The 56,730-nt window shown below is 51.7% G+C and carries 57 protein-coding genes and 1 pseudogene (1 of these 58 only partly in view); 23 read left to right on the top strand and 35 right to left on the bottom strand.

The features are described 5' to 3' along the window. The 4 genes in view from traD to mobI are tightly spaced (at most 14 nt apart) and all read right to left on the bottom strand, a layout consistent with a single transcriptional unit that may run on beyond the window. A protein-coding gene (traD, locus tag H598_RS0111060; protein ID WP_028113078.1) for a conjugative transfer system coupling protein TraD crosses the window boundary here: on the bottom strand, window positions 1-1,747 show its 5' portion. 125 nt of this gene lie to the left of the window's left edge; 1,747 of the gene's 1,872 nt are visible here — the first part of the coding sequence; the start codon lies at window positions 1,745-1,747; the stop codon falls past the left edge of the window. A gap of 14 nt (window positions 1,748-1,761) precedes the next feature. Continuing rightward, a complete protein-coding gene (gene mobH, locus H598_RS0111055) occupies window positions 1,762-3,843 on the bottom strand; it encodes a MobH family relaxase (RefSeq protein ID WP_028113077.1) in 2,082 nt (693 codons plus the stop codon). Beyond that, complete coding sequence (locus tag H598_RS0111050; protein ID WP_028113076.1) at window positions 3,803-4,615, bottom strand: hypothetical protein; 813 nt, start codon at window positions 4,613-4,615, stop codon at window positions 3,803-3,805. The genes mobH and H598_RS0111050 overlap by 41 nt, the downstream gene beginning before the upstream one ends. Beyond that, window positions 4,602-5,060 (bottom strand): conjugative transfer protein MobI(A/C), encoded by a 459-nt coding sequence (gene mobI, locus H598_RS0111045; RefSeq protein WP_028113075.1) that lies wholly within the window; start codon window positions 5,058-5,060, stop codon window positions 4,602-4,604. Before mobI ends, H598_RS0111050 begins: the two co-directional genes overlap by 14 nt. 517 nt (window positions 5,061-5,577) lie before the next feature. On the opposite strand from mobI, the gene H598_RS0111040 reads away from it, so the two are divergent. The 8 genes from H598_RS0111040 (at window position 5,578) to H598_RS0111005 (ending at window position 15,547) form a co-directional block, all read left to right on the top strand. Continuing rightward, entirely contained in the window at window positions 5,578-6,177 is a 600-nt protein-coding gene (locus tag H598_RS0111040; RefSeq protein WP_028113074.1) for a hypothetical protein, read from the top strand. A 106-nt stretch (window positions 6,178-6,283) separates the two neighbouring features. After that, window positions 6,284-6,781 carry a hypothetical protein gene (locus H598_RS26765; RefSeq protein WP_028113073.1) on the top strand — a complete coding sequence of 166 codons (498 nt, stop codon included), beginning with the start codon at window positions 6,284-6,286 and terminating at the stop codon, window positions 6,779-6,781. Between the two features lie 82 nt (window positions 6,782-6,863). Further along, the gene (gene traF / locus H598_RS25980; RefSeq protein ID WP_169629253.1) at window positions 6,864-7,814 is read left to right on the top strand and encodes a conjugal transfer protein TraF; all 951 of its coding nucleotides are present in this window, start codon (window positions 6,864-6,866) and stop codon (window positions 7,812-7,814) included. A gap of 6 nt (window positions 7,815-7,820) precedes the next feature. Then, entirely contained in the window at window positions 7,821-9,167 is a 1,347-nt protein-coding gene (locus H598_RS0111025) for a conjugal transfer protein TraH (RefSeq protein ID WP_028113071.1), read from the top strand. Between the two features lie 2 nt (window positions 9,168-9,169). Beyond that, window positions 9,170-13,366: a conjugal transfer protein TraG N-terminal domain-containing protein gene (locus tag H598_RS0111020; protein ID WP_028113070.1), complete on the top strand. Its 4,197-nt coding sequence runs from the start codon at window positions 9,170-9,172 to the stop codon at window positions 13,364-13,366. Window positions 13,367-13,470: 104 nt separating this feature from the next. After that, entirely contained in the window at window positions 13,471-14,301 is an 831-nt protein-coding gene (locus H598_RS0111015; RefSeq protein WP_028113069.1) for a hypothetical protein, read from the top strand. A gap of 11 nt (window positions 14,302-14,312) precedes the next feature. Next, complete coding sequence (locus H598_RS0111010; RefSeq protein WP_028113068.1) at window positions 14,313-14,987, top strand: hypothetical protein; 675 nt, start codon at window positions 14,313-14,315, stop codon at window positions 14,985-14,987. Next, window positions 14,984-15,547 (top strand): hypothetical protein, encoded by a 564-nt coding sequence (locus H598_RS0111005; protein WP_028113067.1) that lies wholly within the window; start codon window positions 14,984-14,986, stop codon window positions 15,545-15,547. Before H598_RS0111010 ends, H598_RS0111005 begins: the two co-directional genes overlap by 4 nt. Here H598_RS0111005 and H598_RS0111000 read toward each other — a convergent pair. After that, window positions 15,544-16,161, bottom strand: a complete 618-nt coding sequence (locus H598_RS0111000) for a hypothetical protein (protein WP_028113066.1) — start codon at window positions 16,159-16,161, stop codon at window positions 15,544-15,546. The genes H598_RS0111005 and H598_RS0111000 overlap by 4 nt on opposite strands. Before the next feature lie 125 nt (window positions 16,162-16,286). On the opposite strand from H598_RS0111000, the gene H598_RS0110995 reads away from it, so the two are divergent. From H598_RS0110995 to H598_RS0110975, 5 genes are all read left to right on the top strand, one after another. Next, on the top strand, window positions 16,287-16,757 hold the full coding sequence (locus H598_RS0110995; protein WP_028113065.1) for a hypothetical protein: 471 nt from the start codon (window positions 16,287-16,289) through the stop codon (window positions 16,755-16,757). A gap of 13 nt (window positions 16,758-16,770) precedes the next feature. Next, on the top strand, window positions 16,771-17,037 hold the full coding sequence (locus H598_RS0110990) for a hypothetical protein (protein ID WP_028113064.1): 267 nt from the start codon (window positions 16,771-16,773) through the stop codon (window positions 17,035-17,037). Between the two features lie 268 nt (window positions 17,038-17,305). Continuing rightward, window positions 17,306-17,911, top strand: coding sequence for a hypothetical protein (locus H598_RS26760; protein ID WP_169629251.1), 606 nt, complete (start codon window positions 17,306-17,308; stop codon window positions 17,909-17,911). 1 nt (window position 17,912) lies between these two features. Then, complete coding sequence (locus H598_RS0110980; RefSeq protein WP_035415818.1) at window positions 17,913-18,584, top strand: M50 family metallopeptidase; 672 nt, start codon at window positions 17,913-17,915, stop codon at window positions 18,582-18,584. Window positions 18,585-18,608: 24 nt separating this feature from the next. After that, the gene (locus tag H598_RS0110975; protein WP_028113061.1) at window positions 18,609-18,941 is read left to right on the top strand and encodes a hypothetical protein; all 333 of its coding nucleotides are present in this window, start codon (window positions 18,609-18,611) and stop codon (window positions 18,939-18,941) included. 424 nt (window positions 18,942-19,365) lie between these two features. Here the strand turns inward: H598_RS0110975 and H598_RS0110965 are convergent, their stop codons facing one another. The 4 genes from H598_RS0110965 to H598_RS0110950 form a co-directional block, all read right to left on the bottom strand. Further along, window positions 19,366-19,887 (bottom strand): hypothetical protein, encoded by a 522-nt coding sequence (locus H598_RS0110965; RefSeq protein WP_156897006.1) that lies wholly within the window; start codon window positions 19,885-19,887, stop codon window positions 19,366-19,368. 263 nt (window positions 19,888-20,150) lie between these two features. After that, window positions 20,151-20,780, bottom strand: a complete 630-nt coding sequence (locus H598_RS0110960; protein ID WP_156897005.1) for a hypothetical protein — start codon at window positions 20,778-20,780, stop codon at window positions 20,151-20,153. An 8-nt stretch (window positions 20,781-20,788) separates the two neighbouring features. Then, window positions 20,789-21,022: a hypothetical protein gene (locus tag H598_RS0110955; protein ID WP_028113057.1), complete on the bottom strand. Its 234-nt coding sequence runs from the start codon at window positions 21,020-21,022 to the stop codon at window positions 20,789-20,791. Between the two features lie 12 nt (window positions 21,023-21,034). Next, window positions 21,035-21,298: a helix-turn-helix transcriptional regulator gene (locus H598_RS0110950; RefSeq protein WP_028113056.1), complete on the bottom strand. Its 264-nt coding sequence runs from the start codon at window positions 21,296-21,298 to the stop codon at window positions 21,035-21,037. A 239-nt stretch (window positions 21,299-21,537) separates the two neighbouring features. Here H598_RS0110950 and H598_RS24055 point away from each other — a divergent pair, with 239 nt between their 5' ends. Genes H598_RS24055 through H598_RS0110940 form a run of 3 tightly spaced genes read left to right on the top strand, consistent with a single transcriptional unit; the run spans window position 21,538 to window position 23,175 of the window. After that, window positions 21,538-21,927 (top strand): LexA family protein, encoded by a 390-nt coding sequence (locus tag H598_RS24055; protein WP_051252668.1) that lies wholly within the window; start codon window positions 21,538-21,540, stop codon window positions 21,925-21,927. Beyond that, window positions 21,879-22,157, top strand: a complete 279-nt coding sequence (locus tag H598_RS27175) for a Y-family DNA polymerase (RefSeq protein WP_084144426.1) — start codon at window positions 21,879-21,881, stop codon at window positions 22,155-22,157. The genes H598_RS24055 and H598_RS27175 overlap by 49 nt, the downstream gene beginning before the upstream one ends. After that, entirely contained in the window at window positions 22,039-23,175 is a 1,137-nt protein-coding gene (locus H598_RS0110940; protein ID WP_425402358.1) for a DinB/UmuC family translesion DNA polymerase, read from the top strand. Before H598_RS27175 ends, H598_RS0110940 begins: the two co-directional genes overlap by 119 nt. Before the next feature lie 68 nt (window positions 23,176-23,243). On the opposite strand, the gene H598_RS0110935 is transcribed toward H598_RS0110940, so the two are convergent. The 4 genes from H598_RS0110935 to H598_RS0110915 form a co-directional block, all read right to left on the bottom strand. Beyond that, window positions 23,244-23,489 carry a helix-turn-helix domain-containing protein gene (locus H598_RS0110935; RefSeq protein WP_028113054.1) on the bottom strand — a complete coding sequence of 82 codons (246 nt, stop codon included), beginning with the start codon at window positions 23,487-23,489 and terminating at the stop codon, window positions 23,244-23,246. Between the two features lie 168 nt (window positions 23,490-23,657). Then, on the bottom strand, window positions 23,658-23,885 hold the full coding sequence (locus H598_RS0110930) for a hypothetical protein (protein WP_028113053.1): 228 nt from the start codon (window positions 23,883-23,885) through the stop codon (window positions 23,658-23,660). 91 nt (window positions 23,886-23,976) lie between these two features. Next, window positions 23,977-24,282, bottom strand: coding sequence for a hypothetical protein (locus H598_RS0110925; protein ID WP_028113052.1), 306 nt, complete (start codon window positions 24,280-24,282; stop codon window positions 23,977-23,979). Window positions 24,283-24,806: 524 nt separating this feature from the next. Beyond that, window positions 24,807-25,694: a DNA replication terminus site-binding protein gene (locus H598_RS0110915; protein WP_028113050.1), complete on the bottom strand. Its 888-nt coding sequence runs from the start codon at window positions 25,692-25,694 to the stop codon at window positions 24,807-24,809. 343 nt (window positions 25,695-26,037) lie between these two features. Between H598_RS0110915 and H598_RS0110910 the strand changes: the two genes are divergently transcribed. From H598_RS0110910 to H598_RS27115, 3 genes are all read left to right on the top strand, one after another. Beyond that, window positions 26,038-26,454: a hypothetical protein gene (locus H598_RS0110910; RefSeq protein ID WP_028113049.1), complete on the top strand. Its 417-nt coding sequence runs from the start codon at window positions 26,038-26,040 to the stop codon at window positions 26,452-26,454. 76 nt (window positions 26,455-26,530) lie between these two features. Further along, the gene (locus tag H598_RS0110905; protein ID WP_028113048.1) at window positions 26,531-26,857 is read left to right on the top strand and encodes a hypothetical protein; all 327 of its coding nucleotides are present in this window, start codon (window positions 26,531-26,533) and stop codon (window positions 26,855-26,857) included. A gap of 416 nt (window positions 26,858-27,273) precedes the next feature. Next, a complete protein-coding gene (locus H598_RS27115) occupies window positions 27,274-28,293 on the top strand; it encodes a tyrosine-type recombinase/integrase (RefSeq protein WP_051252667.1) in 1,020 nt (339 codons plus the stop codon). Between the two features lie 1,098 nt (window positions 28,294-29,391). On the opposite strand, the gene H598_RS26500 is transcribed toward H598_RS27115, so the two are convergent. After that, complete coding sequence (locus tag H598_RS26500) at window positions 29,392-30,816, bottom strand: hypothetical protein (RefSeq protein ID WP_156897004.1); 1,425 nt, start codon at window positions 30,814-30,816, stop codon at window positions 29,392-29,394. Between the two features lie 257 nt (window positions 30,817-31,073). Continuing rightward, window positions 31,074-31,710: pseudogene (locus H598_RS26980) on the bottom strand (transposase); the annotation flags it as partial. 283 nt (window positions 31,711-31,993) lie between these two features. Here H598_RS26980 and H598_RS0110885 point away from each other — a divergent pair. Then, window positions 31,994-32,305, top strand: a complete 312-nt coding sequence (locus tag H598_RS0110885) for a helix-turn-helix domain-containing protein (RefSeq protein ID WP_028113045.1) — start codon at window positions 31,994-31,996, stop codon at window positions 32,303-32,305. Beyond that, window positions 32,289-33,680, top strand: coding sequence for a HipA domain-containing protein (locus tag H598_RS0110880; protein ID WP_028113044.1), 1,392 nt, complete (start codon window positions 32,289-32,291; stop codon window positions 33,678-33,680). The genes H598_RS0110885 and H598_RS0110880 overlap by 17 nt, the downstream gene beginning before the upstream one ends. Before the next feature lie 81 nt (window positions 33,681-33,761). On the opposite strand, the gene H598_RS0110875 is transcribed toward H598_RS0110880, so the two are convergent. From H598_RS0110875 to H598_RS0110805, 15 genes are all read right to left on the bottom strand, one after another. Continuing rightward, on the bottom strand, window positions 33,762-34,382 hold the full coding sequence (locus H598_RS0110875; RefSeq protein WP_028113043.1) for a hypothetical protein: 621 nt from the start codon (window positions 34,380-34,382) through the stop codon (window positions 33,762-33,764). 295 nt (window positions 34,383-34,677) lie between these two features. Beyond that, window positions 34,678-36,528 carry a hypothetical protein gene (locus H598_RS26495; protein ID WP_156897002.1) on the bottom strand — a complete coding sequence of 617 codons (1,851 nt, stop codon included), beginning with the start codon at window positions 36,526-36,528 and terminating at the stop codon, window positions 34,678-34,680. Window positions 36,529-36,833: 305 nt separating this feature from the next. Further along, the gene (locus tag H598_RS0110865) at window positions 36,834-37,094 is read right to left on the bottom strand and encodes a hypothetical protein (RefSeq protein ID WP_028113041.1); all 261 of its coding nucleotides are present in this window, start codon (window positions 37,092-37,094) and stop codon (window positions 36,834-36,836) included. Between the two features lie 58 nt (window positions 37,095-37,152). Next, window positions 37,153-37,527, bottom strand: a complete 375-nt coding sequence (locus tag H598_RS0110860) for a hypothetical protein (RefSeq protein ID WP_028113040.1) — start codon at window positions 37,525-37,527, stop codon at window positions 37,153-37,155. A gap of 12 nt (window positions 37,528-37,539) precedes the next feature. Next, window positions 37,540-37,812 carry a hypothetical protein gene (locus H598_RS0110855; protein WP_028113039.1) on the bottom strand — a complete coding sequence of 91 codons (273 nt, stop codon included), beginning with the start codon at window positions 37,810-37,812 and terminating at the stop codon, window positions 37,540-37,542. 70 nt (window positions 37,813-37,882) lie between these two features. Continuing rightward, entirely contained in the window at window positions 37,883-38,134 is a 252-nt protein-coding gene (locus tag H598_RS0110850; protein ID WP_156897001.1) for a hypothetical protein, read from the bottom strand. Continuing rightward, the gene (locus H598_RS26490; RefSeq protein ID WP_156897000.1) at window positions 38,131-38,304 is read right to left on the bottom strand and encodes a hypothetical protein; all 174 of its coding nucleotides are present in this window, start codon (window positions 38,302-38,304) and stop codon (window positions 38,131-38,133) included. The genes H598_RS0110850 and H598_RS26490 overlap by 4 nt, the downstream gene beginning before the upstream one ends. 17 nt (window positions 38,305-38,321) lie before the next feature. After that, the gene (locus tag H598_RS0110840) at window positions 38,322-38,702 is read right to left on the bottom strand and encodes a hypothetical protein (protein ID WP_028113037.1); all 381 of its coding nucleotides are present in this window, start codon (window positions 38,700-38,702) and stop codon (window positions 38,322-38,324) included. 9 nt (window positions 38,703-38,711) lie between these two features. After that, on the bottom strand, window positions 38,712-39,026 hold the full coding sequence (locus tag H598_RS0110835) for a hypothetical protein (RefSeq protein ID WP_028113036.1): 315 nt from the start codon (window positions 39,024-39,026) through the stop codon (window positions 38,712-38,714). 266 nt (window positions 39,027-39,292) lie between these two features. Continuing rightward, complete coding sequence (locus H598_RS0110830; protein ID WP_028113035.1) at window positions 39,293-40,348, bottom strand: toprim domain-containing protein; 1,056 nt, start codon at window positions 40,346-40,348, stop codon at window positions 39,293-39,295. 147 nt (window positions 40,349-40,495) lie between these two features. After that, window positions 40,496-42,256, bottom strand: coding sequence for a vWA domain-containing protein (locus tag H598_RS0110825; protein ID WP_028113034.1), 1,761 nt, complete (start codon window positions 42,254-42,256; stop codon window positions 40,496-40,498). Between the two features lie 47 nt (window positions 42,257-42,303). Next, window positions 42,304-43,335, bottom strand: coding sequence for a DUF3150 domain-containing protein (locus H598_RS0110820; RefSeq protein ID WP_028113033.1), 1,032 nt, complete (start codon window positions 43,333-43,335; stop codon window positions 42,304-42,306). Window positions 43,336-43,406: 71 nt separating this feature from the next. Further along, window positions 43,407-43,910: a hypothetical protein gene (locus H598_RS0110815; protein ID WP_028113032.1), complete on the bottom strand. Its 504-nt coding sequence runs from the start codon at window positions 43,908-43,910 to the stop codon at window positions 43,407-43,409. A 50-nt stretch (window positions 43,911-43,960) separates the two neighbouring features. After that, window positions 43,961-44,980: an AAA family ATPase gene (locus H598_RS24040; protein ID WP_084144425.1), complete on the bottom strand. Its 1,020-nt coding sequence runs from the start codon at window positions 44,978-44,980 to the stop codon at window positions 43,961-43,963. A gap of 70 nt (window positions 44,981-45,050) precedes the next feature. Further along, window positions 45,051-45,608, bottom strand: coding sequence for a hypothetical protein (locus H598_RS0110805; RefSeq protein ID WP_028113031.1), 558 nt, complete (start codon window positions 45,606-45,608; stop codon window positions 45,051-45,053). Window positions 45,609-46,564: 956 nt separating this feature from the next. Between H598_RS0110805 and H598_RS0110795 the strand changes: the two genes are divergently transcribed. Next, window positions 46,565-49,855: a VPA1262 family protein gene (locus H598_RS0110795; protein ID WP_028113030.1), complete on the top strand. Its 3,291-nt coding sequence runs from the start codon at window positions 46,565-46,567 to the stop codon at window positions 49,853-49,855. Window positions 49,856-50,460: 605 nt separating this feature from the next. On the opposite strand, the gene H598_RS0110785 is transcribed toward H598_RS0110795, so the two are convergent. The 5 genes from H598_RS0110785 to H598_RS0110765 form a co-directional block, all read right to left on the bottom strand. Next, complete coding sequence (locus H598_RS0110785) at window positions 50,461-50,982, bottom strand: single-stranded DNA-binding protein (RefSeq protein WP_028113029.1); 522 nt, start codon at window positions 50,980-50,982, stop codon at window positions 50,461-50,463. Window positions 50,983-51,152: 170 nt separating this feature from the next. Beyond that, window positions 51,153-51,593 carry a hypothetical protein gene (locus tag H598_RS0110780; RefSeq protein ID WP_028113028.1) on the bottom strand — a complete coding sequence of 147 codons (441 nt, stop codon included), beginning with the start codon at window positions 51,591-51,593 and terminating at the stop codon, window positions 51,153-51,155. Between the two features lie 428 nt (window positions 51,594-52,021). Then, a complete protein-coding gene (locus tag H598_RS0110775) occupies window positions 52,022-53,815 on the bottom strand; it encodes a UvrD-helicase domain-containing protein (RefSeq protein ID WP_028113027.1) in 1,794 nt (597 codons plus the stop codon). Window positions 53,816-54,070: 255 nt separating this feature from the next. Further along, window positions 54,071-55,252 (bottom strand): hypothetical protein, encoded by a 1,182-nt coding sequence (locus H598_RS0110770; RefSeq protein WP_028113026.1) that lies wholly within the window; start codon window positions 55,250-55,252, stop codon window positions 54,071-54,073. Window positions 55,253-55,709: 457 nt separating this feature from the next. Next, a complete protein-coding gene (locus tag H598_RS0110765; protein ID WP_028113025.1) occupies window positions 55,710-56,246 on the bottom strand; it encodes a hypothetical protein in 537 nt (178 codons plus the stop codon). An 88-nt stretch (window positions 56,247-56,334) separates the two neighbouring features. Between H598_RS0110765 and H598_RS0110760 the strand changes: the two genes are divergently transcribed. Further along, complete coding sequence (locus H598_RS0110760) at window positions 56,335-56,619, top strand: hypothetical protein (protein ID WP_028113024.1); 285 nt, start codon at window positions 56,335-56,337, stop codon at window positions 56,617-56,619. Window positions 56,620-56,730 lie beyond the last annotated feature (111 nt).

The raw sequence follows: 56,730 nt of genomic DNA, 5'->3' as shown, positions 1-56,730 counted from the left end.
ACTTGGTTTCCGCGTAGTCATCGCCGAAGTCCAACAAGCTGCCCCCCTCTCCTGAGCTATGCCCTTCCCGGGTACTGTATTGGGGGATGTATGCGGTGGAGAACTGATCCGAGCAATACTGCTTGGTGTCTGGGTCTGTGGAGCGGAAGCTCAGGTAGTTGTTGGTCAGGCCCAGGATCCGTTTAGCGGTGGCCTCCCCACACTTAGACACGATGTCGGCAACGTTTTGGGTGCACAGGAACAGCAGGAATTTCGCTGCCCTTCCCATTGCCGCCAGGCTAATGATCGCCTCGTTGCCTTCCAGTGCCGCGTGCACCTCATCAACGAACAGCGACACATTCCCGGCGTTCTGCAGGTCGTGGTTGAATCTGTCAGCGGCGCAGGCACACATATCACTGCAAATGAGCTTGGAGATGTAGCCGGCAGTCTTAACGTCGGACAGGCTGTCGAGCGCCAGGTATAGGGCTCCACCGGTCTCAAGCTGGTCACGCAGCGAGATGATTTCTCGGTGGTCATCGGGCTTGTTGAGGTCATCCGGTGACAGCAGATCCCCCAGGGCGCCGGCGTTAAGGGTGCTGAACAGGGGAAGCAGGCTAGAGGTCATCTTGCCCATGTGAGTACCATCGTGGGTGCAGATTTCAATCATTCCATCAGCTGCGTCGCTGATCCCCATGGTAGTGGCCCGCTCGGAGTAAGCATCGATGTGGCTGCTCAGGCGATATTTGCCGCTGTGATGAACCTTGTCGCCAAGGACTCCTTTCCAGTCCGGGCCATACCACTCCTCAAACACTTTTCTGATGGTGCGCAGGCACAGCTTGTTTTTGTCCATGGTGAGAGCTCGGCCAATGTTCCTCAAGTTTGGCTTGATGCCGCAATACAGCTGCGCTGTCACAACTTGGTTGATGACCTTGTAGGCGAAGTCAACAAACGGGTTGCCTCCAATGTCGGTAGCCATGAGAGAGCTGATGCGATCTGGAATCTCGGTGTGGCGGTTCCAGTTTGCCAGTAGGTCGATGCGCACCGACTTGCTGGCCTCTGCCGGCGCGAAGTAGTGAAATGGCTTGCCCAGAATCTTGCACTCAGTTTCTACCTCTCTGCGCCAGTCACCATCGTTCTTAGGGTCTACGATGATGACGGTGTCGCCAAGGTGGAGGCGGCCCAGGCTCAAGATCCGTTGCATGGTGGTTTTACCCATGCCCACGGCACCGGTGATGAGGGTGTGGCCAAAGCTGGTGGCGTTGTTGATCATCAGGCGGGATGACTTATCCAGTCCGTTAATCCAGGTGTCGCCACCCATGCGTCTTCCCAGCCTCTCCCAGTACCAGAAAAGTGGCTTGAGAATCGGGGTCTGCAAATCGGAAATCTTGGCGCAGCGCTGCACCATGAGAGTCGCTGCGCGTGCAACCTCAGTGCTCCACTCAAAGGCTTCACCTAGAAAGATGTCGTCCTCATCGGTGACGTTCTCTGGGTCACGAGGGGCGTTGTATTTGCGAAGCTGTTTGCGCGTCACCTTATGCAGTGGCGCCCTCACCAGTTCGCTTTGCCGGTAAACCTGCGGTACACCCTGAAGCAGGCTTTTCCCGGCCAGCGCACACAAAATACTCACCGCCACTGTGCTTGGTGTCATGCCCCCTACATCCAAATTGTTATGGAGCAGGGCGAGGCACACGCTGGACACAATGGCGCTGTCTATGGAAAACGCCGGCTCAAATAGCTTGTCACTGTAGTGTGGCTGCTGCTTAAACACGGTTTGCCTCCTTGCTAAGCGACGAACACAAGGTAGGGCTGCTGTTCCCGGGTTACCTTGCGGATTCGGTCATTGGATTTCGCCAGTTCCATGGCTGAGGTGATCTCCTGTCGTGACAGCAAGTCCGGGTTCACCCAGACGTGCTCACGCTCATCAATGAAAATCAGGCCGAGCTCAAAGACATCTAAATTCCGACGCTTGTCGGCGGCCACTGTCTCTCGGTCGAGTTTTAGGGCGGTCAGTACTCGTGCAACAGCGACCTCCATATGGTGGTGCGCCTGGTCTTTCTCGGTGGTGCCTATCGCAGCCATTGCCTCGTACCAAGCTGCTTTGATTTTGATGCCTTGGCCGCGGCGTTTACCTTGCTGGTACTCAGAGGCCATTAGGGTGATGACGGCGGTATCCACATCGAGGGCGCCAACGGTTGATAGGTCATTGATGAGCTGTTGGTACTGAGCGCTTCCGAGTATTGACTTGCTGGTAACCACGTCAATGTAATGGCTTTGGTCATCGCCCAGCAGAATCAGCCTGTCCTCATTGAGTTTTAACCATGATTCAAAGCCACCTAGTGCGTAGGCCTGCGGCTCTGCCTGGTTCGGTGCCCCAAGCTTGAGCCTATCCGGCGTCATGGGCTGTGATTGAGTGGGGTGGCTCTCTTTACGTGGTGGAGGACTGCTTGCTTGGGACGGTGAAGGGCCACTCTCCTGGGTCGGCAGGGGAATGCTCTGCTGAACCGGTGCAAATTGGTTAGCCGGCGTCGGTTGACTGCTGGCCTTTTTCTGCTGCTGGTACAGCTGAACATCGGACTCCGAAATGCTGAGCACCTCGCCATCGGTGTAAAGCAGGGCGTCTTTAGAAATGCCAGGCTTGATCAATCCGTTGCGATCGTCGGGCATGGGCAATCGACCTAACGCAAACTGTGGCCACTCGACACGGTTAATCGCCAGGAAGCCGCGTCGCAACGCGCTGTCATCAGATAGCAGCTCCAATGCCTCCTCCTTGGTCCGAATGTTAGGGAAAAAGTGAGCATTGACGTTGTCGTAGAGGTAGACGAGATTTCGCTCGACCAGTCTAGAGCGCAGGATCTCAATGTCCTTGGGGGCATCGATTTTGAATTGGTCGAATCGGTCAACAATACTCTCAAACGCTGATGGCCAGCGAAGGTACAGTTCTGACCCGATGATCACCATGTCTGAGGCCGGGTCATTACACCAGTCTAGTGCGCAGGACTGAACAGCCTTACTGATGAGTTCGAACAGCTGGGCCTTGCGTGGGCCCAGCTCCTTATCCCAGATGATCCTGATGTCGTCACCGGTACTCATGTGGTCGGCGATACGGATGGAGTTCTGCAGATAGCCGTCGCTGCGGCGATAATTGGAGAGCGCCAGGCACAGGTTAACGAACAGGGGATCTGGTGACTCGCTCAGGAATCGCAAACCGGCATCGGGGATAACACTCTTGAGCATTGCCTGGTTCAGCTTTTCGTGGCTATGGTGCACGCGGCTAGCTCGCCACTTGCACAGGTAGCGATTAACGTCTGTTCGCTGCTGCCATTCGTAGATGCTTTCAACGAGAGGCGTCCACTGGTTTCCACGATTGGCGTAGTCGATGACGTCCAGATCTGATACGACTTTCCCGAGGTCATGAACGAGGCCACCTAAGAAGGCGGCATAACGCCAACGGGGAAGCCGGTGTCGCTCCTGGTCAGGTGCGAACTCATGGCGTAAATGCTGTTGCCGTGCAACCCTTAAAGCCTTCACTGCTACATCAAGAGAATGCTTTATCAATCCGCCACGGTAACCGTGATGAAACCCCTCGCTGGCTGGCAGCAGGTGAACGTATGCGACTAGGTTTTTGATGCACTCCAGGTAGAGCGCATCAAAGTCAAAACCGCTGCCGCCGGATCCCACGGATGCGATCCGCTTGAGGTAATCCATCTCGTGGGTCAACTCGGCAAGCACACCATCGGCATCCACTACCGGTATGCCTTCGAGTAGGTCATCGGTTTGGGCGATCACTGGCTCAACCATTCTGGGTGATTCAGCCGGTGCAGGCTCAACTGCTGGAAGCAGTTTCTTCAGCAGCGACTTGAGCATCACCCTCTCCAGTTAGACCAGCATCATGCTTCTCCTTTGCCTCGGCACTGGCTTCAGCATGCGGTGGTGTGTCCGCGGTGTCTGACTCTGCCTGACTCTTGGGTCCGGTAGGCTGAAAGTTACTGTCAATTGGGTCATAGCCAGGGTAGGCGTCGTCACTCAGAACCTTGCGCTCTTTGAGGGCGGTTATGAAGTCTTTTGCTGAGTAGGTGCCACCCTTGCGGCCAAGGTAACTCATGGTCATGCCGCGAATGCGCTCGACTGACAGACTGAAGATGAAGTTGGCCTGTCGATTGGCGGTGGCTAACTGAATGTCGTCCATCCGGCCCAACAGGAAAAGCGCATCAGTGGTGGCACAGCATTCATCGAGTTGTTCTAGCATCGGCAGGATCTGCCAATAGAACGGATGGGTGATGCTGAATTTGATGTGGTAGCTGTCTGGTACTGAGGTGACCACTTGCTGGGGAAGGTCACCCATCTGGTCGATCACTTGGGTGTGCAACTTCTTGGTTTCATCCGCCAGTTCAGTTATCAATCCACTGCACCAATTGGTGAGCTTTTGGTACAGCACCTTATCGCTACTGGACATCTTTAATAGTGCTGCCAGGCGTTCAACATAGTTCTGAAGGGCGATGGAACTGTGCTGAAAGAATTTGTGGGTTACCGCCGAGCGATACTTTAGCTCATACGGGATCACTGGATTGTGGTTTGCGAACTTCGGCGCTTCCAGTTGACGCGGCTTGAAGCGTTGCTTGGGGTTAGGCTTGCTCATAAACGGACTCCTTACTTTCCATGCTTGGCATTTCCTCTGCTCTTGGTGGGGCGAGGAATTTGATTAGCTCTTTCCTGAGCTGCTGCAGGCGCTTCATCTGCGGCCAGTGCCCCTTGATTAATTCGGCCTCCCATTGGTCGGCATACAGCGCCAATTGCGAAACGGTATAGCCCACCTTGTTTCGAGGTTTGATGTACTTGCTGTAGTTGCGATTGAACCGCTTATAGGCAGTACGATTTGATCGCCACTCATACGTCCAGGCCTTGCCTGCTTTTCGGATGCGGACAAACAAGGCGCCAGTCTGTGCTTCGGCATGGCTCATTGAGTCTTCCTTGAGCAGCAATTGGGCTTTGCTTTTACGATTCCACTCGGCGTTGTACTCTCTGTTCGCCTGCTCCATCATCAGCTCGACTTCGGCCAGTAGTTGGGAAACTATTTGGTCCATGTTTACCTCCAGTACGTCTTAGTTAACGCGATCGAAGGCGACGGAACTGACAACTTTTAGGGGTGTTTTTGGCCGATGTTTGCATTTCTAATTTTTTTTCCCCTTGGCGGGGAGCCAGGATCGATAGGCGGATGTGCAGTTTTTCGCACATCTAATTGTGTGAAATTCAGTTAATTTCACAGAGGAAATTTCGCTATACGCCATATTTGCATACTCTGAAAAAATGACTTCGACAAAAAGGCGATTTTCGGATTTTAATCGTTAAGTTCACAGATAGTGTGAAATCAGCGTCACAAATTAAATAGACGTGGAATTTTTTACGGGCATAAGCTGTTGATATTAATGTCTTTTGTTTTTTGCTGTTTTGCGATGTTTTGCTAACTCATTGGTTTTATTTGTTTTTGTTATCTGCCCCTTCAAAACATCCCAAAACGCAGTTTATACGCCGATATTTCCAGTATACATATACCCTCAGACACCAACTTTCAGTTCAGCTTGGCAGCCAGGGAGGGCGGTTATGTTTTTGAATGAGAAAGGCTATATCGACAATCTGATTTTTGGAGCTCAAACCACGGCCCTAGACGATTTCAAGCGGGAGCAACTCGACCTAGTATTGGCGATAAAAACTGCCGCCCAAAACCTGAAAAGCGCGGGTCGAACTATTGAGCTGAATGAGTTTGTGGGCTCCCAGAGAAACATGCGAACTATGAAGTGGTTCTTGGAGCAATCCGACGATGAGATCTCAGATCTTATCCAGCAAAGCCATCTCCTAAAAATTGACCGGACTATTCCAATGGACTTGCTCAAAGATGGCTTCCTTAGTGTGCACAGTCGTCAGTGTCTTGTCATCGAAGCGCTGCGCGAGTGCCTTAAGCAATTTGGGGTAGTGATCCTGGCTGAAAGTGGCGTCGCCGATTTGATTTTCTCCTCGTGGCTGATGCGCGCCAACTCGGTTGATATTCAGCGATACGCACTGGACAAGATGGTCGTGAATTTAAACTACGAAGCGCTTAATGCTGCCATGCGTCGCCGGCAGCAAAAGCAGACGGGAAAGGGGTTTTGCCCCAGCCTGTTCCATAATGAATTGAGTTACATGCGCTCCGTTCGAGCGTGCTAAGGGACCCATTATGATACTGCCACCTACTCGCGTAAGGACCAGCATACTGGATATCCCCAGCGAAACCCCCATTATAGAGCTGACCCCATCGGAGCAGCAGCGATTAATGATGTCGCTGATCATCTTGGGAGCAAACCGCAATCTAATCCGGGAGCTGTTTGCCGGCGTACCAGGGAACCTCTATAACCGGTGTGTTGCAAGATTGCCTGAGGCGCCGCGGTCGTCTCGCAGTCGGCCAACCAACATTCCCAGCTGGATGAGTCGCAAGATTACCCGCTGGCACCTAGCCAATAACATCATCAATTTGTATCGCAATGCCTATCCGGATAATGCGGATTTTCACCGTCAGCACAGCTGCGTCGAATTGCTGAGCATCACCAACTATCTAGCAGCTTCCCGTGACTTTGAAGGCTATGTTGACATCAATGTGAATGACCGGGTGTTGCGTCACGCGACCGATCCGAAAACTCGGGAGCAAATCTGCGAATGCAGTGAGCCGCATTGCAAGGCCCTCTATATCGAGGCCAGGTACTCCGACACCATCTGTAGCACCTGCTACATCCGGAAAAAACTGCCCAGCCGGGCAAAAAAAGCAACAAAGTGACCCAAACGCCCCCCCTTACCTGCACAGAGCCGTTCACACCGTCCGTCAGAATCGAATAAGACCGCCAGCAAAGGATTTCGAAATGCGATGGATAGCACTCGCAGCACTGCTCACGTCGGTGGCTACTTCCGCCACCGATTATTCAGAAAAGAATGAGCCGAAAGGCTTCTATTGGTACGACCCCTATTCGGTTGAGCAACCTGAGCCTGACCTCGAGCCACAACCTGAAACCACCCCCACGGCTGTCACCCCAAAGCCCGTTAAGGAGGAGATGGTTCAGCTGGATGCCAAGTGGCTTAAAGAGAACTTGCCCCGGTTGTCAGATAAGGCGATCAACCAGCCCACGGATACCAACTTGGCGAACTACTACTATGCCCAGCGCCTGATGATGGATTACGCCTCTCGATTTTCTACGGCCACCAAAGAGTTTTTCTTCTTCGAAACCCAGCTGCAGGAGTCGCGCCGACGGCCGATGGACTCGTTCGCTGTCAACGCCAAGCATGCCCAGGTCAAGGTGGCCAAAGCCGGCGCACTGAAGAAGGTGTTTGAGCGCTCAGGGCTGTGGGTGTTTACCCGCTCCGATTGCCCCTACTGCGCCAAGCAAATGCCAGTGCTGGATTCACTGATTAAACGCTATCACGGTGATGTGTTGTTGATCGCCCAGGATGGCAGACCCATGCCCGGGTATGGGATGCCGATGGTTGCGGATTTAGATCTGTCCATGTCTCACCAATTCAATGTCACGGGTACGCCAACCATGTTCCTGGTCACCGAGGATAAGCAGGTGATCAAGCTTGCCGAAGGGATGCTGTCACGGGATGCCTTGTTGGAGCGCCTGCTAGTGGCATCGCGGCGCCTTGGCCTCATCAACGAGACGGAGTACGAAGAGGCCAAGATGGTTCACAACGAGATGATGCTGGCCGATGCCGAGCAGATCGTTGAGCTGAACAAGGAGGAGCTGGAAACCAACGAAATGTACCTAAACCAGCAGCTGAAATTATTACTGCTGAAACAGCAGTCAGGAAGGGAGTAGCGTGAAATGAAATGGACTCTATCAATTGCCTCCGCCGCATTGGTTGTAAGTATAACCAGCACCGCCGCCCAGGCCTCAATGGCTCGTGATGTCTATCAGGCATACAGTAACGCAACACCAGCTCAAAGCTACTCGAGCCGTTATTCCAATGGCATAGCCCTGGGCTCATATATGCAGCGAATTCCCCTCGTTGACCGGCCTGTGGCCAACTTTTCGCCCCCCGGGCTTTCAGCTTCTTGCCAGGGTCTGGATATGTGGGGCGGCTCGTTCTCATATATCAACTCTGATCAGTTGGAGCAGATGGTGCGTGCTGCCATGCAGGGCTCGCCGTACTACGCCTTCAGTCTGGCTATTTCCAGCTTGTGCCCGACCTGCAAGCAGATCGCCGATGACATCCAAAGCATCATCGGTGATATGAACAAGTTTATGCGCAACCTGTGCCAGAACACCGGGGCATATCTGGCAGACAATACCGGCCTGTCCAGCGCCAAGATTGAGAGCGGTGCGCTGACTTCGATCCAAAGTATGACCGGTGCCGCCAGGGGCTTTTTTTCTGACCCTATGTCCTCATTGACTGACCCTGAGACAAACACCCAGCAGAAGAACGTGGATAACGGGGTCAATGTCACCTCTAACATCATTTGGGACTTGATTGTGAGCTCAAAGCTGGACACCACCTCTGGGCCGATCAGCAGTTTGTCCGGCACTAGCCTGGCACAGCTTTTGATGTCGATGGTGCCCATAAAGATCCTCAAGCCTAATGGCGACAACGGCGCCGACAGTTCAGGCCTGGATTTCATTGACTACCCAGCGCTGATCTCGCTCTCTGACATCATCAACGGCAGTGATGAGTTTCAAACCTGGGACTGCTCCGGTGACTTGGTTTCCTGCGTTAACCCCACGATGACCGCACCCACCAACTTCAAGGGTATACGCGATGAATTGATCGAGGATTTTGAGCAGATCGTGGTGGCCATGCAGAACCAGGCAACGGCCATGAGCACTGATCTGATGAATCTCGCTGCCGCCTCAAGGTTGAATGTTCAGCAGACCATCGACTTCTATGGGGGCAGGGCGGCTGAGCCGAATACGGTGGCCACCCTGTTGGCCGAGGCGCACATTCAGAAGATCGCTTCAGATATCTATTACCTGTTTGACCTAGAGCTGATGAATAAGCTCAGGTCCGCTCAGCTGGACTCGGAAAAGGAGCATCTGCGCGGAGACGCTGAAAAGCTGCTGCAGACCGCAACAAAGCGACTGGAGATAGACCACCTAGAGCTCCGGGCGGCGTATATGAGCAAGCTTGAGGAAGCCCGTACCCATTCAGCAATAGCGCAGCTGCAAGGGGATTAAGGATGAACCCGACCTATTACATCACCGGCAACATTGAATATGTGTCTATGGTATTCAATGGCATCGCAGCAATGTGGAATGAAAACGGCGCATTCATCTGGAGCTTGGTAGCGACCATTAGCATTCTCGGTTTGCTGGTTGCCCGCTTTCAACAGATCTTCGACCCCAAGCAGGATGCCATCAAATTTTGGATTCTCGGCGTGATGATGTTTGTCATGCTGTTACCACCAAATAACGCGCCCTGGGCTAATCCGATCACGGTGACCATTGAGAACGTTGCCACTGGTGAGGGGGAGGTGGTAGCCAACGTGCCCTTGCTGCCTGCCCTTGCTGGCTCTATAGGATCCTCGGCGCTGACGTTTCTCATTGAGGACGTCAGTGTGGTGTTTGCGCCGATCACCAATGCTGCGGATCTCAATCCGTACCGACACCTGGTTAAGTTAACCGAGATTCGTGGCGGTGAAGTAGCGGTCAATCTATGCAACAAGCAAGGTCACTCGATAGAAAGCTGTGAGTTTTTGGAGACCTTCCGCAAATATCTGGACAGCTGCTATTACGCCGTCGGCAATGTCAGCAATGTCGGGTCGGCGGTGCGCCCGACCACCATTATTGAGGGCGAATTGGTCTCGCTGATGGAGTCGCTGCGGGTGACCAACTACAACTTCTATACCACCACTTACCTTGGGGCGACCCGCACACTTTCCTGTCCGGAAGCCCATGATGAAATCTCGACGTTCGTGAACGGTATTGGTTTTGGCGCGGTGCTCAAGGACCTGGAGATTGATGAGCTTGAAGTGGAGCGCGCCGTTCAAGCCATTGACCCTCTTGCGGGGTATACCGGCTTGCAGGTGGCGAGAAGTTTTTTCTTGCTGGATCTTTATCAGGAGTGGGTGACCACAAAGCTGGAGCATGCCAGTAGTGGAGCCATGTTTGATGCGCTGCATCAGCGCCGGTTTCAGATGGCCAGTGATCGTGACCTGTGGATGACCTCGGCTCAGCACCTTATTGGCTTTTTAGAGGGGCTAATCATCTTTCTGACGCCCATCATGGCCGTGCTGCTGGTGATCCCCCAATACGGCACCAAAATTACCCCCAAGATGTTTGGTTTGATCTTATGGGTGAACCTTTGGCCGTTTGTGATGGTGCTCATCAACCTGTATACCGGCATCACCATCAACAATACTCTCGACTCACCTGACCTGATGAAGGCGGGGATGTTTGCCGGCACCATCAATGATGTGGCAGACGAACTGGCCATGGCAGGGAAGCTGGTCACCCTGGTGCCGATGCTTGCTGCATTCATCATGTACGGCGGGATTCACGGGTTGCAGGGGGTGGCGAGGGCTGCCGCCCCGGATACCAAGATCGATACCAATAAAGTGGCGCCGGATGTTATGGGCGGCTTGCACGGTGGGGGAGGACGTTATGGCGATAGCGCTGTCATGATGTTAGGTGGTGGCGAGTTTGCCGTTGGCCGAAATCCGCTGCCGATGGGGATGGATATGGGCGGCGGGCTGAGCACTGGCACCTCAATGAAAGCCAGCACCAGTAATCAACTGCAAAAGGCATCGCAAGAGCTGTCCAGCACACAGCACGCAGTCAATGAGCAATGGAGTCATGTAAGGGGGGCGGCACTGTCCGCCGGCAACACAACCAGTGTTGGTAACTACTTGGACCAAGGGTTCACCAAATCGGATTCTGCGTCTCTGAATGCCCTGGGGCAAACCGTGAATAAGATGACTCAAGAGCAGCGTGATGAGCTCGCGGCCAAGTTGGGCTTCGATGGCAAGTCAGGTATTAAGGCATTGGCAGGGAAGGCTGGGGGGGCGTTGTCGGCGTTGGTGAGTGGCGGTGACATCTCGACTAAGGCTCTGACGCAAGCCGGCGTGAGCGCAAGCACCGCCGAACAGTTTTCCCAGCAATACAATGAGCAATATCAAAGCAATCTGCTGGAAGCGGAGCGCTACTCCAAGGTGCATAACGACCAGCTCAGCGCCAACCGGACCAACGCTCGCACCGATGGCGCGGCGCTACTTCAAAATTACACCACCAGTAAATCCAACCTGGAAGCGGCCACAGAAGCGGCTCTGACCGAGGTGAACGCCTCAATCAACAGCAATATGACTGCGGTTGAACTCGCGCAAAACCTTTTTGGCATCAAGGGGGAGCAGGTACTGGATGCCTTGAAAGCAAACGGCTTGGTGTCCGATGCCTTTCGGATGGATGACCACGGCAATCTCAATGAGCATCTGCAAGCTGTCGCCGCTCTGGAGAAGCACAATGCCAGTCCTTTGCAGGCGCCATCGGCGGATGCCTCGCCAGAGGAAAATGCTCGTCATGAGGAGGCTCAGGCGGCCTGGGCCGCACAGCAGCAGAAGCTGCAGGACCGAGTAGATGTGACCAACTTGGGCGTCGATGGTGCCCCGGCTTCGGCAGCATATCAACAGGCAGAGCGCTTGCGTCAGTCGTTCAACTTCGGCCTCGAGAACACCACCGGTCAGCTCACGCCTGAGATGCAGGGGTCGGCTGCATGGGGTGTCGCGCTACGTGACATGTACCAGGACATTCAGAAAGGAAACATTGAGCTGTTGAGTTCAGATGGTAGAGGCGGGGAGGGCAGTGACTACTCAGCTGGCGTCAGGGCCATGGGTGAAGCTCTCAAGGATATTGGCGATAACTCCAAGAACCGTACCGGCATCGAGCAGCTTGGGCATGCCCTGGTGCGCTCCGCCGAGCTCACAGATGAGATCCAGCAGCAGGCCAATAAGCCCTCCGAGGTATCCACCGAGGCCAAGACAGAGCAGGCCGCGCGTGCAGATAAAATTGATAGGGATCGTGATGCGGTCACGTCATTGGCGCTGCAGAGCGAGAAGGCTGCTCTCAATGGCGAAAACCAGGTGTATCAAGCTCATGAAGGTGGCAAAGCGCGGCTTGAGCAAGCTAGCGCTCAGCTCGAGCAGCGCTTTGCTGATCGGTCCCTTGCAACCGCGCAGCGTGTTGAGGCAGCCAACGACAACCTGATCGCCTACTCCCTGAGTGACGATCACTATGGCGCCAATGGCTACAAGGGGAATGAGACGGTACCCCTGGCCGTGCAAGCCGCGAACGTGGAGGCGGCGACCAATGCAGCCTATCCCACAGCTGCGTTGTCGCATTTTAACAGCGACCAGCCGCTATCCTTGCCCGAGCAGCAACTGACTGTGGCGGCCATCGCCGGGGCCCTAACCCACGGCAACCCCGATGTGGCACCAAACTTTGATCAGCTCCAAAACCACACCAATCAGGCCCTGGCGGGCGCGGATAAAGAGCGATGGCAGGGGGCAATGAACCTGCTCAATGAGCATCTCTCCGGCCCATCAAGCCAGTGGTCTGACAGCCAAAAAGCGCTTTATGCCCATGCTTCACTGGTCGCTGAGGGGCAGTCGAGCCTGGAGTACGCCGGTTTGATGAGTGAGATGCTTAGAGGCGATGTGCCTGGCCCTGAGCTGCTGATGAGCAATCCGGCCAGCGCCGGCGCAGTGGCACTGATGGATGATGTTGCCGAGCGCTACCAGCAGCTTTACGGCGAGGACTTCTACAGAGCGGTGGAAAACGGTGACAAGTGGCGCCAGGCGACAGAGACGATTAACGGCAACAGCCCCAAGACGATGGCGGCGCTGGATGATCTTCGAATGCTGTCTGCTTCCTCTGGCCAAAGCGTCCCGTTAACCCCGGTGGCTCAGGCTCAGTTGAGTGCTGGCTATGCAAATGCCGGAGAGACTTCGGCCGGGTTAGCGGTTAGCGCAGGAATGGCCATCCTGGGTCATGACGCCTCGGATGTGGGGGCGTTCTCTCCGCACCTTCCGACGTACTGGGGCGCCCACCAGCCTGATGCGCTGAAATTCGAGAACCTGGAGGACTTCCAGTCTCGGTTTACAGATGCGTACGATACAGCTGTGGAGCACAACAACCATACTGCTCTAGAGCGATATGCAGAGGTTCCCGGGCACTTAATGGCCATGGGGGAAGCTATGGTCGCGGCAGGGCGTACTGCAGATGGTGAGCGCTTAATGGGGGCCGCCAGTGAAATGGCTGGCCATATCGACCCGGTCAAGCACAGCCAGGAGGCAGGGGCGCCGGTCGGTGGAGGCTCAGGCTCTCCCGGTCGACATGGGCCGGATCTGACGCCGCTGGATCCTTCGAAACCCGCAAACCAGTGACCAGAAGTCATTGCCGAGCGCCTTACCGTATTTGTAAGGCGCTTTTGTTTGCAAGCCGGGCTGTTACCAATTACTGATAAAGGGACCAACATGGAGGTGACACAATGACACGCAGACTGATGCCCGCTTTTTTAGTGACAGCCCTGCTGCTGGGTGGCTTAAGTGGTTGCACTGTCACCAACGTGAACCCCAAAGTGCCATCGTTCCTAAAAGGATTTGTGACGACCAAACCCGCATATAACGCCGATCTTAGTACGGGCAATATACATCTGTTGCAGCTGCACCAGTTTCCCTACAAACCGGAGCTGACCAAGAAGCACAACCTGGCTCGCTTTTTCTGGGAGCCGTACCGGCATTGGTACGATCAGCAGCTGAACACCTTTGAAGACTGTACTGGCTACTTGCCATCGAGCATGACCGAGGAGATTGCGTTCTTCAGGCTGATCCGCGACCAGCAAGTGTGCGACGGCAATGCGTGGTTGCCTGGCAATCCTGAAACGCAATACACCCATGTGGTGGAGGCGTTTGCTCTGGCTGACGTTAAAGAGCTGCCAGGTTGGGACTACAGGGTGATGAGCGAGGATGGCCTGACCATGATCATCCCTGGGAGCGCGATGTTTCTGCACCGCATTCGACAGTCATACGCTAACACCACCTATTTCGCGGATGGACAACGCTTTGTGCTGGGGGTGCCGGATCTGGGGATGAAGGCAGATACCGTGTACGCCATCGCCAGCGGCTCCACCAGGAGTGAGTACGCCTCAGACATCTACATGCGAGCCTACGCCGACAGGGTGTCCAAGCTGTCTATCCGCAATGGTGCCCCTGTGGTGTGGATTCAGGGGGAGGAGTTCTACTTCTTTAACCGGTGGTTCTTTCCGGCCTCCCGCGAGCTGGTTAAGCGGGATACCCTGGCTCACAGGCCTGAGCACTAAGGAGTGGCGGTATGTTGATTTCTCTGTTGGCCATGGCAACCCTGAATGCGGGGGTGAGCTATCCAGTGGATCTGACACAAAAAACGATTCACGTATTCCAGGAGCAGACCAAAGACCGCTCCCGCTATCTGTTGCCCGTCGCCAACGATGACTACCAGGACTTCTATCTGGAGGCCAACACCGTCGCCAGCCTTAAGGCTGCCACTGCCGAGATCCGCCGTGCGGTAGCCTCCCACAATCAGCTTCAGGCGTCGTGGGTGCAGATCACGGGTGCGCCAAGCCCAATCGGTGCCCACAGCAACCTGATCCAGCTGGTCGACTATGTGCAGTATTGGGAGGGGCAGCACCAGGCCCATCAGCCGGAGAAGCTGCCTATCGCCGAAATTGTGCAAGGCCTGCACGGCAACCTGGCTGACTTTGACAGCCACTACCAGGTGCGCGAACCCGAAGATGGCGTCGAGGCCGGCCGTGGCAAGCTCCCTGAGCGTTTGCCCCATGAAAGCCTGAAGCACCTTGTTGAGATCACCATGCAGGCCTTGGTGGAGGGGCCGCTGCAGCGTGACCCATATGATCTGGAGGTGCTGAGGGTGTTTGGGTACTCCGAGGCTGATTTGGGCGGCGAGATCACTCACGGCTGGCTCAAGGGCTATGACCCTCGCCAGGCCGCAGAGGAGGGTGAGAGATGATGCGATGGATGCTTAGCCTGCTCATGGTGCTTGCCATGGGCGCCGACGCAACCGAGGCCAGCTTCCGGTTTGAGGTACAGATCCAGCATATAAATGGTGTGTATCGAGCCTCTCCGGAGTTTGAAATGGACACCTATCGCAAGCAGATCGCGGAACAGGTCCTGCTCAGCGCTCCTCGGTTTGAGTATGCCAGCCAAACTCAGAAGGATGATGATGCCAAGGTAAGGTTCGTCAGCATCAGCCCTAGGGTGACTCGGTTTGTGCTGGATCGAGATTTCACCGGTAAGGAGAGCGGCTCTGAGGTGGTTACTGGCGTAGCTTACTATGACCTTGAGCAGTTCAATGCCCGCAAGAACCTGATTGAGGCCATCATGACGGCGCCGGTCATCCGCCGGCATGAGCTGGGCATCGACCAGTGTGGGATTGTCTCTGCAATGAACCGTATCATGGCCAGCCGGGACGCGCCCACCGATCCGGTGGCCAAGTTCATCTCCGAGAACAACTGGGGGGTGTACCTGGCGATGCGGCATACCTTCAGGCAATACCGCTGTGCAGGTTAGCTTTGGCTGTTTAGGAAGTAGTCCCAGCCCCGCCAGTTGTAGCCGTAGTAGGTCACTGGGTCTGCCGGCAGCTCAGGAGGACGCTCACCACGCTCGCACATCTTCTTGTAATCGGTGTAGCGAGAGCAATCAAGCTGGCGAGCCAGATTCACAGCATCGTCGAAAGAAAGGAAGCGCGCTTTGGGGCGGTGGAATAGCGAGGACTCGGTGACGCCATAGTGGGTAAGCGGATCCGTTGGCACGAACGCAGGCGCCGCGACTTTTTGGAACTCTGCTAATGACCTGATGCCGCGGTTGGCAAGGTAGGTTTTGAAAGACTCCAGGTTGAGGTAATGCTGGGTTGGGCGTGGCGGTTGTTCATCGAATGTGAGGGGGAGTGCGCCATGGCTTTCAATGAACTGCTCGATGCCAAGTTGCACTTTGGCCTTATCAATGTCGGCATCAGGCCATAGGCAGGTGTATTGAGATTTCGATAGGGTAATACGTGCGTACCAGTAGTGGGTGTCATCGCCGGCGGGTAAGCAAAATAGGTGGCCGAAGGCTTGGCCATCATTGTTACTCTCTTTGAGCAGCTCCTGCTGGATTTCCTGCAAGCGAGCGCTGCGAATGCTCATATTGACGGGCCTACGAGTTATTTTGTTGTTGAACACCAGAGTGTTTACTATTAATGAAACCGCAACTTTTCACAAGTGTTAAAAAGGCGTTGCTTGTGAACGGTGCTTAACAAGGAAAGTGTGCGATGCGAAGCTTTAAAGTGGTGCTATTTATCCGAGAACCGCTGCTTTTCGCAGTGGTGGTGATGTGTTTGCTGACCACCGTTTTCTTCGGTTACGGGCAATTGAACTCGTGGATCTGGCACCAGCAAATACTGCCCGTAGTGGTCTGGTTACCCCTTGGGGTGTTATTGGCCCTGCTGCCGGTAAACTACGATTTCACCATCAATGATCAAGGAGAGTTACTCGGCCAATACGCATGGTTCCGGGTGCCGCTGTTCTCAAAGCAGAGGCTTGGCTGTGACCGGCAAACCGTCGTCTGGCATCTCACAGATAAGTCGGTGGCTCAGGTCGGTTTGGGTACCGCGGAGGCGGACATCGAGACCCCTTTGTTTTCCTGGCGGGTTGGCGGCCGAGTGACCCAGCGGCTGGATCATTTGGTGTACGACATCAACAGCAGCTTAGGCATGAACCTTAAACCTTATCGCGGTTCATAATTCAGGAGGAGTTATGGTCACCATTATTTTCTTAGCCACCGTGTTGCACGCGCAGCCGGAACCCTGCACGGGCCTCCTGGATGTCGAGCAGCGCCGCGCCTGTATAAAAGCCAGATCGGCGAGCAAGGCTTTCGAATTGCTGTCGTCCGAAGACTCAGTGATGGAAGGTCAGGAGCGCCTCAAAGACCGCAGCCTGGTTTTGAAGACGCAGCAGCAGGCCGTCAAGACCACTACCTCCACCCCGGTTGCCCCCAAATTGGACTCGGCTCGAGAGAAATAGCCTTCCACCCTAAAACTGCAACGAACAGCCAGTTTTGGGGTGTCTTTTTGCACAAGCCCACCTCTGGCGTACTGCACAATTACCTTTCGACATGGAAATCAAGGTGCTTATTGTGCGTTCAACCACATGGAAATCAGTACGAGGCATTATCGCAGGGACAGCGTTCATCGCTGGATCACTGGCGGGCTATCAATTGGCTAGGGATCTGACTGAAGCGCCCACCGCATGGTGCGGCCAAGGCGGTTGCCTGTCGTTAGACTGGAGGGTGGTGGCTGCGCAGGTGATGGATGAACCTCGCTATGAAACCGAAATCGACCCTTTGACGGTCACCAGCCTCTTTGCCAGTCAGCTTCGGGGCCTGAAGGCTGATGACAAGGCGATGGCCGAATTTCTGCGAGTTGCCATGGCCACCGATGAACGGTTTGCCAAGATAGCGACCTCCATAGCCGTTGTCGATTTTCGGGGTAGCACCATCGTCAGCGATCCCTCGTTGATTAAGGAGTACGCCCGGGCTTACTGGGATGGTAAACCTGCTCAGTTCTGGAGCAGCATGGCTTTCCATGAGTGGGGGTTTGATGGCGCCAGCGACACAGAGCGCCAGCTGTTGGCCCAGTACGCGCAGCAACATGAATTTCGAGGGAGGGCTCGCCTGATTGCCTCTCAGCAAGATTACGATGCTCTGGCTCGCCTTGAGCAGGCCATGCCTGAAGATGCGGTGCTTCGGACTACAGTAGGCCTGGATCTGGTCATGAATGCCGCCAAATTCAGTCACCTGTCCGAATCGGACTATCTCGACCGTCTATTGCAATCTCCCATCGATGAGTTTCGTCAGGCAGCCACAGATGTCCGTCAATTCCTCCGTAGGGTGCAGTAAGGTGTCCATTGACCTGCTGCTGACGCTACTGAGCTTTGCAGGGATATCGCTACTTTGCCGTGCCATAGTTTGTCGGCTTGGGTATCTGGGGCGCTGGGTATTCTCCGTCCCGGGCGTGATAGTGCATGAGCTGGGGCATTTTGTTTTTGCCCTGCTGTTTGGTCATCGTGTCAGAAAAGTGGTCTGGTTTAAGACGCACCAAGGCTTGGCCAGTGGGAGTGTGAGCCACCAATATGAACCAGGCAACCTTTGGCAGCGACTCGGCTGTACCCTGGTACCACTTGGGCCCTTGTTCAGTGGCGCAATGTCGATGATCGCTATTTGGCAATGGTCCAGCCTGCCGAGTCCGCTTCTCTTTGGGGGAGGCGCTGGTGCCATGGATGGCGTCGGCATTGTACAGCTAATCCGTGGCGACACCACGGCCGTGGTCCCTTTGATCTTAATAGCGGCAGTGAGCAGCAACTGCTGGCCATCGAGAACCGATTGGCTGAATGCACTCAAGGCCGGCATGCACTCCCCTACCATGACGGCGATCCTGCTCTGCGCTCTGCTTTACCTCCTGCCAATACTCAAGGGCACCCTGACGGTGTTACTTATCAGCTGTCTGTTATCGTTGATCCTGCTGTCAGTCGTGTGGCTGTTAAACCGCATTGGGTCGTATTTGTTAACTTAATTCAATCAACAGAAGGGATACGCTATGACTTATCAGGATCTGTTCGACAAGGACAATTTTAAGTTATTTTTGAATGGCGCTAGTGCGAACGACATCAAAAGGTTAATTGTCGGAATGCAAGCTGCATTAAAACGTCGGCAAGAGGATGAAGCCTTTTTGAAGAAGATCTCAAAAGACCTCCAAAAACGTGGGTTGTCAGTCGATGACTTAATGGAATCGGTGCCAGCTGATAAGAATAAACCAGTCAAGTCGGAAGATGAAAATTCAACTAAGAGTAAAGAGGATGAATCGGAAAGCTTAAAACCTGAGTCTGTTTCGATTCCCCCCCATCCAGAGACGATTGTTAAAGCTGGATAATGAGCCAGTTGTGGATTCCCATGCTTGGTTATTTTCAATTCATGTCGGGGCATTTGTGCAACACTCTTCACTAATGCCCTTGACTCCAAGATTTATAAATAGAGTCTCCGCCAGCATTAATAACGACCGAGCTCTGTGCTTTAAGTGCTCCTGGTGGAGATACTCAACCCTCAGCACGAGGTACTCCTTTACCTGGAAAATGGTCACATCTGGGTTGTATTCACTAACCACGGCCAGGTCACCTGCAGCAAGGACCAGCTGAAGTGCAAGGTTGAGCTGTCCACTGTGATGCTGCGGATCGTGGTTTACCTCAATGAATCCATGGTCGCCATATGGCGTTCTTACCAAACACTGGCCAATGCTGTTCTGGTCATGTGCCTCCCAGCCATGGCTGGTTAGTACGTCATGGGTACTCTGAAGGGCGTTAGGGTGCATAAGCTTCACAGTCCTCTGAGTTGAAGATGCAGTCAGGGTTGCGCGGGTGGCATAGGCGTACCGCCGCCATGAGCTCGGAGTCGGCAAAGTGGGTGTTCAGGGTGAACACCATGATATTGCAGACCCCTGCGAACAGGTCTGGGCTGTTGGCTGCGCTCTGCCAAGGCATCGGGTTAGGGAAGCTTTTGTGGGCCAAGGCAAGCAGATACAGGCCCAGCTTGAAGATTGGAAACACCGTCTTTATCAGCTGACTTTTCGAGTCTTGCCCTGTGATGGTAGAGGCAAGCTCATTCAGGTGTTTGCTGAAGTCGACAAAGCTTGGCTCATACTTCGGACCAAACGCAATGCTCTCTCCCACAGCCTGCTCAATGGTCTGTGCCAACCGGTTTAGTCCCAAGCTAATAATCTGCTGCCGAAAGCCCACCGTGCTATCGCTGATGATCGTGCTGCTCTCTATCTGGGTGTACTGAGTGCGAATTTTGAGGATGGTCTTGGGGTCTTGAGTCTTCATGACCCAATCCGCGATGTCAGTTAGCGACGCATCGCACCTGTAAAGCTGCAAAAACTCCAACAGCAAGTGGATCTCACTTGGTAGCGGCACATTGTGTTCGAGCATTTGGCGAACTTGAAATGAAAGAGTTTGAACAGGTGATAACATCAGTGATTAGCAATCAGATTATAATGGTTACTGGATAGTTAAGAGGAAACGGAAATAATCTTCAAGACGAGAGCGCAACCTGTTGCGCTTTTTGGGACTTTTTTTTGCACTAGCATTCAGGCTTTGAACAGGTTTTCCCGATGTTTTCTATCAAAAACAAACGAAGCAGTCACAAGTAACCCCAATACAAAGTTTATAAAACCAAAAGTATCCAAGGCTTGATAAAATGGATCTGCGGAAATCAAATTCATTTTTTCAAGAGCGGTTTCGGAAATCACGATGGTATTATAAACAATATCAATGCGTAGTAGCCACAGCAGTGCCCATTCCTGGGGTAGTAATCGATATGCCTGTAACGCCTTATTGCATTCACCACTTAGGCGAACTGCTGGCTTAGTTAGTCTCACTGCCCAATAAGTTAAAGTGAAGCGGTATTTAATCGCATAAATGGCCAGTGTATTTAAGACAATACAGCCAAATAAAAAAGTCATCAGCCCGGCTTCGTAAAGCCCTGGCACCATAAGAACACAGAGGGTTCGCCATAGGGCAAAGGTCAGCAGGAACCCATAGACGTTATGGTTTCTTGGCCCAAACACGGCAATCAACAGCAGCACCAGGATGTCGACCACGATAAAGATGGAGTCGAACAGTGATGCGAGGAGGGGTGGAAACAGCAAGCCAATCAACGCCAGTGCAAGCACCGGCGTTGTGACGAGGAGAAGCCTCCTTGGGATAGAAAATATCATTCTGTGGCTTATTTCTTAGGCGGTTTGCCGCCGCCGCCGGCGCCACCGGCCTGAATGGATGCGTAGGTATCTGTGGGGGACTTCACCCCACTGCTTACCGCGGCTTCTCCGGAGCCCAGCTCAACGGTGTCAGTGGCCGGAGTTGCGGTCGCCGGCTCTTTGGCTGGGGGTGTCTCCTCGGCCTTGTTGGCTGAGGTCGCGGTGTTGCGTGCAGGCGTGTTATTAACTGAAGTAACGTCCATGTTGTAACTCCTTTATGACTTGAGGTGTTTTTTAAGCTCCAGGTGGAGCGCGGGAAAATGCGACAGAAGAAAGTCCAAGACTGGAGCCCGTGTTGCATGTAGCCAGGTCTGAGCTTCCTTGATCGTCAGATCCGATCGGCCAGACTCGATGTAGTGGACTTTTCTCCTTGAGACGCCAAGCGTATCGGCCATGCATTGCGCTGACATATTGGCTTCCTGCCGGGCTTGTTTGAGTTGCTTGCTATCTGCACCCTTTGGCTTAAATGGCTCATCCATGAGTATTTCACTCCTTGTAACTACAGTAGCAAATTTAATGTTAGCCGGATTTTTATACAGAGTAAACGGCTCCCATTCACCCGTGCGTTACAACTATCACGGCACAGTAACGGATCGAATGAGCATCTGTGCAGGTCCATGCACGATGAAAGCTGGCTATAACGTACTTGGGTAATCGACAAAGGCTGGGGACGGCGCTACACTGCCACTGTATAAATAAACAGTGGTGTCGATCGATCATGAGTTATCCAATCCAGGGCTGGCCAAGCCAGGCCGAAGACATGCAGGTTGGTGTCCTCAGCCTTGACTCCCTACTGATTGATAAGCCGGCGGCTAGCCTGTTCATGCGCTGTGATACCAATGAATTCTCAACCGTTGGCATCCATCAAGGCGATCTGCTGATCGTGGAGCGCGGCCGTGAAGCCAAAACGGGTGACCTGGTCGTTTGTGCTGTGGATGGCGAGTTTCGAATAGGCTTTCTCGATGTGGAAGCGGGCCAGTTGGCCACTGCAACCGAGCGGCTGGCTCTATGTGGCCCAGCCGCCTTTGCCATTGAGGGGGTCGTCATCCGATCCATTCGATGCTGGCACCCCATCCCCGAACTGTCCCCGTCCTCATGTGGGCTCTAATCGACCTGACCAGTGCCTATGCGTCGATGATCCAAAGCCTGGAGCCTGCGACGCGGGGTAGACCTGTCATTGTCACCAGCTCCAATGACGGCGTTGTGGTGGCCATTTCGCCTGAGGCGAAGGCCATGGGCCTTAAAAAAGTTCGTTCCGCTCTGGCAGCAAACCGATGCGCTGCCCAAGCACCAACGCGATGCTCTGATCCGCAGAAGCTCAACCTTCGAGCTCTTTAGCGAGATGAGCCACCGTTTTCATGACCTTCTGAATCAGAGATACGGCGCCTGTGCTACCCCGTATTCTGTGGACGAAAGCCTGATCAAGCTGCCAAGTCGTGGTGACCTCATCGGTGAGGGGCGCTCGGTGCGGAAGCAGATCTGGACCGAGCTGCGGCTGGGCTGTAAATTCAGTGCCGCCCCCACAATCACCTTGGCCAAAGCGGCCAGTGAGCTGGCCAAGTCTCACCCTGACTACCGTGGTCTATGTATCCTGGAGCGCCCAGACAGGCTGTTGCTGGCCACCATCAGCGTCGGCGACGTCTGGGGTGTGGGACGGAGGTTGGCGCCTAGGCTGGAGGCAGCAGGTATTCGGACTGCGTGGGACCTGGCTCAGTACGATCGGCTCAGCCTGAGGCGATTACACGGCGTCACCCTGGAACGCACGCATCTGGAGTTGAACGGTAAGGAGTGCATGCGGGTGGCGGACATGGACGTCAGTAATCGCCAGCAAATCATGAGCTCTCGCTCATTGAAGGAGAAGCCGGTTGCCCTGGTGACCTTGATGCCGGGAGTGATGGAGAGGGTGTCTACCGTGGCGAAAAAGCTCAGGGATCATGACCTGGTGGCCAGTGAGTACCTACTGCAGCTTTCCTCTAGCCCATTCGACCGATCTGTGCGTTGGGGGCACAGTCAACGGCTACGGCTCGCTTACCCAACGGACGACATTAGGGAGCTGGCTACCGCCGCGGCTAAGGCGGTGGAGTTGGCTTACCGGCCCGGAGTGCCTATTGGGCGGGTCACCGTGGGCGCTCTTGACCCTTGTAACCGCGATGAGTGTCAACTGGGCTTGTTTGATGCACCGGTGCGTAAGGGGGCAGACAAGCTGATGGCAGGCATCAAGGCCATTCAGTCAAAGTACGGCACCCATAGCCTGCAGATAGCAGCCCAAAAGCTGGGTGACCGTTCTGCTGACAATGGTGCTCGGCATTCACCGCGCAGCTTGACCCGGTGGGAAGAAATCCCTTCGGTGCGATAGTGGTTCGCATACAAGCGACCCCAGGAGGGGTCGGCAAAGAACGGACGGCAAAGGTGGCCGGCATGGATCTAGTAGCGATGGAGGTTGGCTTGAAACTGCGGGAACAGGTTCTTGATGACGCTGGCCATTGATGGCTTGCAGGCATGGATCCATTGCTGCATTTGAGGGACGGTAATCTGACCATCGCCCTCTTCGATGTAGTAAATCTGGCGGCGGCTAACGCCAATCTTCTCCGCCATTTCCGTTGGCGAAATCCTTGCTCTTAACCGAATACCCTTGAGATATTCCGCAGTTTGCTTCTGATCCCCCATCATGCACAACTCCTTTTGTGACTGATCCCTACATTAGGTATAACGTTTTGCTTCCGCCCTGGTAAATGAACGATTGGCTCCATGCCGCGTAGGACATTGACCATATTGAATTTTTATCATGACATCCAGGAGGGCAGCTTCTTATCGTGCGTGAGTTCAGTTCAAACGGCGTCAGCACCGCTCCACGCCGTTGAACCTCAGCTTGGCCCAGTGATTTTGCTCGTCCGGGCACTTAAAGGACATATCCTTTTCAAACACAGCATCAATCCACTCCCCTACGCAGCCATACTCCACGGCCGAGGAGAAGGTGCCCTTGGCTTTGAGCTCTTGAATGACCGCTTCGTACAGGGCCCGTCTTTCCGGCGTTTCCCCTGGGGCGTACTGTCTGTCAGTTCCCATTTGTGTCTCCTTTGGCGCCTGCCAGGATCTGCCGCACCTGGTGTGCTGTTGCCCTGTTGCTTGGTGCCCGGGTGATGAGTTTGCCTAGGTGTCACTCGATGTCAGTGATCTCGAAAAATCCGCTCTCCCGAAGTACCAGCGTGTACTGCGCTCTCGGTTGGATCATCGATTCGCCATTTACAGTCCAGTCGCCGGCGGGGATCTTCGCTGCGCCGGCCGCAACCCTGGAGTCGAAGAACTTCACCGGGATTCGTGGCGAGTAGCGCCCGTCGTCGGTGGACTCAAAGACCATGTGGAACGGTAGTGTCGCTGTATGACCAACTTGCGCAGGAATGGTGGGGGTAGGGCTGCAGGCCGCAATGAACAGGGCCAGTACCGCAGGACGAATAAAATCCATTTTAATCTCCTATCTCCTTGAATGTGGTTCTTTGTCAACATCGCACATTAGGCCTTGGAGTCAAGTTGCACCGGAGCCCCGAAGCGCAGTTTCTCTAAAAACCCGGCAAACTATCCCATTTTCCAAAAGCGCCGTACGGTGGAGTAGAACCCTAATGTTCTACTCACAAGAGGTAATAAGTAATGTGGCAACTGCACCTGGATCAAGACAGCTATGAATGCGCCTCAGTAAGCGTTGTTCGTAGGAGCCGCGTGGGCGCGACCTTGCGACTACGAGGCATCTGCTCCAGCATGGCAGGTGCAGCACGCAGTTCAATCCTTGAGAAGTGCAGCTTCACGCGGGTCCGTGCCATCGGCCCCGGGCAATAGGTTATTGAAGGGAAGGATGTGAGTTTCCATCACCAGGTTCTCCACCGCGGTGAAGTGGATCTGTACGTGGGTTGGCTTGAATGATGCGCTGGCGGGGCAATGGTCGTTTAGAGTGAAGGCGTGAAGGTTCACCGGTACCAGCAGTGATCATGCGCGCTAATCTGTGCCGGCTCGCCAATATATAGGACTGGTCGGATCCAGGAACTCCCCACCGGTAAGCTCCGGTACTCGCATGCTGTAGCTGGCCAGGTTGTTGAGTTTCACCGGGCCTGTTGTGGTGGTCAGCAGGAGCAGCGGCATCGAGGCCGGTTTCTGCCTAACTTGGCGATCGTAGCGCAGGTTATAGATCGGCTGCACCTTACCGAAGCGGCGGTGTACCAGGACCAGATCATCGCCGTACTGCTGCTGCAGATCTAGGATCTTGTCTCTTCGAGCGCGTGCAAGTTGGGCGTCAGCGGCGGCCAGCAGTGAATGGCCGAGCGTCTGTTCCAGGCGGGTGAGGGTAGCGTCAACGCTCACCTGGTGCGCCACCACTTTATTGCTGAAGCTAAAGCCGATGCTGTCTGGTACCAAATCGCCGCCGACGCAATGCAGCTGCCGGCACAGCTGCCTGTTGTGCAGCCGCGGGAACAGCTCGTGGATGGCGGCATGGCGCTCGTACTCATCGTCGATCAGCTGGGAGATCTCTTCAAACCTCCGCTTGCGCTTATTTAGGTCATCTACCAGCTCAAAGATCCGCTGCAGCTCACCTGGCGCCGCCTGGTATTGAACGACCCCAGGCATCTTCACCGAGCAGAGGGTGGAGCTGCCGCTGTCCACGTAATAGCGGGCCCAGGCACGACGGATCTTGGCCTCGGCAGTGAACCCTTCAATTAGACTCGGCTCGAGCGTGCTGATGGCCTTGAAGCTGTCGTCCTCGGCGATTGCCGGCAACTCGTAAGCTTTGGCCTGCACATACAGGCAGGCATCGAGTGCCGAGTCCAGCCGGCGCTGGCTGACCTCGATGTCGCGGTAGGTCTGTTTCAGTTGATTACGAATGTCCATGGCTAACGTAACAGGTGCTCAGGGGTCGTTCATCATATCAATATCATAGTAAATTCGCTGCCGCTGTCACAAGTTTTATGACAACGTCCAATAGGGAATAATCCCTAATTGCACTCCGTAGCGAACCTCAGTGGTGCTGGAAGGCGGTTTTTGTGGCAGAGGGAGCCTGTCAGTGGTCATCATGGTGTGATTCGGAGTGCCATGAGGCGATCTTGAAAGCTGGGCGTTGTCATAATTATTGACTGAGTAAGGCAGCAATAGGCCATACGCATAGCCGTCGCAGTAGCGCGATCACCACCAAGTGAGATGCTCTGTCTGAATCTAAAGCAAGGAGAGCACCATCATGACCCTACCGACCCAAGTCACCACCGAACTCCTGGAACAGCTACGTGCCGAACTTCAGCCCCAGCTTGACACACTGGCGCAGAAGCTGGGGATCAGCCTGCAGCTCGGCAGAATCCGATACTCCAGAACCGACGCCCGGATGCCCGTCGAACTGTGCTTGCTGAATGCATCTGGTACCGCAGTCACACCGGAAATGACCGCCCTGAAAGCATTGACCGCAATCCCGTCCCACCCCTTGAACGGCCTCGACCTGAGCGTTCCCTTTGAATCCGGGGGTGAACGTTTTGTGCTTGCCGGCTTCAATCGCCGAGCACGAAAGCGCCCCTATCTAGCGAAGAAGGTGGGCGACCCCGACGCCACCTATGGGTTCCCCGCCAACTATGTAGAGCGGCTCCTGGGAAAGAGGACCGCATAAACTGGAGCAGCAGGCTCGACTAAGTGCTGGTCACTACCTGGTGGTCAGCTTCACCGACTCATCGATGGAGACGCCCATGCGAGATCACTTAGTGATAACTGGTCCGTTCTGGAAGAACAGCCTTCAGGTGCTTGAGCTGCCCCCGGACCTTCCACCAGTCACAGATGTGCGCTGGCTGATCGAGGTGTTGCATGCGGCCAACAGCCTGACATCGAGAGAGGCGACTTTGGTGGATGCGGACGACCTGGATCACCCAACCTCTGAGCTACCTGATGTGCATGTGCAAGTGGACGTTAAGGACTTCCTGGAGCCCTTGCGCGTTACCTGCTGGAGCATGCCTATCCCTGAAGATGGCACCGTATTGGTTGAGATAAAGAACCACGCCGGCTCGTGTTGCCGCTGAGGAAGGAGTGCCGCCTCGCCGAGCCACCCCCATTAGGGAGCTTTTTCATCTCGCCGGGACCGGACGTACCAGGCCGGTTAAAAATGCGGCAGATACCGCGTCGTTCGTTTGGGTTGATTTCGGCACTAAATCACCCTCAAAACCCAGTCATACCAACGGTTACAGCGGTGGCCACCCAGCAAAAACAGTCAAAACAACGTTGCGCTACGCGAATCTTTTAGAGGTTTGCGCCCTACCCTGTTCCAGATTTCACACAGGAGTACCAATTTTTAGGTCCCTCCCCCTCCAAACATTAGAGCAGTAAATGCGTCTTTATTGTTGTAATCAACCAGGAGTAGGCAGTAGACTATATTTATACACTCTTCGATCATTAACCGGGATCGCCTGGATCGGCACCAAGATGGACTTAGGAACTAATGAGCAACGAATTGGTACTAGCAGCACAACCCAACTCAGAAATTATTTTAAACGGTGTCGATCACACCAATGAATTAACCCGTGTGGCTGTCACAGCCTACTTGGATGACTTGCCTTCTGCCAATTCTAAATCTCGCATGGAATATGTCCTAAGTAACGTTGCCCGACGCTTCGACTGGAATGATCCTTTCACATTTCCATGGCATAAATTAACCTACCTGACCATTAATAAGTTCAAAAACCATTTATTTACCCTGAGCTCTATGACACAGTCCAAAGAAAGTGTCGAAGAATCAAACATGCTTCAAAGCTTAGCACCAAACACCAGCAATCTTTACCTGGCGGCTATTAAAGGGGTGCTTTCTCATTGCTTTAGACTGCAACTTATCGATGCTCATACCTACATGCTCATTAAAGAAGTGAAGCCAGTAAAAGGCACTCGTGCGCCTGCTGGCCGTGAACTCACACCCCAAGAAATAGAGTTACTTGTGGAGCAAGCAGCGAGATTTCCCCCATTCCGAGCAGCCCGCGACGCCGCACTGGTGCTGCTAATGACCGATCTGGGGCTGCGCAGGGAGGAATCCGTAGGCCTGTCCATGGCCAGCTTCAATAAGTACGAGCGCACCATGCGGATCCTAGGAAAGGGTAACAAAGAACGAGTGTTAGAGCTTAGCCCCCGGGCCCTAGCGGCGTTGCATAAGTACCTTGCACTACGCGGGGATCAGCCTGGGCCGCTGTTTTATCGGACCAACAGGAATAATCAGGTACACCCAAAATCGCTTCCTCTGGGTGTCTCTGGAGTGCGTAACGCGCTTGAGCACTTGCAAGCAATTGCTGGAACACAGAAGTTCTCTCCTCACGATTTGCGACGAACTTTTGCCACTAATTTACTCAATGCCGGCGTCGACATTTTGATTGTGCAGCGTTTGTTGGGACATTCTGATCTTCGCACAACCCAGCGATATGATAAGCGCGATGAGCAAAAGATGCGCGATGCTTTAAGAAAGCTACATATTTAAAATTAATGATGTCAGTTTAACAACCAACATTAAAATCAATTTAAATATTCTAATTATTGATTTTTATGAATAAGCATTAGATGTTGACTTATTGATAGATTCGAAAATTTTACTTAGCCATATACAAAGTTTATCTTTGGTTTTGCCAACGGATAAAATACGCGTAACTTCATAAAGAATAAAAATAATAATGAAAACTATAACCTTGGTCTCTTTTCCGCTATAGTCATATCTGGCTGCGCAAAAGAAACCGATGTAAATATTAATCACATCAAGGAAGCTATTCTGACTATTGAACTCAATAAACATGACTACAAAGAAGAGTGTATTAATGGGTCAAGAGGAAAGATAGATCGAAATTTCATAGAGTATACGATTCTCCCTTGTGGTGTTGGCACAGCCATGATGGGCAATCCTAAGTGCTCTGAGGGACTGAAGGTGATTTCCGAGACATGTCCTAATATGTACTCAGTTCTAGAGGGCTTTGTCACTGACAAAAAAAGAAGAAATATAATCTCTAAAAATCCTTAACAGCTAACTCACGGACTACATCTACAAATCCTCGCTTATGTGACAAACGCCTCCGATGGCAGGTCGAAAAATGAATCACAGCTTACCTATTCCCTGCCATAGCCAGAATACTGAATAAACTCCCTATCGAGGATTATCGAGCACGGGCTCAAGCTTTCCACTTAAGCTATTAACGAATTCCTTTCGCTTACGCATTTTAGTTTTTTTGGCTTCTCCCCTTGCTCTTTTATCCTTGTTAGCCATTTGAATTACAGAAACCTGTTGCGCAAGCGACACCTGCTATGGTCGTGGGAAGACAAGTAAATGGTAAAATTATGCTGGTGAACATCGGTATGGACAATTAAAAGCCGTCCTAGAAGGGGATTGGTAAGGTAAGCTTCGACATCAAAAACGGCTGGTTGGCTGTACAATGAAACTATAACGTTTCCAGCCGTTTTTGTATCCTGCTCCCGCCAATTTGTGAAGAACCATAAATATGCTTAATGCAACTAACCCTCTTAAATAGAAGAATTAATAAGTTAAAAAACGTAATCAGATACACTTAAATTCAAATGGTAAATATTTTAATCACCATTCTATCGGCGTGCACTTAACAGATATTTCCGCGGCAGAAACCCCAACCCCCTTCATAGGTATAGCCCAAAACTGTATTGGTCCGTGTTTATTATCACTATGGTCGGAAACTGAAAATAGGTGTGCAACTATTCCTTTCATGTAACCTGGGCTATAATATAGCTCCGTAATATTTCTTTCACTTCCTCCTAGTGAATCCGCTTTGATTCTATCAGGAAAACTATAGAGATTAGCTGAAACATGCAGGTTAACTCTCTCACCAAAATAATATGGAAACTTTCTATAATACCATCGATTAGCAGTCATGCCAGTGAATCTGAATTTAAATTCACGTGATATGCAAACACCTGTATCATGGATTTTTTCCTTACTGCAAGAATCGATGTACTCATATCGTATGGGGTCATTCAAGAAACGGGATCCATAACTTACGCCATTATTATATGCATTTATATCAACATCTCCAGAAAGAGAGTCAAGCATTGAATTTACAGACAAATGACCCGCCACCTTTTCCGCGGCTCCAAGGTAAAATGATCTATGCTCCTTTTTATTGTATGACTTAGACTTTATGTATGCGGTAGTTGCAGCGGCCATTCTCAATGCGCGGTCCTCGGTAGATCCAACCACTTCTCCTATTACCTTTCTAGCCAGATCATCTTCAACATATAAACTAAGATTGTGCGCCTCCACTGGTAACAATGCCGAGTTCAACGGCTCGTTATCACTAATTCCTTCCGGCGGAACCTCTCCTGGAGAACACTCGAATTGTTCACTATTTCTATTGTATCTAGAAATATCATATCGTTCTAACTCACTGTTTATTGATTGTATGCCATCCTGGTTTGAAAAGTCCATATGGTAAGTACTCGGCCCTTTATACTCATCACCTTGAGTTTGTTCCCCTCCGTTAGAAGCAACTCCTAAAGTTAACAACCCTGTACCTTCAGTGGACATCCCATATGATATGACAAGCTCTCGCTCTGCGGAATGAGGTGAGAACTTCACAACAACTCTAATCTCATCATCAGAATCTCCTCCAGCTATTTTAGAAGCATTCATAACTTCGGAATTAACGTTGTTGAAGTTTATTTTTCTGTATGCTTCATATGGAGAGTTTTTATCGTTAGCAACAAAAACCTGTATATTATCCACATCATTCAAATAGAAGCGTTGAGTAATTAAAACAACAGAGTCGTTGTGTCCGGTCATTCTAAAGCATCGTGTATACTCTGAGTTTGCGGGAACATCAAATTTTTCTGCCTTTAAAGGAGAGAACTCTGGCTCCAAATCAACACAATTAACCCAGTGATATGGACTTGGTTCCTTTTTAGGTGGCGGTGGTGGCTTAAGAGCAGAAAACGATGGAAATGCAAAGAGCATCAAAAGCAATATAACAACAAAACTATTTAACCGCATAACAGATAAACTCCAACGAATTTATAACAAGACCCCAAACTTAGCATAAGAAGACAACAACAAAAAAGAGATTTCATGTCAAATTTGACGAAAAAAATGCGATAGATGACTATAAATGTCCTCGCGATTAAATTGACAACAGGAGCGATTCTGGGCAGGCGAAACAACCATTAAACGCTTTCTTTAAAGCCCTTAACGCCACAACAAATTGGTCTTGTAATAGGTTAAGTTGATAATGTTGCTAGGTAGCTTCTCGATCAAACCCAGGCTTGAGACGCAATTGCCTCAAGGGAAATCGTTATCTGGGCAGTTCGCAGTCGAATAGGCATACCCATTTCTATGACTTTTTTCATCGCTTTGACTCCAGCCAACGCTTCTCCGACTAGGCGCTGTAGTCATTGTCCCGTTTCCACTGCTACAATTCATTGCTCCTCAATTCTTGGGTGGCCATCCGCCCAGTAACCGACAATCTTAAGTGGCGGGATGGAAGGCTTTTTGCCACTCCGTTTCGTCAGTTTATGGCACGCCTTGCTGTCATATTCATCATCGGTTGATGCCTGACGCATAGTTGGCCGTTAGAGGGCTCAACAGTGTTAGGAGTGCCTCGTTGTCGACCACGTTTTCAAGGCTCACTTCCGCAGCACTCATTTCGTGAGTTTGGTCATCAACAGCAAGGTGAAGCATGCGCCAGACATGCCGCTTCTCCTTGCCATGCTTACACATCTTCCATTCTCCCTCGTCATAACCCAGTGGCATCAATGACAAGACTGGCTACCGGTCTACGCGGAGGCATCGATACTTGATTTCAACGGTCTTGGCTCGCTTGCCAATACAGCTATAGGTCTGTGACTTCAGTAGCACATCCATCAGTACAAAAATCCTGTCCATAACACCGTTGCTTGTAGCGGTTGTGGCGATACAGCTCAACAGGCTTGCGCCAAAGCCGAAATCAGTCCCTAGGAATCCGCTACAACATCTACATCAAGAAGGTAAAGCTCTCATAATTCTATTTTTATGGCCTTTTGAAATCCTTTGGCAGCTTTACTTTTTTAAGTGTAGTTTTATGGACTTTTAGTAAGCCAAACGGAGAAAATCGCTGTCAATTTCATTTTTCTGGTCTCAAGAGGTGTTTTGGGGTACCTTAGGTTTATAATTCTATTTTTCTGGACTTATGAACATGAGAAAAGGGAAATCTGTCCAACCAGTGGCCATGCCCGATCTGCGGCTCCCATTCACGCCACTGCAGCTGGCAAAAGCGATTACCTCCAAGCGCACCACGCTTAACCTGCGCCAGGCGGATGTCGCGGATACTCTTGGCATGTCAAAGAGTACCCTGGTGAAGATCGAGAAAGGCGATATCGGCGTCAACCTTAACAACGTCCTCAAGGTTATGGAGTACCTGGGCCTGTCATTCCAGATAAGGACCGATGAGCCAAGTTCCTTGTCACCCTTTCATGTTCACCCGGAGGTAGATGATGACTGGACCTGACCGCCAGCTGCTTGAGGTTCGACTAGCTCAGAAAGACCTAGTTGGGATCCTTGCGCTGCCTGTTGGCAGTGTTAGCGAGTTTGAGTTTACTTATGACCCTGCTTGGCTCGAAAATGGTTACCCGGTATCACCGCACCTGCCCTTCAACGAGGACATCCCTCCTCGCAACGTCCGCAACTTCCTGGAGAACCTGATACCGGAAGGTAAGGGGCTGGATGAGCTACTGGAAAACACCACTATTGCCCGAGCCAACGTGTTTGCGCTGGTAGGTCGTATTGGCACCGAGACCGCCGGCGCTCTCTCTTTCACGGCTCCCGGATTTCAGCAGGAGGCGTCCTCTTTTCGGGTCATCACCGATGAGGAGATGGGGCAACGCCTTCAGAATGCAGGGCTCATTACTTACTGGGACGGCCGCACCCGCCTGTCGGTGGCCGGTGTTCAGGATAAGCTCAACATCCTGGAGATAGGTGACCAGTTCGGGCTTGGTGAGGGCGAGCTCTGCTCCAACACCATCTACAAGTTCGAATCAGGAAGAGTGCCAAATATTGTGGTCAATGAGGCCTTCACAATGGCATTGGCCCGACGCACCCTTGATCAGGTGGCCACTACCCGAATTACTACATTTGGTGGGGTTCGCACCCTGATTGTCGATCGCTTTGACCGCAGATACTTGCTGGATGAAAATCGAGTATCCAGGCGCCACGTTATTGATGGCTGCCAGGCCACTAATCTTCCATCAGCATATAAGTACGAGCGACAGAACGGCGACGGGCCAGACGCCAGGATGTACAGGGATGGCGTTTCCTTGCCGAAGCTGGCCGCAGTCCAAACCAATGACCAACTGACTTATCACCGCCAACTGGTTCAGTGGGTGGTCTTCAACGTCTTAAACCGCAACTTCGACGCTCATGGCAAGAACATAAGCTTCTTTGTGGGTAGAAGAGGGTTACAGCTCACCCCTTTCTACGACCTAGTGAACATCGAGGCACTGTATCGTGAGGCAGAGGCACGACAAGATGCCGAGGCATTGTCCGCTCAGGGCAGGGATCAGAGCACACCTCGCTTCTACGCCATGTCTATTGGCGAGTACGAGGCTGGCACCCCCGGCAACTTTGAAGACCCAATGACCGCTTTTGCACTGGCAGATTTTGCCAACACGCTGGGTATCAGTCTTGAACGCATGCAGCTTCTAACTCTGGATGTGATAAACCGTATCACTCAGGCTCTGCCATATGCTCTGAAGGAAGTTGAGGAGATGGGGCTTACTAAAGCGGAAAGGGCCCACGTCGAGCTTTGTAAGGAGATTGTCGAAGCAGCTTGCGCTGAGATGATGGAGGAAGCTAAGCAGATCCCATCAATGAAAGATTTCCTGTAACAGAGTCGAAGTCAATCAGACATGAAAAGCCCAGTTTGCAGACTGGGCTTTTTCATTGTCCGTACTTATCAGAAAGCGGCTTCAGGCTTCACTCGCGGTCGTCAATCTATACTCGGTTTGCACACACCCCTGAGGCTTAGCCTCTGCTCTGTGTTGCAGCGACAACCCGAACTGCTGGAACAGTTCTATCACCCCGTCAGGCTCCCCCTCAGTCACTGTAACCAGCGAGATCTCTTCAGTAAGAGCACCACTATCGTCAAAACAGACCATATCCTCCGCCAGCACCAGCGCCGAAGGGACAGGCAGGTCCGGCATACCCGTTTTAAAATCATGTGCAAACGGGATCTGTACCGTATAGCCCCTCTCTACCAAGGACTCCCCTGCTTCCTTCAATCTCAGCAAAGCGGGCTTTTCAGCTCCGTTGCCAGGCTTAGCACGCCCCGGGACCACCAGAGCCTCTAGCTCGTCTATCAAAGAAACCATAAACCGGTTCTTAACAGCATGTGCCAAAAGCGCATCGAGCGTCACCTTGCCTGCGAGACCAAAACGACGTGATTTCTGCGCTTGCTTAAGCCAGCTTACGATGTGCCGATTGCCAGCAGTACGCCCAGGGGCAGTACTGCCGTCCAAAAGTGAAATGCGATAGTGCAGAACAGCACTGGTGACGATGCGGATTTTGATGTCTGAATCAGAAGAACTCATAAGGACAACTATTTGTAATTCAAGAATGCTTTCTATTACATTGAAAGATAATTTTCAATGACATAGCGCATGAATAGTGCTAGTAATCATGAGCTAACACCATTTAAATTACGAATCACAGCGCCTAGTCGGCGTCAGTTAGAAATCAATGCAACCTGACCATTTCCTCCAAAATATGTGGCCTTAAGCCAGCAACTTTGAATAGATAAACTTCATGAATTAACCGTGCGCCATTTCGTAGTTTTTGAACTCAAAAAATCAAGGTTGTTGCGGTCCAGTAAAACATAACTATGCCTCAATAAAACCCTATCGGCTTAATGTCTGTGTACTCGCAGCGCAAATTGACGCTATCAAAGAGATACGGCGATTCACAACGCGGTAGGGCTGAAACGATCAGCATATTTATGCACTGATCCCCTTGATGAGGCTGAGAACCAATCGGGCACCCTTCCTGAATTGCAGCCTGTTTCAATGTTGTGCTGCATTTACTCCCAGATAAGACCCAGCCGGGTTCACACTCGTAGTCAACGCTGGTAACCAGTGTCTTTATGCACTTGCCTGCACTAATCGAATAATCAGGCTCACAGAAAGGCGTCGCTGCCGAGCTTGTTGCCTGTGAACAAGAGCTGCCAGACAGATCCCAGCCAGAGCTGCATTGGTAATCATATGGTTTGAGCAATAGTTTGGTACAAGAGGTCTCGTTGATTGAAAAGCCAGACGCACAACTCATTTCCGCATCACTAGAATTGCTAACCAAGCATACATTGCCACTAAGTGTCCCGTTTGCGCAGCTGTACACCAAACCAGTAGTCGTGTTTCTCAAGCAGTTGCTTCCAGACAGTGTGTAGCCACTGGTGCAAGAATAGGCCACCGCTGTACTAGTCGATTTTTGACAGTTCGAGCCAATTACACTCCAGCCCGTTTCACAGGAATAGGATGTTCCCATCATCGAAGCCGAATATGTTCTCTCACATATCAGAGTCGCTGGCTCTCCTGGCATCACATCCTCATTTGTGCAATCCCAACCACTCCCTTCCGGTAAAGCCATGCTTTTGTGCGAAGAATATAGTTGGTAGCAGACGTTACCAGGCTTGAGACTACCACCATCAGGACATCCATACTCAAAATTCAATTTTGCTGGCTTAGAGGCAATTGAAACACAACTGGCGCCGGACAATGTCCCAACTTCACAAAACGCAGTTGCAGCGATAGTGGTTTGCTTATTACATGACGAGCCCGAGCTATAGAAGCCAACCGGGCAAGAACTTGTTGCCGGCTCCGTTAATTGAGTTATACAACGGCCACCACTTAAGGTCCCTCCACTGCAACTGTATATAGGCTCCTCAATTAACATCAATTCGCAACGGCCATTTCGTTGCGCATATCCATTGGCACAATAAGCTGTTGCAGGGGTTACTGTAGTACCAATACATTGCTCACCATGTAGTAAACCAGACGAACAGGTAAACTGCAGGCTCGCGGTCAATAACTTGATGCAGCTGCTACTGTTCAAATCAAAACCTGCAGCACAGGTTTTGTTGGCCACAACCTGCTTAAATTTACTGCAAGTATTCGACGAATATTCAAGAGAGAAACCGCTTGGGCAACTCTTGATCATCGACTCATACTGAGGCTTGTGGCACTCCTGATTACTTTTAAGTTGATAGCTAGCGTCTTGACAGTACCAATCAACAACCATAGTACGGAATTGCGTGCAGCTTTCTTCCGAAAACTCATAGCTGTCCGGGCATCCTCGTCCATAAACCCGATCAATAGTCATAACAAATGGGGCCGAACCAAGCACACCTTCAACACCTGGGTATACAGGCACTTCAAACCCACGCTTAGGATCAGCGACCGTCACCTTCAGAGAAACCGTCTCGCCAGGCTGGATCTCAACACCAGCAACAATGATGGGAAAGTCGGCCGTTGGATCCAAAGTCAACACGGCATTCTGCGGTCCCTCCATGGGAAAGCCGAGCTCAGTTGTCCCGGTCCCCCTGATCACCGAAAGCGGCTTAGAATTCCCGTCAAACAGCGGCTTATTAACAGCCAGCGCATGTAATTCACCAAGCTCCATGGTGACGTCGGATGCTAGCGACGGCAACAGATATAGCAGCGCAGCTAGTCCACTCATCAATCTCATCAGTACGTTCTCCATTGACGTTACAGCCCCCCATGGCCACACGAGTGTGAACGCCAGGTGAAAGGTCCATTAGCATTCTTAGTATGCGAGCTGGCTAATGAGAGTTTTTGCAGATACCGAGCCGATTAAGGGTGGTTTCCTGCATTTATTAGAGGTGAACCAAAAAAAAACCCGCCACCAGGCGGGTCTTGTTTAAAAGGTCATTCTTTCTCTGTAGCTAAAACTGGCGTCTGCGCCGCCCCAACCGCATTCGCACATCAAATCGTCTTCTGAGGTGGTCCCTCCTGTTTTCCGTATTTACCAATTCAGAGCGATTCCAAATATGCCGCGAGGCTATGTTTAGCCAGGTTTTCCAACCTAAAAGTAGCGATGGCTGGTTTAGAGAGGCCCGGCTCCCGACAGTCAAGAACACAAAGCTTTGTGCCATCGGGAAGGCTGTCTATTGGCCGAGAGAGCATTTCATTTTCATGAATTGTGATTAGCCAGTATTTTTTATACAAAAATTCGCCCGTTTCGAGACAGGCCATTGCATTGATGTATTCGATAAGCGCAGGTTCTAGCTGCATGAGGCCTCCAAAGGGGGTGCCCCATGCTGGGGACACTCCCCAGTAGGGTTAAAGATGATCAGATGTTGATACTAACCACCTGCGGGTTCTTCATGGCCGCGTGGAAAAACGCAACCAGTTGACCGGCGGCCGGTGCTTTGAAGGTGCGGATTCTGCCACCATACTTGCGGTTGAAAGCCAGCTGAATGTCGCCGTGCTCAGCGGTGTCTATTTCGGTCATTCCCGGCAACAGAACGACACCATCGCTATCTGGGCCCACTTCAAACCGGCAGTGCAGTTCCCTCAGGTCAGCGATGGCTTGCTCCGCACGCTCGATACCAAGCTGCTTACGGCACAGTGCTTCGAACTGGCGCATTGTCTTTGGCCAAGCATCGATGTCCAGTTGGTACAACATACAGAACCCCTGCATCACAGTCTTGTCATGATTCAACATACCGCCCCCTTATCACGCTGAAAATCCGACCAAGGCGATGCCCTGTTCAAATTCATGCTCACTGATCTTGGTAATCTGTCCCGCCTCGATTTTATAAAACCCGTTGCGAGCTCGATGCTGCGCAAAGTTCTCGATGCCGAAGCAGCTGTACCAGGTAGCAGTAACCCCTGCGACCGATGACGCTACCTGCAGAAATGCTGGGCGCTTCAGTCGAACGGCTACCAGCGCAGAAGGTGCAGAGTTGAAATGAGGTAAAACCTGGGAAATTCCGTTGATTGTGTTCATAAGACGATCCTTCTTGTGGAGGGACCTACCCCTTTCGGGGATAGATCCCCGTAAGGGTTGACGGCACTGCTTAATCAATCAGTTCCATGATTAACCACTTGCAGCCGTTGTCTAAAGCCTCGGCCAGGTAAGCCCCCAGTACAGGTGCTATCTCGCTGATGCTACAGATTCGCTGGTGGTCTGGGACGATGACCGAAAAGCCATAGTCGCCATGCTCATGGACCGCTAAGCCGGCCAAGATTGTTGGGTTGATTACCGAATCCTCCAAGTAATGACGCTCATTAACGGGGATCAAGATTACTGGGACGGTTGATGTGTTCATAGCGCGTACTTCTCAGCCGGGATTTCGGTCAACAGAAAATCCAATGATTCTGAAGCCTCGCGCACCTCTTCCTCAGTCAAATCAAGCTTGGCGAGCAGCGCAGCACGCTCACTTGCGTTTAATTGGCAACACACGTCACCGATGTGGGCTAAATCAAGAACCGAGTGCATAAATTAACTCCTATAAATTAACGACTTGATGCGAGACTGGCAGCCACGTTTGCGTATTGCGGGGCAACCAAGGTGAGGGATAATTTTGACCTTCGATATAAGTTGTTACAGCGCCTCATGACGCGCCGCAGCGCTTGCCGAGCGGTTTCATCACGGATTGGTGATGTCCACAGAACTCGATGCTGTTTATCCACAGTGGCACCGCAGACCAAACGGCCTTCGGAGTCCACTATGCGCAACAGCATCGGAAGGAACGTGGTGGCTGGAGTAATGTCACCGCAATACTTACTGGCGTACTCAATCACCGCATCCATGTCGCGTCCGCTGGCCAGTGTTTTCTTGCGGCTACGCATAGTGGGACCAGAACGGTCCAAGCCAATAGCTTCGAGAACGAACATAGGAACCTCCTAAACGTAGAGTGAGATGTCGTCAGACAACACTGGCTTAGACGCCAGCGAGGTACCCACCAGCAGGATCGCACCTGGATAGACGCGGACGTGCTTGATGGGGGTATCTGAGTTGATGAGGCGTGCACCGGCTTTGGTGCAGCGATAGGCCTTGATCTGGCGAGGCCTTATGTTTTTCCGCTGACAGTACAAGTAGCAGATTCGCTTTAAGATCCAAACGAACCTGGCTGCACCAACGAGTTCACCATTGACCTCAAGGGCCCAATGGCTTGGTTTAGGAAGACGGTGAAAAAGCACCTTCTGATATTGTTGCATGTGATCTCCTTAAAAAATCAAGGGATCACATCCCGACATAGGGAGTGATCCCTATGCGGGGTGAGTGCGGCCTTAAAAAGACCTGGTGTGAATAACCAACTACAGGCTGCAGTTGGGTCGTGCTTGCTCAACAAGAAGAAGTTTGGCCAGGGGCCAAATGACTCATGCGGAGCAGGGAAAAACTGATGCATTTCTAAACGGGCTGTATGAACCCACTCAGGAATGCACCCTTAGGGTGCATGTGTGGAGCGGGTAACCCCGAAGGGTTACGCCGCCTCTTGATAGTAAGGAAACAAGTGTGGATAGCCATCACGCAGCACATCATTCCAGTCGGCTTTTTCCCCCGGCCGGAACTCCTCAGGTGGCAGATAGATCTCCACGTTGAGGCCTGCGCGTTGTAGCCGCTCCATCAACACCACCGCGGAGTTGTAGCCTGCTTGGTTCAGATCGCGATCCGCCATGATGAACACATGGCGAATATCATCTGGCAGCTCTACCCTCTCCAAGATGGTGTTGCTAATTGCGGCCCAGCATGGAATACCGGTGACCTTGGTCATCGACATCGCCGTCTCAATCCCTTCGCTCAATGCAACTGCGTAACTCCCATCCGCCAGCTGCAACGATTCAAACAACCGAATCGCGCAGCCATTTGGCGTGCTGGCGCTGGGCATCATCAGCTTCTGAACTTCAGGATCAATAGGCGCCTTGTAGCCATCGTGGGTGATGTAAGTGCGATGATGCGTCACCAGCAACCCCTCCTTGTTGACCACCTGAGCCAGCATCGCCGGCAAAGAGGTCTTCAGTATGGGATGGTAGGTATCTTCGCAATAACCCAGACAACTCGGTAATACAGGAAAGTCGATTCGGCGGTGCTGGCAATACAGCCGTACCGGGTCGGCACGATTTGCACTGACCGCCTTGGCGCTCAACTTGTTGATGTGACCGATACGTTTGCTGACCTCTGCCTCACTACAATAAGCAACGGGTCGACGCACCCTGTTGGGCACTTGAATGTCACGATTGCCACCGAAGTAGTCAATCAACCAATCCGCCGCCTGACCTTTGCTCATATCGCGTAGATAGGCGACGAGATCAATGACATCAGCCATCACTTCATCGTTGGTGCGGCCACCTCCAGTCTCTCGCCAATCCCGGAACAGACGAAAGCGCGTATTGCCTTCACCAGTTTTCGGGCACGGCACCTGGGCAGGCGCACGCTTTATGGCGAGATCCAACTCTGGAAATGCCGAGTGAAACAGCACTTCCATGCCACCGTTTCGGTCGATTAGCTCCTTAGCTACTTGAATTTTATTACTCTGCATAACTGCCTCCAATTTGGTGCCTACGGGTATCCCAATAAGCTCCAAGCGAGCTCATTGGCGATACCCGCAGGTGAAGGCAGTGAGCTGCCTCCGATAAAAAAGGGGACAGCCCCCATGCGGGGGTGTCCCCGCATGGGTGTGTTAGTGTTAGGCGAACAAACGCCGCTTCAACTCGGTCCGAATTACTGCTTGAGCAGACTCAAGATGCTCGCCGATGAAGGCATAGTCTGCATCGTCAAAACCACCTTGAACCGCATCGTTAAACCCGAGGCAAAAAGCCTGGATACCGAGGTCAGCACAAAGCGCCAAAGCTTGTTCAACGGTCTCATGACTGTCTGGCTCGCCGTCGGTGACGACAATCATCACCTTCTTGTCCACCTCCTGACCAGCAAGCTGGTAGGCCATGGTCATCATGGCGTTGCCCGTTGGTGTGCCACCACTCGACCATACCCCAAAGCGATCAGGCCTAACCTTGTCGCCAAAGCTCAGCGCCAGATAGGCATCACGCTCAGGGGTGAGTTCATGTTGGAAGTCTTGGCTGGTCCGATAGTACAAGGCAGCAGCGTCCAAACCACGCAAACCAGTGATGGCAGTGGTCATGGACAGTACCAGCTTGTTGATCTCTACCATTTGACTGGTGTTGACACTCGATGATGAATCAACCACGAACCCTACAGCACCCGTTACATCTCTGCGCTGTTGCCGGCGCCTGAACACTTCGAGTCTGCCACAGCCAATACCTGCCAACCTGTTAGGGTTCACGTGGGTGCCTCGCCGGTCATGCCTTACGGGCTTAGCCCGCCTAGCAATCATGGCTTGCTGAAACACCTGTCTGGTTGTGGAGACGACAGCCTGGTCGAGTTCGACTCGGCCCGGCCTACAGAAGACCGTTTCGAGCTGAGGCATCAAGGGGTGTAAGCGATCCTGGGCATTGAGTTCGCTGTGGTGCTGCTCCAACAAACCCCGCACCAGATCATGAAGATCCGGCATCGTTTCGTCAGCCTCTATCACCTCAGCCGCGTTACGAGCTTTATGCTGGTCGCTGCCATCATTGCCGGAGGCATCATCTGGCACGCCGTCGGCGCCGTCTGACTTACCATCGGTATCCTCAGGCTGGCCATCGGCGTCACCGGACTCACTGTCGGCATCCTCGGGCTGGCCATCGGCGTCACCGGACTCACCGTCGGCGTCCTCGGGCTGGTCATCGGCGTCACCGGACTCACCGCCGGTGCCAGGGGCAGCGTCGTCGCCAGGATCTTGGGTATCGTCCTCGGAGCACTCCGTGGATGACTTCAGTGCCTTGTAGACAGACACCGCAGCCTCCAGGCAGTCGAAACTGGACGACAGATCACTCCAGCCAGCGTGTACCGACTGAATGGCGCTTACGACCTCTGGAGCGAAGCACCGCGGCAGCAATCGCTGGGCGACATCGTTAAAGCCACGCAACTGGTCTTGCTGCAGGTGATGTGTACGACCATGGTAAAGCAGGCTCGAAATCAGCAACCAATTCACCCGACTCTCATCGGGCACTGCGAACCAGTCCTGCTTGATGGCTTGGTCTACCAGCCCTGAGAGATTGCGACGACTGCCTGGCCACTTTTCGATGCGACACTTCTCCATGCGTACATCTTCAATGCAATTCCAAAGATCTCTAACCACGGGAGGATATAAGCGAACGGCCTCCCTGCCTGCCGCGGTGTCAGTTTCATCCACGTGGCCGATTTCATGATCCATGCATCCTTCCAACAGGCGAAGCTGGTCGGCGTCATTAAAATCAATCACTGGCAACGTAAGAACATCTTTCGCGAAACTGACTGACGCGCCACGGCCAAAAACCACCTTAATGGAAGCTTGAGGTGACATGACACGCAGCAGGGCATTTACCTTCCTTGCAATAGTAACTTTCATTACTGGATCCTCGGTTGGATTTGCCCCCCAATAAGGGGGGCGGGTGATTAGAAATTGGAAAAACCAAATGAGCCTTGCTGTACAGCAGGGCTTAATGGCGTGTTTGCATTAGATGGTGCTTGCGTTGAAGCTGCTGGCACCGATTTGGCTGGTTGATTAGCAGTTGAATCTGCCGATGAACTGGTCGAGCCGGCCGTGACGTTCGGGCTCTGCGCCAGCTGATCCTGCCCCGAAAGGTGCAGTTCCAGGCACGCCTCAGAAGCCAGCACCCCCGCCCAGCGAACCATGCGATTGAGGGCGTCGCCATCAATGGGTCCGGCTTGAGGTAAGCTGTTGAGCTCCTGATCCATCACATCGTAGATCTTCAGCAATTTCAGGTCGGCAAAACCAAAGCTGTAGAGCTTTGACATCATCTTTTTGTAATTGCTGAGCAACTTGCGGTGCATCTTGTCCTTGCCGCTGATCGAACTGAACAGCTTTGCGGCGTAGACATGCAGCTCCTGGGTCAGGTTGTAGCTGATATCGTCCTTCACCTCCTTGATATCGCCGCAGTCCTCACTAACGAGTGTCATGGCGATAGGAGGTAAGATCCGGTACCGAAACTTAGCTACGAACTGATCCTTACTGCAGGCAAGGGCCTTGATGTAGTGGGCAATCTCTGGGTTGGCGTTGATGTAATCCGCCATCCAGGTGTCGAAACTTTGTTCTAAATCCCCTACGGAATCATTAAACTCAGACTCGATCTCGCCCAGCTTGAGCAAAAGCTCCTCTAGCTTGTCTTGCGGTAACACGCAGCATCGACCTAAATCGACGCCATATTCATTCAGCGCCCGTGATGTGGCTGTTGACGCCTTGGAAACAAACTTGAGCTTCTCGGTTGGGAACCACTCAACCGTGCCCGATTTAACATGTGCTGACTCTACCTGTACCCCGTCGAGCAAAATCTTGCCCTCTGGTAACTTGGCTTCGCCGCACCCTCCGTTAACACTGACCACCATCAGACACGCACCCTCTTTGAGCGCGGGCAGTTTGTTGGTCATCGACTGAGCGTTGGCTGATGCATTGTTTAAAGCTGTCATAGTGCTGATCCTCGTAAAAAATGGGGATCAGCCCCACTGAGGGGGTGATCCCCTCAGGGTTAAATAATCGGCTAAAGACTCAAGAGCGCCTTTAGATCCAGGACTTTTTGCGTGCGGGAGTAACCGCGTGACTCCTTTGCCTTGATACGGTTAGACATACTGCCCGTTAAGCAGTTAAACACCCAGTTACCCTCTGTCTGGTCGTTTCTGTACCAAACATTAACCTTGCCGTTTTGACCTGGCGCTATCGCCCAGTGCTTCACCCGCCCATTGCGTTCTTTAGCCTCCAATACCTCATAAACGCACCCGCTCACATCAGAGGTGATTGGGTGCGGCTTATACGGCAGGGGCGTCATGGTGCTTGGGTCATGGATTCGAAAGTGGTGATAGCTGTCTTTCGAAGGGTCGAAGTCAGCTGGCAGCCTGGTGGCCACACGCGTTTCCTCGACCAACTTCTGGTCACGGCCTTCCGAGCGATAGCAAGGGACATGTACCTGCGCGCCGGCCACGTGATGCTCCGGCTCATAAGCCCATGCCAACATCCGCCCATCAGCGTATTGGACGACCTCAAACACCCCACCGTTCGTTCGAGATGGTGTTGGGATCGTTTGCGCTGTGGGCGCCGCTACTTTTTTGCGTAGCGGTCCACTACCTCCTTGGTGGTCAGAGCCATCTCCTTGTCCCAGCGACGCTGAATTACGGCATCGACAATCTCCTTGTCCATGTCATCAACGCTTTCACCGAAGACAAAGTCGTAGGCGTCCCTTATGGGCGCTTTCAGACCAAAAGCCAGGGTATAGAAGCACCAATCCACCAGCACCCGCGTCGAAAACACGGCGCCGATAGGATTGTCGCAGTTGCCATCCATCTCAGGACCCAGCACCGCTTTACGCAGGTCTATGGCCGTCAATTGCATCTTCTGGCGAAGCGCCAGAGGAAGCTGTGCAAACTGGGCATTCAAAATCTTATGCTCAGTCTCCTGGGACGGATAGTTCACCCTCAACCAACCAATCCTGCTTCGCAGAGCCTGATCGAGACGGTTGGAACTGGTATAGCGCAAACTGTCGCCACTACCGGTGGTATTGGCCGTGCAGATGATTCGACATTCCGGGTGCGGGTAGATGACCACGCCGCTCTCCAAAGGCCATGGCTTGCCCTCCAGCAAGAGGTGCATACAGGCCTGCAACGACTCATTCGCTTTATCAAGCTCGTCGAGCAGCAAGATGCCGCCGTCGCGATAAGCCAACACTGCTGCCCCCATCACTTCACGGGTGACCACCTGACCATTTTCCTCAACCAGCTGCTTTTCGCACTCAAACTCAGCGGGGTTCAGGTCCCCGTGAATCTTAACCAGGTGCAGTGCCATGTTGAGTTTGTCGGCCAGGTAAAACGCCATCTCGCTTTTCCCTGTGCCAGTTTCACCAACCAAACCCAGAGGGCGGCGACGAACCGGAGCGTAGGCCCATGCCAGGCATCGGCGCAGCAGGGCGTTCTCAGGGAAGTAGAAGATATTGGAGGTCGGTGCAAGCGGATTTCGCTGTCCAGGTATGGGCAAGCTGACTTCGTTTACCTCAAATGCATCGGGGAAAATGTCGGACGCATCGACACCTGAAACCGCGGGCTTTAGCTTTTGTGCTGCTGACATAATTGGATCCTCTCAAGGTATGAAGGGATCACTCCCCAACGGGAGTGGATCCCGTTAGGGTTGAATTGGGTTAGTAACAATCGTGGTCAGGATAGACAAGGCCACTGCCGGTGCTTACAGCCTGCATGCTCAACGGCAAATCCCAGTACAACGGAACTACGCCATTCCAGCCTGCTGCAAGCAGTTCTGACTCAGATGGAATGCCAAAACGGCCGATCAACTCACGGAGGAAGATTGAGTGGTCAAAGCCGACACAGGCGCAAACATACTTGGCCTGTAAGCTGAACCACCAAATCCATTCGGTATTGTGATCGTCGGTATTAGGCGCCACATCCCGCAACAACTTGAGCGATCGCTCAATGATTCCAAACCACAGCTGCCTGATGTCTTCGTCACTCCAGCGGAAATGGAACTCGCCCACGTGGGGGTCCAGATCCTGGGAAAACAAATCAATCAGATCTGTACATTTCTCTTGCTTGCGCAACGTCTGAACGATATCGTCATCCAGCGGATGCGCGATGTCGTTTGGGTCATCCCATTCAGGGTTAAAAACCTTTCTTTTTCTGGGCTTAAAGGCCCGTCTCTCACGCACTAATCGCGCTTGCTGCTTTTTAGTGATGACTCCCATAAGTAACCTCCGAAACTGGCGCGGAGATTACCCCCATGCGGGAGCAAAACCCCGCGTGGGAATAGGAATGAGTTGATTAGTTAAATGCCAACAATTTGCCGCTCCAAACGTTTGACACGAACAATCAGTTGTTGGGCATTAGTGGTATTTATGCATCGGCCTTTTCGAGACAGTGCAGAAACACGCCGCTTAATCAGGTGAGCTTGTGTATGTCTTTTCGACATAATTAACTCCTTAGTTGAAAAAAGGAGCATTGGTTTCCCCAGCGGGAGACGAATACTCCCAACTGAGACGATCACAAGGACCGCGATATAGCCAAGCAACAGGCCGCCGCATGGCTCTTTTACTTTCCTCTGTTTGCATCACTCAGTAAAGAGCGGTGAGCAAAGCTCACAAACACAACCAGGGGGAAGGTAAAATCTTGAAATCTTCATGGCTGAGTAACGCCATGCTCAAACCCTCAGAAACTAAGGGCTTGAGCGTGGCTTCAATAATCAAATTGACAGTGATACCAGCACTTCATCTGAATTGCTCGAGAAACCCCGTACTTCAGGGCTGAGAGGGATAGCGCCAACTGCGAAGCAGTCCCGGGCGGAACGTGAAATTCATATCGTTGGTAATAGCGATGATCTGAAGCAGATAACCGAAGCACCTAGTCACACTTATCAGCGGAATAGCTACCTGAAAGAACTGTTGAATTAGCAGCTTCAAACTCATTTCTGCCCCAAACCTTCTTACCGCCAGTTTGCTCTCCTATAAAATGGACTAATGCATCGTGGTCTTGTTCCTTAAATTGGCAACGTCTTAACCTACACGACCACCGAACAATCAGATGGCTAGTTTTCGGCATTAATACAATGAAAAAACGTGAAGCTGGTCATACATTGACACGCATACACCATATATTATTTGAATCAGGCACTAACAATCCAATCACCAAGTAGGGATGGACAACCATGACCAAAAGTCAAGACACTTTGTCATTCAAACTTGACTCTATCTTGAGCGATAAACGCATAGAAAGTTTATTTTCAGAGAAGTACTCATGTGCTCTACAGCTATGGTTGTTACGAATCGAAGGTAGTGAATTTGTTGATAATCGAGTCATTTATGGACGGCTACTACCTTACAACTTTGATAATGACTTGTGGTCATTTAGTGACAATGACAACTTTAAGACTTTCGGAAGTTACCGAGCTCAAGTCAAAAAGATTAATTTGTATGTAAAGGGAACTAAAGCCAAAAGTGTTATTGAGAGACTTTGTTCAGGAGACACCCTTCGAAAAATTAACGAAACATGTGGACTGAGCTTTGGTCAGGAAAAGATTGGTGATCTATTTGGAGATGTGAAGCTTAATAGTGAAGAGCTTATATATAAGCCTCTCGCATATTTGATTAATCAGGATGCTCGTCCGGCGGGGACTATTTCTAGCCCTCATGGAGGGGCTGGAGGGGTAAGTTCCTCTATTATTCAAAGCAATAAGAAAGAACTATTTGTTGTTCAAGGCAACTATAACGCCAACTTAACTGCGATGGTTATTGATCAATTAAACCAAGATACTGGATTTAAGTTTGAGGACCATGACTTACAAAGGTTTGGTGAAATTGAACTCATGATTCTCCCTTCAATTAACGAGCAAGAGAGGTCATTAAAGAGTGCTCGATGGTCGAATGACAAAAATAAGTTTCATGTTAGTTTAACACCAACTCAGATTCGTCAATACACTCGATTTCAGTTCAACTTCCGTATTGAGAACGACGGACAAATTCTATATTCATCAATTAAGAGGGCTACACAAAATAACGATGGTAACTATGAATGCACCTTCGAGACTAGTACAGCTCTTCACTCCATTGCCGACTCGATATCATTAGATATTTATGGTGCCACAAATGATATGGAAGATGAGCTAATTCTTTGTGATCGTTGGACTTCCCACTTTATTAGGGACCTGAACTTTCAACTAAGTATGGTCAATGGATCTTCTGAGTTTAATAAATTTGAGTGGTTAGAGAAAACTCAAACTCCTCAGGTATCAGATCGTGTTGCGAAAGTACTATCGATAAATAACAATTTTCCTATGCGAAACAATGTGACGACTAGGAAAACAGACTCATGGGTTACGATAAACCGCTCCTTAAGAGAAATGTTTGACCGCATCCATCCAAAAAGGTCAGATGGTGCTTTCTTCCCTACATTGGGTATGAGTAATGGTGAGGGGAGGCTGCAATTCACTGAATGGTTTAAAGATCTAGCACAAACCAATCAAGACAATTCAATTACGATCTTTGATCCATATTTTGAAGACGCAGGATTAGCTCTAATACTATTGAGTTCAGCTCCTAATTCTGACTACACGATTTTTAGAACGAATCATCAGAAAGAGGGTGACACAACAACTAAAGGGCTTGAAACATTATTGCGAGCGTGCAGCCATAATCACAAGCGAATGCAGCAAAAGACAATAAATATTTATGGCGTTCGTGATGGCACTTTACACGATCGCTACATACTAATGACAGACGGTAATGGACTTCCTGTCAAAGGTTACCATCTATCAAACTCCTTCCAAAGCGCTAACAAGAACTTTCCTTTACTTATTACTCCGATCCCTATTGATGTGTTGTATAAGGTTGTTGAGTACAAGAACAACTTACTATCTGCTTCTAAAGATAAAGTCTCCCATCTCTACAACTCAAAAACATGTGAGTTGAGCCCCGCTCAGCCAAGGAAAAGAGATGAGCTCTTTGATAGTGATGTGATAGGCGACATTTTATCCCACTGGCTTAATGAACCGTTATTAAAAGGACTGAAAGGGAATGAACTAATTAGTAAGCTAAGAGAACAAAATTTATATCAAGATGATTTCTCTCAATCTATAGATCCTAGTGGGCTTAAGACCTTTATAGATGCTACTGACTTATCTAAGGTTGATTTAAGTATTTACTGGGGAGAGATCGGTGAACTCTTATCCCGTACAGTCTCTCAATGCTACGATGTTGATTACTTCTCATCTAATACGAGATTTTTGAATTCGCTTGAGAACATTTTGGATGCAACATTCAACAAAGTTAATGACGAAAGCAACAAACATGAACTCTCTGTAATTTCCCCTAGTTACTTCCACCAAACGTTACCAGAGTTTCTATATAGTTCAATAGCACCCCACCATTTTTCACTAGGGATCAAACAGTCACTTATTACTTGGGGAGATTACTTCTGCATTCAGTATATGTGGGCATATGTTCCCACTTCCTTAGTTAAGATTGTGGAGGCTCAGGCGCAGGAACTAAACAAAATTTTTGCTGAGAAAGACAGTATGCGCCTATCTGTGCTAGGGCAGATACTACGAGAGATCTCACAGACAATTGAGTTTAAACAGACGAGTGATTTTCAATTAAAAGCTCTTTTGAGCAGTAATAACGACTTTTTGAAGTGGCTAGGATGGTGTGAACTTGAGAACCAAGTCATCTCTTCAAGTGACCTGTGCATAATTGATACTTTACCAACTCATGAGAAATGCATATTTATTGGTTGGTTGATAAATCGCCATTCAAATATTGAACAAGATACGGAGATATTCAATGAATTGGTTAAGGAACTTCAACAACATCTTCCTAAGAAGTTAGATATAACCCAATTGAGAAATACAATTAAATCGATGCTAGGACATATGAAGCAATTGTCTTGGGCCGAGCCTTGGATTTCTCGCAAAGTTCTTGCCCCTCTAATCGAATGTGACAAAGTAACTTTCGGAGATGCTAGCCAGATTTGGCATGAGGAGCTTATTAATTTACTCGAACTTAAAACCTTCACAACTTCGCGTTTGTTCAGTTCCACCCGCGAAGGCGAATTGACCAACATTGCAGCTTGGTTATGGACACAAAGCTCAAAAGCTCACCAAAAGAAGTGTCTCAAAAACTTTGAAAGAGTCATAAGAAAACAACAGCAAATAATTCGACAGCCATTGGCTAGCAGTGCTAATTGGTCCAAATGGGATGATGCCTTGAAGGTTTCTTTATGGATATGGCTGTTTGCAGAATGGTGCCAATATTACAGTTCAGTTCGTGATGAAGATAATAGTCAGCAGTTAATAAAGCTTTATGTCTCGGCAAAAGAGTTAGCGATGGTAAGGTCTGATTCTGAGTGGGCCCCCTCAGGCGCAGGAGAACAAAGTGAGCTGTTTCTTGCAAGAAAGTGGGTTTTTGAGCAGATAGAGAGCATTAAATCGCAACTGATCGAATAAATTTAGTCCCTTTGATTGTGGTGGCAAAAAACGAGTTAAGAAGGGACTTTTTGTGTATGTGATACCAATGGTCAAGAAAAATCATAAATGCCTAGCGAGTAGTGACCTATGTGAGCGTCAGCAGTGGCTTTATTATTTTACTTTACCATCATTCTCCTAAATACCCTTTTTGCAGGGTAATGGTTTCACGCGTGAGGCCATCGCCTTACTAGGCCTTTAGGGACAAAAAAGCGTACACACAATTATACACAGTCTGTACGCTTGTAATCCTTTGCATAAATGTTGTTAGTATAGGCCTGCCACTCACGCACAAATAGACATGATTTTTACTCTATAATCAATTACTGCGGGGAGGATGTCACTGATTTGCCCATTTTCGCCTCCGATACCACGCCATGCGATGCAATTGCTGCTGCCTTTGGCGCAAATGACGAGCCTGTAAAACGTGCAATAAATGCCGGTAAGCGTAGAATATGGCCACCGACATTACATAGCAGTAATAGAACTTTTCCATGATGACACTCCTTCGAAGGCTTCTTACAGCACACTGCCAATCAATGCACTGTAAAAAGCCCCCGAAGGAGGCTTTGAGAAATAATTAGGGGTTATTGGTAACCGCCCTGATTAGGCATGTTGTTACGGCCGCCTTGCTGACCACCTTGGTAGCCACCGCCTTGCTGGCCACCCTGGTAACCACCGCCTTGCTGCCCCCCTTGGAAGCCGCCACCTTGCTGATTACCGTTCTGGTTGGGCTGCTTGGCCAGCCCGTTCTGTTGCAGGCACTGCTTGGCCACCTTGGGCAGGTGAGTAACGACACTGAGCATCCGAACCTTGAGAGCACTTCTGTTCGCGCCTGACTGCTTGTCCTGCCACTGCTCCTGGATCAATTTGCCCTCAATGGCCAAAAAATCCCCTTTTTGCAGTTGAGCAAACAACTTCTGCAGTCGCTTGCCGTCGACGGCGACGTCAATGTAATGCGTCTTCTCTTGCCAGTTATTATTTTTATCTTTCCATGAATCAGTGTACGAAATGGAAATGGTGCCAAAAGGACCATGTTGACCTTGACTGATGTTTACTGAACCAATGTAACCAGCCAGGTTTACGGTATTGATGGATTGGATATGCATAACGATCTCCTTGGGGATTTACCCCGTTCAACTGAGGCATTGCCTCGAAAAGTCCTTGTGGACAGGGTTATTTCATCAGCTGCGTTGAATCGCGCCACTGGTGAAACCAGACAAAGGAGATCGCTCCCTAATGGGAGTGATCTCCCATTGGGATGAGGTGAATCTAACGGTTACGAAGCAAACTGATTAGCAAAAGTTGGGTTGATAAACAGCTTGCCCTTGTGTACTTGGGCGATGATATTCCCTTGACGAATATAGGTGCCCGCAGTAATCCCCGAGATGCCAACCTCATCGAACTCCAAAAACTTGGAGGATGGGTGACACTCAGCCCGATCAACCAGGAACTGGTCGAGATGGGTTAATGGAATGGAGTAGCTAGAACGAGCTACGAAATCTCTAGCTTTATTCCGAGCGCGTTCAATGTCTCTGGATAATGTATCGACTTTCAGGTCCAGAATATCAGGGTGGAACTCTGCGTATAAGGCAACGGCAGGGTCATTTTTTAAGTCTTCGACAACTTGTTTAATGCGATCGGCATCATTCCTTATCCGGAATTGGTCGATAGCGAAAAACAGAACTGCGCCTACGATAATGAGAATGATGAATTCCATGATTTGAATCTCCAAAATATTGGAGATCGTGTCCCTGAGGAGTTGATCCCCAGAGGGTGATGGCCGGATGGCCTGATACCAACAACTAATGTAGATGTTGGGCCGAGCAACCGATCACGGTTATAAGGACCAAGGGTCGTTATTACAATGAGCGGCAAAAAATCTGGTGGGAGAGTCACGCACACAAAAACGCCGCAATATTGTCAGCCCGGGTTTCGGGTGCTCAAGGTGCTATAGCGCCTTGTGACAATCTGCGTGGGGTGTGTTGGGCGCTTCCTGCGCCAGCGTGACCCTTCGAAGAGGTACCGCGGAACCATGTTCTGGCGGTAGTAAAAAGCCTAACGCGTCTGGCCATAAAATCAACAATGTTTTGGGATGTTTTGTGTGCTGCCTGAACAAACAAAGGCTTATTCCCCAACGCTGCCTGGCTATTGCAGGGCAAGCGCTGCTGAGTCGGCCGCAGAACCGTCAAGCTCCCGAAGCGGATATCCACCATCGGCCGCCAGCTGGGTAATGAATTGACTTGGGCCCTTGGCGTCATCCTCCCCCATGCCGTAGCAGTACATGCCCAGATAGTGCTTTGCGTGTGTCATGGCCACAAACAGAAGCCGCCTCGCCTCCTCAAGCTGAGAGTGATAGAGCTCGGAATCCCCTGAGTCATCCAGGCCCGGGATGATGTTCTCTTGCAGGTGGGTCACGATCACTCTGTCGTACTCAAGCCCTTTACTACTGTGGAAGGTGCGCAGCTCCACCTGGGCCCGCTCCACACTCTGTGCATTGCGAATTTGGGTGAGACGCCGCAACCAGATTTCGGCTTGCTGCCAAAAGTCGTCCCCACTGGCTGCCATCAGGTTCATTACCCTGTCCACCGAGCGTTTGAGGCTGGCCGTCGGCATGATGCCCGCCAATTGCCGCTGCCGCTCCTTCCAGCTGCCTTGATCTCTCACGGTATGGCGCCAGTTATTGCTGAAACCGTAGAGCTTCTTTACGGCGCTGGGACAGCCCTTAAGCGGCAACTGGAACCAGCCCGATTCCGCCACACTGAGCAGGATAGGCTTGATCTGGTCAAGAGGTACCTTAAGTGACAGCAGGACATCACCTAGAAACGGGGTGTTCATGGGATATCGAATGACATGGAGAACCCGGAACACGGTATTGACCTCTGGATCATCGAGAACGCTCCGTTCACGTCCCAGTTCCGCCGGGATGCCGCGGCGCTGCAGAGCCTCATGGAGACCTTTGAGCAGCGAGTTGTTTCGGGCAAGCACGCCAAAAGTATCTTGTGTCAGCGGCACACGGTTTTCTCCGTCCCGGCCAAACAGCGCCACCCTGCCCCCGGAGCCGGCGCCGGAGATGAAGCGCTTGTCGATGCGGTCCTTGTTGTGGGTGATCAGCTGAGCCGCGGCACTGAGCACCTCCCGCGTGCAGCGGAAACAGGTGTCGAGCACATGGCCGGCACTGCCGAAGGTCTCCTGGAGCCGCACGAACGCGTCGTAACCGCAGCTGCCGCGCCAGCCATAGATGGATTGGTCGTCATCCCCAAAGGCGATGAGCTTCTTGCCTTGTAGCCCCTGCAGCACCAACCACTCAAGCTGCTGGGCCGACACGTCCTGGAACTCATCCACCAGGATGTGACTGCACTCCAGCGGAGCCAGCTGCCGGGTCTGGGTCTGGGTCATGACCAGCACGGCCGCGGTCAGATCGTTGAGATCCACCTTCAGGAAGGTTTGCTTGAGGGTCCGGTAGGTCTCGAACACCTTAAAATAGCGACCATCGCCACTGCCGTCGTCTTTGGGCTCAAGCTGCCTTGAGAACTTGTCGATGGCCTGGCTGATGTCCCCCATCTCCCCAAACCCGGTCCGGATACCCGACTCCTGCACTGCACGGTCAATGAGCTGCCACTGCTCGACGCCAACACACAGCCTCTGCTGGCTCTGGCGCTGCTGGGCCTTGTACAGGCTGACGAACAGCTTGTCGAAGTTGACGATGCGCACCCTGCCCCTCTCTTGCTGGGGAAGCTTTTCGAAAAGACGATGGCGCATCTCCTCGGTCGCGGCATTGGTGAAGGTCACCAGCAGAAGTTGGTGGTAGGAATTGGCCAGCAACCCCATGGCGCACTCCACCATGGTGGCGGTTTTACCGCTCCCAGGTAGGCTGCACACGATGTTGTGGCCATCGCACGACTCGATTACTGACTGCTGGGCCTGGGTGAGCGTTTTCATGAAATCCCTCTGATGATACCTGGTTTTAGTCAGATTAAGCCGATGTTCATCCCCATCGCTGCAGTTATCGACGCTGCTTTGGCCCCTTTGCTGCCTTTTTGATTGGTGGCTAGCAAGCCTCAACGACTCAAGAAAAGAAGGGGCGAGCATTCCCCTTGCCCCCTCGTTACGGCCAGATTGCTGTCGCATCTGTTGCTGTTGTTGGCAGATATACCGTGTGACCCGTCCGAGTGACACTCTCTCCGCCGTTAGTAGCTAATTAACGACAGTTACGCCCGGCAGGTAACCACCACTTGCAGCAATGTGTTTGCGGATGTCCCAGAGTTGACTGGCAGGGAGGCCAAACTTACCCCCACTGAGAAACTCGATAAGACCAAAGAAAGCCGCAGGCTTGATGTCACTCAGTAACAAGGTGCACTTGGGGCCATTAACCTTCTCCAGAAGCAGGTGGTAATGGTTAGTTTTACTGAGAAACAGTCTGAGGCTGCAATCCTGGCATGCCCTTGACCCGTGGTTTGCGAGGTCGTTCCAAAAGTCAGATACACTGTGGCCACCGACTTGGTCATCACAAGCCAAATGGCAGGAGTCCCGTTCAACGCATCCGAGGACTTCATCAAGCAGGCTCACCGGGTTTAGTCGCTCACAATATAGCTTTTCATTACTCCAAATGCAGTCAGCCGCCATCACCAGCTCTGTCTTTTCAACACAGTGAATCTTATCGACATCGTTGAGGAAGGTCAGGGCAGTGTCAGAAGCTGGCTTATGGGCGTTCACTAGGACACGCAAGGCAGCCAGAACCATCAATAGATGGATCTCATTCCACAGGCCATAGTCGTAATTGCCGCCGCGAAATTGCTTGCTGTAGCCCTGTAACTGGAGTGTCTCCAGGAAGCTGCGCTTGGCTGCTTCTGCGTGATCATCTGGCAAATCCGCCGGCGCTTTGTCCAGTGGCAGATAGGTCGTTAGCCACTTCATTAACTCCTCACCGTGATACCACTGCTCAAACGAATGGGGCTCTCTAAATGAGGCCTCCAAAATTTTTGTCGTCTCTGTTTTGTATTCCCACTCGCCCAGCAAAGCCGGAACGATGACCTGCCGGTCTCGGAAGTTCCAGCCAAGGATGGCTGCAGTGAGTTCATAGGCGCTATTGCCGGTCATGCTGACCACCTGCGCCTCTATGAGCTCGCCTGGCTCGCGCAAGGGCTCGCCGAATTCGGCGGTCAGATAGTTGCACTCCGCCTCTGTCAGCTGCCAGCCCTTCTTATCGCCGTCGGACGGCCGGGCGCCCTCTGATATCCGAGACTCTCTGACGCCGATCATCTCGGCGATTTTTGCATTGGTGATGCCAAAGTTTCTTACATGGTTAATCACCAGGCTGGTGCGTGTGCGGTCTACTTTGCGTTCTTGGCTGCGGTCTGTGTGAGGGGTAAATTCCATCTTCAATACGTCTCAATAAAAGGGGGGAACGGACTCCCCCTTGGGTCAATATCATGCTGTGCGTCTGTTACTTAGACGGCTTGTTGTTGCCTCGGCCTTTGCCAGAGGGGCGACCGGTCTTTGACGGGCCATTCGGCGGTGCTGATTTAGCCATAGTGCATCCTTACCTGCTCATGCAAGGTTCGGTTAAGTGAAGCGCAACAGTCTGCGCACTTACTGATGAGGGGCCCACTCTTCAGATGGAGTAATCATTAGCGCAAACACCATACGCATCAAGCGTATATTTAGCGTAATGACACACGCCAATATCAGAAGGCAAGACTTTGGAGATGCGCTGAGACACGGTTTTTCAACTGCGAGGTAGGTAGTTTTGAAAGGTCGAGGAGCTTCCCTGGACGGCTGGCGTATGGGATTACGCCAAGCCTATTACTGCACAGCTAGCCTGTCTGTCGGGCCGCTACTTCCCCGATGCCTCAAGGAGATCCATCATCTGGGCCAGTAGCTTATTGCCCGTCAGTTTTGGGTCTGCGATTTTTCGCTCCTTTAGCAGGGCGCTGAAGCGCACCGCATTAACCTTGGAGCAGGCCAGCGAGTGACCCTGGCCGCCGCCAGCCCGGCTGCGGCGCATGGTCAGAGTTTGCAGGGCACGCTTGTGCCCCGCATCGTTAAGATACACAAGTATGTTGTCAGCTATGACCTGCAGCACAGACAGAGGCGCCTTGCGAACCGCGCTTTGGCTACCATTGACGCCAAAGGAGTGGATCCTCGACCCCGTGGTATTGATGCCCTTTACCTGCTCACCGTTCGGTAGTGTAGTGATACCATGTTCCACCGCATAATGAATTGGATCGGACAGCAGGCTGAGTTGATCGTGCGAACCTAGCGACCGCACATAGTCCGAGGCATACCGGTCCTGCTTTTTGCCAGTTAGATAGCTGGCAAGAAGAAGTAGGTCATCAAGCTGATTGATTTTGTATTTCGGCGTGGCATTCATGAGCTGGCCCAGTTTGTGATTATGCCGTACAGTGTATCAAATCACTAAGTGATTTACAGTTGCTGATTTTAGGAGGCGAAGAGCCCACATGTTGTCGACACGAGAGAGCCTACGTCATTTATCGGAACTGCTGGCCGACACTCGGCTTCTGGTTGACGAGCCAGCACCAGCAGCACTTATTGAGTTGCTTCAGAGGCTTGATGAATACCGGCGTGCAGGCCATCGGGTTTGGGTGCTGAAAATTGAAGAGGAAAGGCGTGGCTGGCCTGGCCTCTGGGATATTGACGTTGACGCTGATGACGATGTGTTTACTGAAATCGACGAACTGATAACGGACTTTATTGATCTGGAGACTACGCGTTCCAAGGGATAAATACAGAGCATAAAAAGTTGTAAAACCGCATTAGGTGAATGGTTGTTACTCGGCTCCGTTATAGCTCCAGCCCAGGATTCGATCCACGCTCCCGCGAAGGGAGCGACAACT

The organism is Ferrimonas kyonanensis DSM 18153 (assembly GCF_000425405.1).
In the GTDB taxonomy this organism is placed as follows: Bacteria; Pseudomonadota; Gammaproteobacteria; order Enterobacterales; family Shewanellaceae; genus Ferrimonas; species Ferrimonas kyonanensis.
Note: the sequence above shows the minus strand (reverse complement) of the source record. Positions and strands in the feature narration are given on the sequence as shown.

Bases quoted from the DNA above. Each gene is read 5' to 3' on its own strand.
- mobH (WP_028113077.1), bottom strand. From the start codon at position 3,843: ATGCTCAAGTCGCTGCTGAAGAAACTGCTTCCAGCAGTTGAGCCTGCA.
- H598_RS0111050 (WP_028113076.1), bottom strand. From the start codon at position 4,615: ATGAGCAAGCCTAACCCCAAGCAACGCTTCAAGCCGCGTCAACTGGAA.
- mobI (WP_028113075.1), bottom strand. From the start codon at position 5,060: ATGGACCAAATAGTTTCCCAACTACTGGCCGAAGTCGAGCTGATGATG.
- H598_RS0111040 (WP_028113074.1), top strand. From the start codon at position 5,578: ATGTTTTTGAATGAGAAAGGCTATATCGACAATCTGATTTTTGGAGCT.
- H598_RS26765 (WP_028113073.1), top strand. From the start codon at position 6,284: ATGATGTCGCTGATCATCTTGGGAGCAAACCGCAATCTAATCCGGGAG.
- traF (WP_169629253.1), top strand. From the start codon at position 6,864: ATGCGATGGATAGCACTCGCAGCACTGCTCACGTCGGTGGCTACTTCC.
- H598_RS0111025 (WP_028113071.1), top strand. From the start codon at position 7,821: ATGAAATGGACTCTATCAATTGCCTCCGCCGCATTGGTTGTAAGTATA.
- H598_RS0111020 (WP_028113070.1), top strand. From the start codon at position 9,170: ATGAACCCGACCTATTACATCACCGGCAACATTGAATATGTGTCTATG.
- H598_RS0111015 (WP_028113069.1), top strand. From the start codon at position 13,471: ATGACACGCAGACTGATGCCCGCTTTTTTAGTGACAGCCCTGCTGCTG.
- H598_RS0111010 (WP_028113068.1), top strand. From the start codon at position 14,313: ATGTTGATTTCTCTGTTGGCCATGGCAACCCTGAATGCGGGGGTGAGC.
- H598_RS0111005 (WP_028113067.1), top strand. From the start codon at position 14,984: ATGATGCGATGGATGCTTAGCCTGCTCATGGTGCTTGCCATGGGCGCC.
- H598_RS0111000 (WP_028113066.1), bottom strand. From the start codon at position 16,161: ATGAGCATTCGCAGCGCTCGCTTGCAGGAAATCCAGCAGGAGCTGCTC.
- H598_RS0110995 (WP_028113065.1), top strand. From the start codon at position 16,287: ATGCGAAGCTTTAAAGTGGTGCTATTTATCCGAGAACCGCTGCTTTTC.
- H598_RS0110990 (WP_028113064.1), top strand. From the start codon at position 16,771: ATGGTCACCATTATTTTCTTAGCCACCGTGTTGCACGCGCAGCCGGAA.
- H598_RS0110975 (WP_028113061.1), top strand. From the start codon at position 18,609: ATGACTTATCAGGATCTGTTCGACAAGGACAATTTTAAGTTATTTTTG.
- H598_RS0110965 (WP_156897006.1), bottom strand. From the start codon at position 19,887: ATGAAGACTCAAGACCCCAAGACCATCCTCAAAATTCGCACTCAGTAC.
- H598_RS0110960 (WP_156897005.1), bottom strand. From the start codon at position 20,780: ATGATATTTTCTATCCCAAGGAGGCTTCTCCTCGTCACAACGCCGGTG.
- H598_RS0110955 (WP_028113057.1), bottom strand. From the start codon at position 21,022: ATGGACGTTACTTCAGTTAATAACACGCCTGCACGCAACACCGCGACC.
- H598_RS0110950 (WP_028113056.1), bottom strand. From the start codon at position 21,298: ATGGATGAGCCATTTAAGCCAAAGGGTGCAGATAGCAAGCAACTCAAA.
- H598_RS24055 (WP_051252668.1), top strand. From the start codon at position 21,538: ATGAGTTATCCAATCCAGGGCTGGCCAAGCCAGGCCGAAGACATGCAG.
- H598_RS27175 (WP_084144426.1), top strand. From the start codon at position 21,879: ATGCTGGCACCCCATCCCCGAACTGTCCCCGTCCTCATGTGGGCTCTA.
- H598_RS0110935 (WP_028113054.1), bottom strand. From the start codon at position 23,489: ATGATGGGGGATCAGAAGCAAACTGCGGAATATCTCAAGGGTATTCGG.
- H598_RS0110930 (WP_028113053.1), bottom strand. From the start codon at position 23,885: ATGGGAACTGACAGACAGTACGCCCCAGGGGAAACGCCGGAAAGACGG.
- H598_RS0110925 (WP_028113052.1), bottom strand. From the start codon at position 24,282: ATGGATTTTATTCGTCCTGCGGTACTGGCCCTGTTCATTGCGGCCTGC.
- H598_RS0110915 (WP_028113050.1), bottom strand. From the start codon at position 25,694: ATGGACATTCGTAATCAACTGAAACAGACCTACCGCGACATCGAGGTC.
- H598_RS0110910 (WP_028113049.1), top strand. From the start codon at position 26,038: ATGACCCTACCGACCCAAGTCACCACCGAACTCCTGGAACAGCTACGT.
- H598_RS0110905 (WP_028113048.1), top strand. From the start codon at position 26,531: ATGCGAGATCACTTAGTGATAACTGGTCCGTTCTGGAAGAACAGCCTT.
- H598_RS27115 (WP_051252667.1), top strand. From the start codon at position 27,274: ATGAGCAACGAATTGGTACTAGCAGCACAACCCAACTCAGAAATTATT.
- H598_RS26500 (WP_156897004.1), bottom strand. From the start codon at position 30,816: ATGCGGTTAAATAGTTTTGTTGTTATATTGCTTTTGATGCTCTTTGCA.
- H598_RS0110885 (WP_028113045.1), top strand. From the start codon at position 31,994: ATGAGAAAAGGGAAATCTGTCCAACCAGTGGCCATGCCCGATCTGCGG.
- H598_RS0110880 (WP_028113044.1), top strand. From the start codon at position 32,289: ATGATGACTGGACCTGACCGCCAGCTGCTTGAGGTTCGACTAGCTCAG.
- H598_RS0110875 (WP_028113043.1), bottom strand. From the start codon at position 34,382: ATGAGTTCTTCTGATTCAGACATCAAAATCCGCATCGTCACCAGTGCT.
- H598_RS26495 (WP_156897002.1), bottom strand. From the start codon at position 36,528: ATGAGATTGATGAGTGGACTAGCTGCGCTGCTATATCTGTTGCCGTCG.
- H598_RS0110865 (WP_028113041.1), bottom strand. From the start codon at position 37,094: ATGCAGCTAGAACCTGCGCTTATCGAATACATCAATGCAATGGCCTGT.
- H598_RS0110860 (WP_028113040.1), bottom strand. From the start codon at position 37,527: ATGTTGAATCATGACAAGACTGTGATGCAGGGGTTCTGTATGTTGTAC.
- H598_RS0110855 (WP_028113039.1), bottom strand. From the start codon at position 37,812: ATGAACACAATCAACGGAATTTCCCAGGTTTTACCTCATTTCAACTCT.
- H598_RS0110850 (WP_156897001.1), bottom strand. From the start codon at position 38,134: ATGAACACATCAACCGTCCCAGTAATCTTGATCCCCGTTAATGAGCGT.
- H598_RS26490 (WP_156897000.1), bottom strand. From the start codon at position 38,304: ATGCACTCGGTTCTTGATTTAGCCCACATCGGTGACGTGTGTTGCCAA.
- H598_RS0110840 (WP_028113037.1), bottom strand. From the start codon at position 38,702: ATGTTCGTTCTCGAAGCTATTGGCTTGGACCGTTCTGGTCCCACTATG.
- H598_RS0110835 (WP_028113036.1), bottom strand. From the start codon at position 39,026: ATGCAACAATATCAGAAGGTGCTTTTTCACCGTCTTCCTAAACCAAGC.
- H598_RS0110830 (WP_028113035.1), bottom strand. From the start codon at position 40,348: ATGCAGAGTAATAAAATTCAAGTAGCTAAGGAGCTAATCGACCGAAAC.
- H598_RS0110825 (WP_028113034.1), bottom strand. From the start codon at position 42,256: ATGAAAGTTACTATTGCAAGGAAGGTAAATGCCCTGCTGCGTGTCATG.
- H598_RS0110820 (WP_028113033.1), bottom strand. From the start codon at position 43,335: ATGACAGCTTTAAACAATGCATCAGCCAACGCTCAGTCGATGACCAAC.
- H598_RS24040 (WP_084144425.1), bottom strand. From the start codon at position 44,980: ATGTCAGCAGCACAAAAGCTAAAGCCCGCGGTTTCAGGTGTCGATGCG.
- H598_RS0110805 (WP_028113031.1), bottom strand. From the start codon at position 45,608: ATGGGAGTCATCACTAAAAAGCAGCAAGCGCGATTAGTGCGTGAGAGA.
- H598_RS0110795 (WP_028113030.1), top strand. From the start codon at position 46,565: ATGACCAAAAGTCAAGACACTTTGTCATTCAAACTTGACTCTATCTTG.
- H598_RS0110785 (WP_028113029.1), bottom strand. From the start codon at position 50,982: ATGCATATCCAATCCATCAATACCGTAAACCTGGCTGGTTACATTGGT.
- H598_RS0110780 (WP_028113028.1), bottom strand. From the start codon at position 51,593: ATGGAATTCATCATTCTCATTATCGTAGGCGCAGTTCTGTTTTTCGCT.
- H598_RS0110775 (WP_028113027.1), bottom strand. From the start codon at position 53,815: ATGAAAACGCTCACCCAGGCCCAGCAGTCAGTAATCGAGTCGTGCGAT.
- H598_RS0110770 (WP_028113026.1), bottom strand. From the start codon at position 55,252: ATGGAATTTACCCCTCACACAGACCGCAGCCAAGAACGCAAAGTAGAC.
- H598_RS0110765 (WP_028113025.1), bottom strand. From the start codon at position 56,246: ATGAATGCCACGCCGAAATACAAAATCAATCAGCTTGATGACCTACTT.
- H598_RS0110760 (WP_028113024.1), top strand. From the start codon at position 56,335: ATGTTGTCGACACGAGAGAGCCTACGTCATTTATCGGAACTGCTGGCC.